This window comes from Planomicrobium okeanokoites, from assembly GCF_003428875.1.
GTDB lineage: Bacteria > Bacillota > Bacilli > Bacillales_A > Planococcaceae > Planococcus > Planococcus okeanokoites.
Map to the genome: position 1 here is coordinate 1 of NZ_QQRS01000011.1, position 55,147 is coordinate 55,147.

At 45.0% G+C, this 55,147-nt stretch carries 68 protein-coding genes, 1 rRNA gene and 2 other annotated features; all 69 genes read right to left on the reverse strand.

What is annotated here, in order from left to right; translation table 11 throughout:
* Positions 1–383: 383 nt before the first annotated feature.
* On the reverse strand, positions 384–1,070 hold the full coding sequence (locus D2910_RS14910) for a KinB-signaling pathway activation protein (RefSeq protein WP_117314077.1): 687 nt from the start codon (positions 1,068–1,070) through the stop codon (positions 384–386).
* Positions 1,071–1,304: 234 nt separating this feature from the next.
* Complete coding sequence (locus D2910_RS14915) at positions 1,305–2,375, reverse strand: Mrp/NBP35 family ATP-binding protein (protein ID WP_117314078.1); 1,071 nt, start codon at positions 2,373–2,375, stop codon at positions 1,305–1,307.
* 156 nt (positions 2,376–2,531) lie between these two features.
* Entirely contained in the window at positions 2,532–2,924 is a 393-nt protein-coding gene (gene rpsI / locus D2910_RS14920; RefSeq protein WP_033542771.1) for a 30S ribosomal protein S9, read from the reverse strand.
* Positions 2,925–2,953: 29 nt separating this feature from the next.
* On the reverse strand, positions 2,954–3,391 hold the full coding sequence (rplM, locus tag D2910_RS14925) for a 50S ribosomal protein L13 (protein ID WP_084242165.1): 438 nt from the start codon (positions 3,389–3,391) through the stop codon (positions 2,954–2,956).
* 195 nt (positions 3,392–3,586) lie between these two features.
* Positions 3,587–4,330: a tRNA pseudouridine(38-40) synthase TruA gene (gene truA / locus D2910_RS14930; RefSeq protein ID WP_117314079.1), complete on the reverse strand. Its 744-nt coding sequence runs from the start codon at positions 4,328–4,330 to the stop codon at positions 3,587–3,589.
* Positions 4,331–4,341: 11 nt separating this feature from the next.
* Positions 4,342–5,139, reverse strand: a complete 798-nt coding sequence (locus D2910_RS14935; protein ID WP_084242167.1) for an energy-coupling factor transporter transmembrane component T family protein — start codon at positions 5,137–5,139, stop codon at positions 4,342–4,344.
* Positions 5,136–6,008, reverse strand: a complete 873-nt coding sequence (locus D2910_RS14940) for an energy-coupling factor ABC transporter ATP-binding protein (protein ID WP_117314080.1) — start codon at positions 6,006–6,008, stop codon at positions 5,136–5,138. The genes D2910_RS14935 and D2910_RS14940 overlap by 4 nt, the downstream gene beginning before the upstream one ends.
* The gene (locus tag D2910_RS14945) at positions 5,984–6,832 is read right to left on the reverse strand and encodes an energy-coupling factor ABC transporter ATP-binding protein (protein WP_084242169.1); all 849 of its coding nucleotides are present in this window, start codon (positions 6,830–6,832) and stop codon (positions 5,984–5,986) included. The genes D2910_RS14940 and D2910_RS14945 overlap by 25 nt, the downstream gene beginning before the upstream one ends.
* 310 nt (positions 6,833–7,142) lie before the next feature.
* Positions 7,143–7,517 (reverse strand): 50S ribosomal protein L17, encoded by a 375-nt coding sequence (gene rplQ / locus D2910_RS14950; RefSeq protein ID WP_084242170.1) that lies wholly within the window; start codon positions 7,515–7,517, stop codon positions 7,143–7,145.
* A 45-nt stretch (positions 7,518–7,562) separates the two neighbouring features.
* The gene (locus D2910_RS14955; RefSeq protein ID WP_084242171.1) at positions 7,563–8,507 is read right to left on the reverse strand and encodes a DNA-directed RNA polymerase subunit alpha; all 945 of its coding nucleotides are present in this window, start codon (positions 8,505–8,507) and stop codon (positions 7,563–7,565) included.
* Between the two features lie 129 nt (positions 8,508–8,636).
* Entirely contained in the window at positions 8,637–9,026 is a 390-nt protein-coding gene (rpsK, locus tag D2910_RS14960) for a 30S ribosomal protein S11 (RefSeq protein WP_006828953.1), read from the reverse strand.
* 25 nt (positions 9,027–9,051) lie between these two features.
* A complete protein-coding gene (gene rpsM, locus D2910_RS14965) occupies positions 9,052–9,417 on the reverse strand; it encodes a 30S ribosomal protein S13 (protein ID WP_033542779.1) in 366 nt (121 codons plus the stop codon).
* A gap of 24 nt (positions 9,418–9,441) precedes the next feature.
* Positions 9,442–9,555, reverse strand: a complete 114-nt coding sequence (gene rpmJ / locus D2910_RS14970; protein ID WP_006828951.1) for a 50S ribosomal protein L36 — start codon at positions 9,553–9,555, stop codon at positions 9,442–9,444.
* A gap of 37 nt (positions 9,556–9,592) precedes the next feature.
* The gene (gene infA, locus D2910_RS14975; RefSeq protein ID WP_006828950.1) at positions 9,593–9,811 is read right to left on the reverse strand and encodes a translation initiation factor IF-1; all 219 of its coding nucleotides are present in this window, start codon (positions 9,809–9,811) and stop codon (positions 9,593–9,595) included.
* A gap of 415 nt (positions 9,812–10,226) precedes the next feature.
* Positions 10,227–10,880 (reverse strand): adenylate kinase, encoded by a 654-nt coding sequence (locus D2910_RS14980; RefSeq protein ID WP_084242172.1) that lies wholly within the window; start codon positions 10,878–10,880, stop codon positions 10,227–10,229.
* A 60-nt stretch (positions 10,881–10,940) separates the two neighbouring features.
* On the reverse strand, positions 10,941–12,236 hold the full coding sequence (gene secY / locus D2910_RS14985; RefSeq protein ID WP_084242173.1) for a preprotein translocase subunit SecY: 1,296 nt from the start codon (positions 12,234–12,236) through the stop codon (positions 10,941–10,943).
* Entirely contained in the window at positions 12,236–12,676 is a 441-nt protein-coding gene (gene rplO / locus D2910_RS14990; protein ID WP_084242174.1) for a 50S ribosomal protein L15, read from the reverse strand. Before rplO ends, secY begins: the two co-directional genes overlap by 1 nt.
* A gap of 33 nt (positions 12,677–12,709) precedes the next feature.
* A complete protein-coding gene (rpmD, locus tag D2910_RS14995) occupies positions 12,710–12,892 on the reverse strand; it encodes a 50S ribosomal protein L30 (RefSeq protein ID WP_084242175.1) in 183 nt (60 codons plus the stop codon).
* A 14-nt stretch (positions 12,893–12,906) separates the two neighbouring features.
* The gene (gene rpsE, locus D2910_RS15000) at positions 12,907–13,407 is read right to left on the reverse strand and encodes a 30S ribosomal protein S5 (RefSeq protein ID WP_084242176.1); all 501 of its coding nucleotides are present in this window, start codon (positions 13,405–13,407) and stop codon (positions 12,907–12,909) included.
* A 20-nt stretch (positions 13,408–13,427) separates the two neighbouring features.
* Complete coding sequence (gene rplR / locus D2910_RS15005; RefSeq protein ID WP_084242177.1) at positions 13,428–13,790, reverse strand: 50S ribosomal protein L18; 363 nt, start codon at positions 13,788–13,790, stop codon at positions 13,428–13,430.
* Positions 13,791–13,823: 33 nt separating this feature from the next.
* Positions 13,824–14,363: a 50S ribosomal protein L6 gene (gene rplF / locus D2910_RS15010; RefSeq protein ID WP_084242178.1), complete on the reverse strand. Its 540-nt coding sequence runs from the start codon at positions 14,361–14,363 to the stop codon at positions 13,824–13,826.
* A 30-nt stretch (positions 14,364–14,393) separates the two neighbouring features.
* A complete protein-coding gene (rpsH, locus tag D2910_RS15015) occupies positions 14,394–14,792 on the reverse strand; it encodes a 30S ribosomal protein S8 (RefSeq protein ID WP_084242179.1) in 399 nt (132 codons plus the stop codon).
* Between the two features lie 29 nt (positions 14,793–14,821).
* Positions 14,822–15,007: a 30S ribosomal protein S14 gene (rpsN, locus tag D2910_RS15020; protein WP_084242180.1), complete on the reverse strand. Its 186-nt coding sequence runs from the start codon at positions 15,005–15,007 to the stop codon at positions 14,822–14,824.
* Between the two features lie 19 nt (positions 15,008–15,026).
* Entirely contained in the window at positions 15,027–15,566 is a 540-nt protein-coding gene (gene rplE, locus D2910_RS15025; protein ID WP_084242181.1) for a 50S ribosomal protein L5, read from the reverse strand.
* Positions 15,567–15,593: 27 nt separating this feature from the next.
* The gene (gene rplX, locus D2910_RS15030; protein ID WP_084242182.1) at positions 15,594–15,905 is read right to left on the reverse strand and encodes a 50S ribosomal protein L24; all 312 of its coding nucleotides are present in this window, start codon (positions 15,903–15,905) and stop codon (positions 15,594–15,596) included.
* 35 nt (positions 15,906–15,940) lie between these two features.
* On the reverse strand, positions 15,941–16,309 hold the full coding sequence (gene rplN, locus D2910_RS15035) for a 50S ribosomal protein L14 (protein WP_036803916.1): 369 nt from the start codon (positions 16,307–16,309) through the stop codon (positions 15,941–15,943).
* Positions 16,310–16,356: 47 nt separating this feature from the next.
* A complete protein-coding gene (rpsQ, locus tag D2910_RS15040; protein WP_084242183.1) occupies positions 16,357–16,620 on the reverse strand; it encodes a 30S ribosomal protein S17 in 264 nt (87 codons plus the stop codon).
* 24 nt (positions 16,621–16,644) lie between these two features.
* Positions 16,645–16,845 carry a 50S ribosomal protein L29 gene (gene rpmC / locus D2910_RS15045; RefSeq protein WP_006828936.1) on the reverse strand — a complete coding sequence of 67 codons (201 nt, stop codon included), beginning with the start codon at positions 16,843–16,845 and terminating at the stop codon, positions 16,645–16,647.
* The gene (rplP, locus tag D2910_RS15050; protein WP_084242184.1) at positions 16,835–17,269 is read right to left on the reverse strand and encodes a 50S ribosomal protein L16; all 435 of its coding nucleotides are present in this window, start codon (positions 17,267–17,269) and stop codon (positions 16,835–16,837) included. The genes rpmC and rplP overlap by 11 nt, the downstream gene beginning before the upstream one ends.
* 1 nt (position 17,270) lies before the next feature.
* A complete protein-coding gene (gene rpsC, locus D2910_RS15055; RefSeq protein ID WP_071152057.1) occupies positions 17,271–17,927 on the reverse strand; it encodes a 30S ribosomal protein S3 in 657 nt (218 codons plus the stop codon).
* Between the two features lie 3 nt (positions 17,928–17,930).
* On the reverse strand, positions 17,931–18,272 hold the full coding sequence (gene rplV / locus D2910_RS15060) for a 50S ribosomal protein L22 (protein WP_084242185.1): 342 nt from the start codon (positions 18,270–18,272) through the stop codon (positions 17,931–17,933).
* Between the two features lie 19 nt (positions 18,273–18,291).
* Positions 18,292–18,570 (reverse strand): 30S ribosomal protein S19, encoded by a 279-nt coding sequence (rpsS, locus tag D2910_RS15065; RefSeq protein ID WP_033542795.1) that lies wholly within the window; start codon positions 18,568–18,570, stop codon positions 18,292–18,294.
* 60 nt (positions 18,571–18,630) lie between these two features.
* Positions 18,631–19,461: a 50S ribosomal protein L2 gene (gene rplB, locus D2910_RS15070; RefSeq protein ID WP_084242186.1), complete on the reverse strand. Its 831-nt coding sequence runs from the start codon at positions 19,459–19,461 to the stop codon at positions 18,631–18,633.
* A 46-nt stretch (positions 19,462–19,507) separates the two neighbouring features.
* Positions 19,508–19,792 (reverse strand): 50S ribosomal protein L23, encoded by a 285-nt coding sequence (gene rplW / locus D2910_RS15075; protein ID WP_071152061.1) that lies wholly within the window; start codon positions 19,790–19,792, stop codon positions 19,508–19,510.
* Positions 19,792–20,415, reverse strand: a complete 624-nt coding sequence (rplD, locus tag D2910_RS15080) for a 50S ribosomal protein L4 (RefSeq protein ID WP_084242187.1) — start codon at positions 20,413–20,415, stop codon at positions 19,792–19,794. The genes rplW and rplD overlap by 1 nt, the downstream gene beginning before the upstream one ends.
* 29 nt (positions 20,416–20,444) lie before the next feature.
* Positions 20,445–21,074, reverse strand: coding sequence for a 50S ribosomal protein L3 (gene rplC / locus D2910_RS15085; RefSeq protein ID WP_084242188.1), 630 nt, complete (start codon positions 21,072–21,074; stop codon positions 20,445–20,447).
* A 47-nt stretch (positions 21,075–21,121) separates the two neighbouring features.
* Positions 21,122–21,430, reverse strand: coding sequence for a 30S ribosomal protein S10 (gene rpsJ, locus D2910_RS15090; protein WP_033542800.1), 309 nt, complete (start codon positions 21,428–21,430; stop codon positions 21,122–21,124).
* A gap of 254 nt (positions 21,431–21,684) precedes the next feature.
* A complete protein-coding gene (locus tag D2910_RS15095; protein ID WP_117314081.1) occupies positions 21,685–23,004 on the reverse strand; it encodes a Na+/H+ antiporter family protein in 1,320 nt (439 codons plus the stop codon).
* 191 nt (positions 23,005–23,195) lie between these two features.
* Complete coding sequence (tuf, locus tag D2910_RS15100; RefSeq protein WP_117314082.1) at positions 23,196–24,383, reverse strand: elongation factor Tu; 1,188 nt, start codon at positions 24,381–24,383, stop codon at positions 23,196–23,198.
* A 117-nt stretch (positions 24,384–24,500) separates the two neighbouring features.
* The gene (gene fusA, locus D2910_RS15105; protein ID WP_084242191.1) at positions 24,501–26,579 is read right to left on the reverse strand and encodes an elongation factor G; all 2,079 of its coding nucleotides are present in this window, start codon (positions 26,577–26,579) and stop codon (positions 24,501–24,503) included.
* Positions 26,580–26,630: 51 nt separating this feature from the next.
* A complete protein-coding gene (gene rpsG, locus D2910_RS15110; RefSeq protein ID WP_084242192.1) occupies positions 26,631–27,101 on the reverse strand; it encodes a 30S ribosomal protein S7 in 471 nt (156 codons plus the stop codon).
* A 44-nt stretch (positions 27,102–27,145) separates the two neighbouring features.
* Positions 27,146–27,565 carry a 30S ribosomal protein S12 gene (rpsL, locus tag D2910_RS15115; RefSeq protein WP_084242193.1) on the reverse strand — a complete coding sequence of 140 codons (420 nt, stop codon included), beginning with the start codon at positions 27,563–27,565 and terminating at the stop codon, positions 27,146–27,148.
* A gap of 458 nt (positions 27,566–28,023) precedes the next feature.
* The gene (gene rpoC, locus D2910_RS15120) at positions 28,024–31,629 is read right to left on the reverse strand and encodes a DNA-directed RNA polymerase subunit beta' (protein ID WP_084242194.1); all 3,606 of its coding nucleotides are present in this window, start codon (positions 31,627–31,629) and stop codon (positions 28,024–28,026) included.
* Positions 31,630–31,734: 105 nt separating this feature from the next.
* Entirely contained in the window at positions 31,735–35,289 is a 3,555-nt protein-coding gene (rpoB, locus tag D2910_RS15125; protein ID WP_084242195.1) for a DNA-directed RNA polymerase subunit beta, read from the reverse strand.
* A 217-nt stretch (positions 35,290–35,506) separates the two neighbouring features.
* On the reverse strand, positions 35,507–36,109 hold the full coding sequence (locus D2910_RS15130) for a class I SAM-dependent methyltransferase (RefSeq protein WP_117314083.1): 603 nt from the start codon (positions 36,107–36,109) through the stop codon (positions 35,507–35,509).
* Between the two features lie 115 nt (positions 36,110–36,224).
* The gene (rplL, locus tag D2910_RS15135) at positions 36,225–36,587 is read right to left on the reverse strand and encodes a 50S ribosomal protein L7/L12 (protein WP_084242197.1); all 363 of its coding nucleotides are present in this window, start codon (positions 36,585–36,587) and stop codon (positions 36,225–36,227) included.
* 54 nt (positions 36,588–36,641) lie between these two features.
* Positions 36,642–37,148, reverse strand: a complete 507-nt coding sequence (gene rplJ / locus D2910_RS15140; protein ID WP_084242198.1) for a 50S ribosomal protein L10 — start codon at positions 37,146–37,148, stop codon at positions 36,642–36,644.
* 33 nt (positions 37,149–37,181) lie between these two features.
* Positions 37,182–37,328 (reverse strand) — a sequence feature (ribosomal protein L10 leader region).
* 42 nt (positions 37,329–37,370) lie between these two features.
* A complete protein-coding gene (gene rplA, locus D2910_RS15145) occupies positions 37,371–38,069 on the reverse strand; it encodes a 50S ribosomal protein L1 (RefSeq protein ID WP_084242199.1) in 699 nt (232 codons plus the stop codon).
* 106 nt (positions 38,070–38,175) lie between these two features.
* The gene (gene rplK, locus D2910_RS15150; RefSeq protein ID WP_052654209.1) at positions 38,176–38,601 is read right to left on the reverse strand and encodes a 50S ribosomal protein L11; all 426 of its coding nucleotides are present in this window, start codon (positions 38,599–38,601) and stop codon (positions 38,176–38,178) included.
* 164 nt (positions 38,602–38,765) lie between these two features.
* Entirely contained in the window at positions 38,766–39,299 is a 534-nt protein-coding gene (nusG, locus tag D2910_RS15155) for a transcription termination/antitermination protein NusG (protein ID WP_084242201.1), read from the reverse strand.
* A 109-nt stretch (positions 39,300–39,408) separates the two neighbouring features.
* Positions 39,409–39,594: a preprotein translocase subunit SecE gene (gene secE, locus D2910_RS15160; protein WP_084242202.1), complete on the reverse strand. Its 186-nt coding sequence runs from the start codon at positions 39,592–39,594 to the stop codon at positions 39,409–39,411.
* A 58-nt stretch (positions 39,595–39,652) separates the two neighbouring features.
* Positions 39,653–39,799 (reverse strand): 50S ribosomal protein L33, encoded by a 147-nt coding sequence (gene rpmG / locus D2910_RS15165; RefSeq protein WP_081986982.1) that lies wholly within the window; start codon positions 39,797–39,799, stop codon positions 39,653–39,655.
* Between the two features lie 70 nt (positions 39,800–39,869).
* Positions 39,870–40,520 carry an RNA polymerase sporulation sigma factor SigH gene (gene sigH / locus D2910_RS15170; RefSeq protein ID WP_084242203.1) on the reverse strand — a complete coding sequence of 217 codons (651 nt, stop codon included), beginning with the start codon at positions 40,518–40,520 and terminating at the stop codon, positions 39,870–39,872.
* A 70-nt stretch (positions 40,521–40,590) separates the two neighbouring features.
* Positions 40,591–41,100 carry an NYN domain-containing protein gene (locus D2910_RS15175; RefSeq protein ID WP_084242204.1) on the reverse strand — a complete coding sequence of 170 codons (510 nt, stop codon included), beginning with the start codon at positions 41,098–41,100 and terminating at the stop codon, positions 40,591–40,593.
* A gap of 5 nt (positions 41,101–41,105) precedes the next feature.
* The gene (gene rlmB, locus D2910_RS15180; RefSeq protein ID WP_101801664.1) at positions 41,106–41,858 is read right to left on the reverse strand and encodes a 23S rRNA (guanosine(2251)-2'-O)-methyltransferase RlmB; all 753 of its coding nucleotides are present in this window, start codon (positions 41,856–41,858) and stop codon (positions 41,106–41,108) included.
* Positions 41,855–42,274, reverse strand: coding sequence for a Mini-ribonuclease 3 (locus D2910_RS15185; RefSeq protein ID WP_276310425.1), 420 nt, complete (start codon positions 42,272–42,274; stop codon positions 41,855–41,857). Before D2910_RS15185 ends, rlmB begins: the two co-directional genes overlap by 4 nt.
* 4 nt (positions 42,275–42,278) lie before the next feature.
* Positions 42,279–43,679 (reverse strand): cysteine--tRNA ligase, encoded by a 1,401-nt coding sequence (gene cysS / locus D2910_RS15190; RefSeq protein WP_117314085.1) that lies wholly within the window; start codon positions 43,677–43,679, stop codon positions 42,279–42,281.
* The gene (cysE, locus tag D2910_RS15195; RefSeq protein WP_117314086.1) at positions 43,676–44,338 is read right to left on the reverse strand and encodes a serine O-acetyltransferase; all 663 of its coding nucleotides are present in this window, start codon (positions 44,336–44,338) and stop codon (positions 43,676–43,678) included. Before cysE ends, cysS begins: the two co-directional genes overlap by 4 nt.
* Before the next feature lie 51 nt (positions 44,339–44,389).
* Positions 44,390–44,605, reverse strand: a binding site (T-box leader).
* A 42-nt stretch (positions 44,606–44,647) separates the two neighbouring features.
* The gene (gene gltX / locus D2910_RS15200) at positions 44,648–46,111 is read right to left on the reverse strand and encodes a glutamate--tRNA ligase (protein ID WP_117314087.1); all 1,464 of its coding nucleotides are present in this window, start codon (positions 46,109–46,111) and stop codon (positions 44,648–44,650) included.
* 58 nt (positions 46,112–46,169) lie between these two features.
* Positions 46,170–46,652: a 2-C-methyl-D-erythritol 2,4-cyclodiphosphate synthase gene (gene ispF / locus D2910_RS15205; RefSeq protein WP_117314088.1), complete on the reverse strand. Its 483-nt coding sequence runs from the start codon at positions 46,650–46,652 to the stop codon at positions 46,170–46,172.
* Entirely contained in the window at positions 46,649–47,344 is a 696-nt protein-coding gene (ispD, locus tag D2910_RS15210; RefSeq protein ID WP_084242210.1) for a 2-C-methyl-D-erythritol 4-phosphate cytidylyltransferase, read from the reverse strand. The genes ispF and ispD overlap by 4 nt, the downstream gene beginning before the upstream one ends.
* Positions 47,345–47,365: 21 nt before the next feature.
* Positions 47,366–48,463: a PIN/TRAM domain-containing protein gene (locus D2910_RS15215; RefSeq protein ID WP_117314089.1), complete on the reverse strand. Its 1,098-nt coding sequence runs from the start codon at positions 48,461–48,463 to the stop codon at positions 47,366–47,368.
* Positions 48,464–48,557: 94 nt separating this feature from the next.
* Positions 48,558–49,934 carry a DNA repair protein RadA gene (gene radA / locus D2910_RS15220; protein WP_117314090.1) on the reverse strand — a complete coding sequence of 459 codons (1,377 nt, stop codon included), beginning with the start codon at positions 49,932–49,934 and terminating at the stop codon, positions 48,558–48,560.
* Positions 49,935–50,000: 66 nt separating this feature from the next.
* Positions 50,001–52,439 carry an ATP-dependent Clp protease ATP-binding subunit gene (locus tag D2910_RS15225; protein WP_101801670.1) on the reverse strand — a complete coding sequence of 813 codons (2,439 nt, stop codon included), beginning with the start codon at positions 52,437–52,439 and terminating at the stop codon, positions 50,001–50,003.
* Entirely contained in the window at positions 52,436–53,536 is a 1,101-nt protein-coding gene (locus tag D2910_RS15230) for a protein-arginine kinase McsB (protein WP_101801671.1), read from the reverse strand. Before D2910_RS15230 ends, D2910_RS15225 begins: the two co-directional genes overlap by 4 nt.
* Complete coding sequence (locus D2910_RS15235; protein ID WP_117314091.1) at positions 53,526–54,059, reverse strand: UvrB/UvrC motif-containing protein; 534 nt, start codon at positions 54,057–54,059, stop codon at positions 53,526–53,528. The genes D2910_RS15230 and D2910_RS15235 overlap by 11 nt, the downstream gene beginning before the upstream one ends.
* 14 nt (positions 54,060–54,073) lie before the next feature.
* Complete coding sequence (locus D2910_RS15240; protein WP_084242216.1) at positions 54,074–54,541, reverse strand: CtsR family transcriptional regulator; 468 nt, start codon at positions 54,539–54,541, stop codon at positions 54,074–54,076.
* Positions 54,542–54,687: 146 nt separating this feature from the next.
* Entirely contained in the window at positions 54,688–54,933 is a 246-nt protein-coding gene (locus tag D2910_RS15245; protein WP_084242217.1) for a hypothetical protein, read from the reverse strand.
* Positions 54,934–55,061: 128 nt separating this feature from the next.
* Positions 55,062–55,147, reverse strand: a 5S ribosomal RNA gene (rrf, locus tag D2910_RS15250); the annotation flags it as partial.

The following is a 55,147-nucleotide window of genomic DNA, read 5'->3' on the forward strand; positions in this document are numbered from 1 at the left end:
AGCGTTCGTCCTGAGCCAGGATCAAACTCTCCATTATAGAAGTAGTTGATTGCTCAATACTGCTGGCGCATCGCCGTTCCGAAGAACGCACGATTCGCTTTGATCTGTTTGCACTGATCAGTAGATTGTTTGTTGACGTTTTGCTGTTCAGTTTTCAAGGTTCATGTTGTCGTCTGTGTTGCTTGGCGACTTTTATTATATTAAAGCATCTTCATTTCACTGTCAACAGATTTTGAAAAGTTTTTTTGAAATTACTTTTTTCCTTCTGTAATTCTTTTCACGCTCTAAGAACCAGCCCTCTGAAATCAGGATTCGTGCTTCCTCCGCTCCCTCAAGAATTCCCCAATAAAAAATGCCTGCATCATCAGCAGGCATTTTAAAATCTATGATTTTTTTACAGCCGGTTTGGCATTTTCTTTACGGGCTGCTCGACGCTCTTCAAGCTTTTGCCGATCTTCATCGGACTTGGCATTGTATTTCGGCAGCACCAACAATTGATAAGCATTCACCGCCAGGAATGGAAACAGCAGCAATGTCACCCAGCTGTCGACGTTTCCTGCTTGGACCATAAGCGCAGGCAGCCATTCAAGCGTAGTGACTGCAATCATAAAGAACAGCGCGGAAATGAAAGTGGATTTCGTCGTCCACTTCGCTTTGAAATAAGCTGTCACCACCGCTGTGACGATTAAAATAGTCAGAAGACCTGCATAAAGCCAGCCTTGCGCCGCCGTATCAGCATTCGGCATGAATCGGAAAACGATCAGATCAAAAATCACTACCGCTATGATCAATAGCTGAACCCAATTCCATAGGGTCAAGGTACGGAACATATTAATTCCGAACTGGTGGATAGTCAAATACGCGAAAAATCCCATCTGCGCAATTAAACTCATCGTCATGCCCACAACTACCATCCATATAAAACCGGCGATGAACTCTCCCCAGTTGCCATTTGCGAATGGTTCAGCGAAAACATCATTCCATCTTATGAATAAACCGAGGATCCCGGTTATAGCTCCACCTATCAACATTGCATTTATAAAGAACTTTACCCAATTTCGTATTGTCACATTAATGCCTCCGTTATTTGAACTTCTTTTAAGATTGTACCAATCAGGTGGGCAAAAATCCATAAACGAAACCGGTGAGATGTGAACAAACCTTGAAGTCACGGCATCTGTTCGCCGATTCGGCACAATTTTAAAAACAGATATTCTTAAAAAAATTTCCACCTGCAGCAACTATGAAAAATTTTGATCAAATAAAAACCCGGAACCCATTCGAAGGTTCCGGATCCATTATTATTATTGCTGGCCTTTTGCCGCAAATTGCTTAAGAATGGTTTCTGCGATATCCCCATAGATTTTCCCTGTAGGATGATCTTCAAGGTAAACCGAAGGCGCAAAATCTGCTTCGTTCCAGTCAGGCTGGCCGAGAGGAATCTGTCCAAGCAACGGTACCTGCAATTCTTCCGCAAGTTTCGGTCCGCCGCCTTGTCCAAATAGATACTCTTTCTTGCCTGTTTCCTTGCTTTCAAACCAGGACATGTTTTCGATGACACCCAATACTTCGTGGTCCGTCTGCAAAGCCATCGCTCCGGCGCGCGCTGCTACGAAAGCAGCTGTCGGGTGAGGAGTTGTAACGACAATCTCTTTTGAAGCCGGCAGCATCTGGTGGATATCAAGTGCGACATCTCCCGTTCCTGGCGGCAAGTCCAATAGAAGATAGTCCAGATCGCCCCACTCCACATCGCGGAAGAATTGATCAAGCACTTTGCCAAGCATTGGCCCACGCCATACGACCGGCATATTTTCTTCAACGAAGAAGCCCATCGAAATGACTTTGACACCGAAACGTTCGACCGGAATGATCGTATCTCCGCGCACAACAGGTGTTTTCTCGATGCCCATCATATCTGGAACACTGAACCCATAAATATCCGCATCGATTAAACCGACTTTTTTGCCGAGACGCGCTAGTGCAATCGCCAGGTTGACGGAAACTGTCGATTTCCCGACGCCGCCTTTCCCGCTGGCAATCGAGATGAATTCGACTTTATTTAATGGAGACAATAAATCCTGTGCTTCGGATTCATTTGCCGTTCCACGGAATTTCGCCATTGCTTCAGGCGCCAGCTCTTCAAAACGGATTCCGACTGAATCGGCTCCCGCTCCTTTTAGGATTTCAACGACTTTCATCTGCAATTGCATCTGTTCAGGTGTATTCACTTTGGCGATCGCCAATTTCACACTAACATGTTTCTTTTCTTCTTTGATTCTTACAGAAGTAATGCCATCTGTCTCTGCCAGCGATCTATGTAAAAACGGATCTTGTACTTCTCCGAGTAATTCGCGAACTTGTACTTCAGTCAACATATATATACACTCCTTATCACTTTTGCTCACCGTAAAGTATAACATAGCGTTAATTATTTTGAATTAATTCTGTCTTCTTATAGTAGAAAACCCGAAAAGTCCCTGATGCAAAAAATAAAACCCCTGTTCTCCAAAGAGAAAGGGGTTTTAGTGATATTAACGTTTTGAGAACTGTGGTGCACGACGAGCTGAACGCAAACCTGGTTTCTTACGCTCTTTCATACGTGGGTCACGAGTTAGCAATCCAGCAGATTTAAGTGCTGGACGGAAAGCAGGGTCTACAGTAAGTAGAGCGCGTGCGATTCCGTGGCGTACTGCTCCAGCTTGACCTGTGAAGCCTCCGCCTCTTACGTTTACAAGAACATCATAGCTTCCAAGAGTTTCAGTAGCTACTAGTGGTTGTTTGATGATTTGCTCAAGAGTTTCGTATGGAACGTAATCCGATACGTCGCGGTTGTTGATTGTGATTGTGCCGTCTCCTGGTACTAAACGGACGCGGGCTGTTGAGTTTTTACGGCGACCTGTACCTAAATATTGAACTTGTGCCAAAGGTGTATCCTCCTCTTATTTACTGATTATTAGCCGCGAAGTTGGTAAACTTCCGGTTGTTGTGCTTGATGGTTGTGTTCTGGTCCTGCGTATACGTGAAGTTTCTTGAAGATCTGGCGTCCAAGAGAGTTCTTAGGAAGCATCCCTTTAATAGCCAATTCAAGCATTTTCGTTGGGTATTTCGTGCGCATTTCAAGAGCTGTACGCTGTTTCAAACCACCGCTGAATTGTGTGTGGCGATAGTAGATTTTGTCCGTAAGCTTTTTGCCTGTAAGGTGAATCTTGTCAGCGTTGATGATGATAACGTGATCACCAGTGTCAACGTTTGGTGTGAATGTTGGTTTGTATTTACCGCGTAGGATTGAAGCGACTTCAGAAGCTAAACGTCCAAGAGTTTGCCCTTCTGCATCGACAACCAACCATTTACGCTCTACTTCGTGACCTTTAGCCATGAATGTTGTACGCATGTATATTGTCCTCCTAATAAATCGTATCGTTTTAATGTTAAAAATACAGTGTTCCGCTGTTCCGTTTTTTCGTTATCCCAAACACTAATAACCTTCCGGGGCATATCGTGGGGGTAATGAAAATACCATACATCATCATATAACGCCAGCGCCAGAAAGTCAAGCGTTTTTCTAAAAACACCTGGAATGGTTGCTTCAGCTTTCATACTCCACATTTTCGAGGTATAGGCCATGCGCCGCAGCCGTCTTTCCTGCCGCCGCCCGGTCAGCAGAACGGATGATTCCAGCCATCTCTTCCGGTTTCCGTTTGCCGATACCCACTTCGAATAATGTGCCGGCAATGATGCGCACCATATTATAGAGGAAGCCGGATCCTTCGATCACCATATGCAATTCTTCGCCGTGCTCCTCGAAATCCAAGCGCCGGATAGTCCTCACTTTATCGACTACCCCTGTGTTCGCGGCGCAAAAACTGGAAAAGTCATGAGTACCTAAAATTGCTTTAGCCGCCTTGCGCATGGCGTCGACATCTGGCCGCTGTTTCAGGTGCACCATATAATTCCGGGTAAAAGGGCTGATGATTGTGCTGCGGTCCCATTTATAGCGGTATGTTTTACCGATTGTATGGTAACGCGCATGAAATTCAGGTCCCGCTTCTTCAATAGAGGAAACGCGGATATCTTCCGGCAGCAGCACATTCAGCGCTTTTAACCATCCTTCGACCGGTATATTGAAATCCGTATCAAAATGGATCACTTGGCCAGTGGCATGCACTTTCGCATCTGTCCGTCCGCTTGCCACGACTTGCACATCTCGGCCTTTATGGATATTCTTCAGCACTTTCATTAATTCCATTTGGATCGTACGGGCTTCCGGCTGAATCTGATAGCCTGCGAAGCCTGAGCCATCGTAAGCGATGACCGCTTTCATTCGTTTCATAATTTCTCTCCTTACGCCCGGAAATACCATAACGCCGCTGTCAGGCCTGCGAGCAGCACTAAGCTGAGCGTATCCGCCAGCTGCCAGTTTAACTGGCGGTAGCGCGTCCTGCCCTCTCCGCCGCGGTACCCGCGAACTTCCATGGCCGTCGCCAGGTCTTCAGCGCGTTTAAAGGCACTGACAAACAACGGAATAAGCAAAGGCACGACCGCTTTGACCCGCTCTTTCATCGGACCAGACCCGATATCGGAACCCCGCGCCATTTGCGCTTTTAGAATCTTGCCGGTTTCATCCATCAATGTCGGAATGAAGCGCAGCGAAATGGACATCATCAACGCCAGTTCATGCACCGGCAATTTAATCTTCTTGAAAGGGCCAAGCAGCACTTCGATGCCGTCTGTTATTGAAATTGGCGAAGTCGTCAGCGTCAGCACGCTGGTTATGAACACCAGCACCAAAAATCGGATGGATATGAATATCCCTTGCCTCAAGCCTTCCTCGTAAACTTCTATAAAGCCGAAGCTGAATAAGAGATCTCCTTCTCTGGTGAAAAAGAGATGCAGGAAAAAAGTGAAGATCAATAGGATAAAGACCGGTTTCAATCCGTTTATCAAAAAATACAGGCGAATCTTCGAAAGAAAGACAACCAGCAGCGTGAAGCCGAGTAATATGGCATAGCCCCACGCATTATTGGCGACAAAGACAATGGCGATAAACAGGAAGACAAACAGGATCTTTGCCCGTGGATCCATGCGATGGACCACCGAATCACCAGGAATGAACCTGCCGAAAATCATTTTCTCCATCATAGGGATCCACCCCCATCCGCCATCGCCAACGCAATATTTTTCGCCAATACTTCTTCAGTCAATGAAACCTCGCCCAGCTTCAAGCCGGTGCGTTCTTCAAAGTCTCGCTGCAGCCGGACACTGCGCGGCGGCTGCAGGCTGTAATCCTGCAATTGCTCTTCATTTGAAAAGATCGCTTTCGGTTCACCCGTGACTACACAGCGCCCTTTATGCATAATCGCAATACGGTCTGCGTATCTTGCTGCATCTTCCATGCTGTGCGTCACCAACACCGTCGTCAGGTTTTTTGTAATATGAAGTTCATGGAACAGATCCATGATTTCACGGCGTCCCCTTGGATCAAGGCCAGCCGTCGGTTCATCCAGCACCAGAACTTCCGGTTCCATTGCCAATACACCCGCAATAGCGACACGGCGCATCTGGCCGCCGGACAGGTCGAATGGGGATTTGTCCAATACGCCCTCAGGCAAGCCGAGTTGCACGACAAGTTCGCGAGCCCGTCGCTCTGCTTCCTTTTCAGGCACACCGAAATTCAGCGGACCAAACATGATATCTTTCAAAACGGTTTCATCAAACAGCTGCTGTTCAGGAAATTGGAACACAATGCCCACCTGCCGCCTGACATTCCGCAGATCTTTGGCTTTTACACCCGCTTCAATTTTCCGGTCCCCAATCATTACAACGCCTTCTGTCGGTTTTAACAGCGCATTCAGATGCTGCAGGACTGTCGACTTGCCGGAACCTGTATGGCCGATGATCGCGGTATAGGAACCTGACGGAATATGAAGGTCAACATCCGTTAATGCCCTCTTTTCAAATGGCGTATCTTTAGCGTAACTATAGCCTACGCCTTTGAGTAATATTTCCATAGTTCATCCACCAACTTATCTTCTGTCATATGTTCTTCCTGAAGCCCTACTCCAGCCTCCTGCAATAAATGCGTCATCCGCATCGCAAAAGGCAGATCCAGTCCCATATCCGTCAACTTGCTGCCTTGGCTAAAAACAGCTGCAGGTGTGCCTTCCATATTCTTCTGGCCAAGGTTCATCACAATGATGCGTTCTGCCAGAGCCGCTTCTTCCAGATCATGCGTAATTGAAATTACCGTCAATCCGGTCGACTCCCGCAAGCGTCGTATCGTTTCAATGACTTCCATCCGCCCTTGCGGATCAAGCATCGATGTCGCTTCGTCCAAAATCAGCAGTTTCGGACGCATCGCAAGTGCCCCCGCTATCGCTACCCGCTGTTTTTGGCCACCCGACAAATGGTGGGGTTCATGGTCTTTATAGTCTTCCATTTTCACTTGGCTCAATGCTTCATGGACCCGTTCCACCATCACTGCATGAGGCACCCCGTTATTTTCCAGAGCAAATGCCACATCATCCTGGACGGTCGCCCCGACGAATTGATTGTCTGGGTTCTGGAACACCATTCCCAGGTCAGACCTGATATCCCATAAGGTTTCTTCAGACATCTCTTGCCCGAATACTTTCACTTTCCCTTTATTAGGGAAAAGCAGGCCGTTCATCAGCTTCGCAATCGTTGATTTCCCCGAACCGTTATGGCCCACCAGTGCGATCCATTCCCCTTGCTGTATCGAAAAGGATACATCTGCCACTGCCGGACGTACCGGTCCGTCTTCTGCATTATATGTGAATGTCACGTTTTCAAATGACAAAATTTCCGAATTCATCTAGTCTGACCTCCTCTGGCTCATCTCATCTCTACTCTACTTGTTCAGATAAGCATATGTAAAATAAATAAAAAAAAGCGCGCACCTCATTCAGAGAAATGCGCTTTTCTGTCTCTATGGCTCCCCGGTTGCTTAAGCCGGGGTTGAATGAGGTGCGTAGAGCTAGACAAGACGCCGCCCAAGGGCTCGCTCATCGTAACGCTCAGCTTTTCATATGTGTCGTATAAATCCTTATGCTAAAAGAAGAGGGTGTGAACCCTCTTCGGAAGAATCGACAATGCCGAAGCAATGTCGACTCGGAAGATAGATATTAAACTAACTCGATGATAACGATTGGTGCGCCATCTCCGCGACGAGGCCCCATTTTCATGATGCGCGTGTAGCCGCCTTGACGGTCAGCGTAACGTGGTGCAACATCATCAAACAATTTTTGCAAAGCAAAGATTGTGTTTTCGTTGCCTTCTTCGTCAGAAGTTGTTACTAGTTCACGGCGGATGTATGCTGCAGCTTTACGGCGAGCATGGATATCCCCACGTTTACCAAGAGTGATCATTTTTTCTACAGTCGAGCGCACTTCTTTCGCACGAGCTTCAGTCGTTTGAATGCGTTCGTGTACGATTAAGTCTGTAGTAAGGTCACGTAATAGTGCTTTACGTTGAGAACTTGTACGTTGAAGCTTTCTCATTGAAGTTTCCCTCCTTTGTTAAATAGTTCGGATCCGATTTTGGACTCAGTCTTCTTTTCGAAGGCCCAATCCCAAATCTTCCAACTTCACTTTGACTTCTTCAAGTGATTTGCGTCCAAGGTTGCGTACTTTCATCATGTCGTCTTCCGACTTGCTTGCCAGTTCGTGTACCGTGTTGATACCCGCACGTTTCAAGCAGTTGTAAGAACGGACTGAAAGATCAAGCTCTTCGATAGTCATCTCTAAGACTTTCTCTTTTTGGTCTTCTTCTTTTTCAACCATGATTTCAGCAGTTTGTGCCTCATCCGTCAATCCTACGAAGATGTTCAAATGCTCAGTAAAGATTTTTGCTCCAAGCGCAATTGCCTCTTTCGGACCGATGCTGCCATCTGTCCAGACATCAAGAGAAAGTTTATCGAAATGCGCCAACTGGCCCACACGAGTATTTTCAACTTGGAAATTGACGCGAGAAACTGGAGTATAAATAGAGTCAATCGGGATAACGCCAATCGGAAGATCTTCACGTTTGTTCTGATCAGCACGAGCGTATCCACGGCCTCTGTTCGCATACATGCGCATACGTAAGTGACCGCCTTTAGCGATTGTTGCGATATATAGATCCGGATTCAGAATTTCTACATCACTGTCGTGAGTAATATCTGCAGCCGTAACCGTTCCATCACCTTTTACATCAATTTCAATGACTTTTTCTTCGTCAGAGTAAATTTTCAGAGCCAGTTTCTTAATATTCAAGATGATTGATGCCACATCTTCTTCTACACCTTCGACAGTGGAGAATTCATGCAATACACCATCAATCTGAATCGAAGTAACAGCAGCGCCTGGTAAAGATGAAAGTAAGATTCGACGTAAGGAGTTTCCTAAAGTGGTTCCATATCCACGCTCAAGGGGTTCAATAACAAATTTGCCGAACTTGGCATTGCTATCGATCTCAACCGTTTCAATCTTTGGTTTTTCTATTTCGAGCATTCATTTTACCCTCCTTCAAAACGTCGGTGTTTTTCGTTAAACCAAGAATTCGATAGTCACAGACTTTCGCAACGATTCAGAACACATTCAGTAAGTCGTGATGTTCAAAAATCCTATTCAGATTAACGATTATACGCGACGGCGTTTTGGCGGACGGCAACCGTTATGAGGAACTGGAGTTACATCTTTGATAGCTGTAACTTCTAGTCCGGCAGCTTGAAGTGCACGGATAGCAGCCTCACGACCTGAACCAGGACCTTTAACTGTAACTTCTAAAGTTTTAAGACCGTGTTCAATCGATGTTTTTGCAGCGGTTTCTGCAGCCATTTGAGCAGCGAAAGGTGTAGATTTACGTGAACCTCTAAATCCTAGTGCACCTGCGCTAGACCAAGATACTGCATTCCCTTGCATATCTGTAATCGTAACAATTGTGTTGTTGAATGTTGAGCGGATGTGAGCAATACCTGATTCGATATTCTTTTTCACACGACGCTTACGAGTTTGTTGTTTACGTGCCATGTTAAGAAGAAACCTCCTTTACTGATTATTTTTTCTTGTTCGCAACAGTTTTACGAGGACCTTTACGCGTACGCGCATTGTTCTTCGTATTTTGACCGCGTACAGGTAGTCCACGGCGGTGGCGGATACCTCGGAAGCTAGCAATTTCCATCAAGCGTTTGATGTTCATTGATACTTCACGACGAAGGTCACCTTCAATTTTGTATTGATCCAATTGTTCACGGATATTGTTCAACTCATCTTCTGTAAGATCACGAACTCGTGTATCTTCAGAGATACCAGCAGCAGAAAGAACTTTCTGAGCAGTTGTTTTACCAACACCGAAAATGTAAGTTAATGAAATAACTACGCGTTTGTCGCGCGGAATGTCAACACCAGCAATACGTGCCATGTGTTCGATGCACCTCCTTCAATATTAGCCTTGTCTTTGTTTGTGTTTCGGATTTTCACAGATTACCATGACTTTTCCGTTTCTGCGAATAACTTTACATTTTTCGCAGATCGGTTTCACAGATGGTCTCACTTTCATCTAACCCAACCTCCTTAGTAGTCCGGAGTGCAAAAGATTATTTAAAACGGTATGTGATACGACCGCGTGTTAAATCGTAAGGAGATAGTTCAACTGTAACTTTGTCTCCTGGTAGAATGCGGATAAAGTGCATGCGGATCTTGCCGGATACATGCGCAAGAATCGTATGGCCATTTTCCAATTCTACTTTAAACATCGCGTTAGGCAAAGTCTCAACGACTGTTCCTTCGATTTCAATTACATCGTCTTTCGCCATCGACCCAGTCTCCCTTCTGTATACAAGTCAGCCCTCATCTTCAAACAGTAATTGCTGATTGAATAATTGATTTCTATTCATTCACCAGGATTGCATGAGTGACATGTAAAAGACATCTTCCGAGTTCCGCTTCCCGCAATGAGCAGGTTGGGAAAGTCCGGTCAAGCCCTTCAGCCTCACGTATCCTCGAGCGCCCGGACTGCTTAGGATGAGTTCCAAACCCGTTACACAGATGCTTCCACGAAACCCATTATACTATTTCCAGTGCTGAATTGCACGGTTCAGACCAGGTCTGCGCACATCTCGCACCGGCTTTCATATAATAAGCATCAAGCTTTTGCAGCTCTCGAAAATTCATATCTCCGGTGCTCCTTAAAGCCGCATGGAGGCAACTAACTGCGCCCGGCGCCGGGGATTATCCTCGGTCGCCCTTTAGAAGAGCATCAATGTCAGCAAATACTTTTTGAATGTCCTGCTGTCCATTTATATTTTTCAGCACGCCTTTGTCTCCGTAGAAATCAAGAAGCGGCTGTGTTTGTTGCATGTTTACTTCTAAACGTTTTGTGACGGTTTCAGGCTTGTCGTCTTCGCGCTGATAGAGCTCTCCGCCATCCTTATCGCACACACCTGCAACTTGAGGTGGATTGAATACAGTATGGTAAGCAGTTCCACAGACTTTGCAAATCCAGCGGCCTGTTAAACGTGCAATCAATTCGTCTTTTTCAACTTGGATATTTACGACATGCTCGATTCTTTTGCCAAGATCGGCAAGAAGAGATTCTAGAGCTTCAGCTTGAGGAACTGTACGCGGAAAGCCATCTAATAGAAAGCCTTCTGCACAATCCGCTTCGCTAAGACGCTCACGGACGATACCGATAGTCACTTCATCAGGTACCAAAGCACCTTGATCCATGAACGATTTTGCTTTCAAGCCTAGTTCCGTACCACCTTTGATAGCGGCGCGAAACATATCACCTGTAGAAATATGAGGGATGTCGTACTTCTCAACAATTTTGTCTGCTTGAGTGCCTTTGCCGGCTCCAGGCAGACCCATTAATACGATATTCATACGGAGTGCCCCCTCAGACAAGCGGATAAGGAACGTTCTCACGTTCCCACCACAATCATCTTATTTCATAAAGCCTTTATAATGACGTTTTACAAGCTGCGATTCCAATTGTTTCATTGTCTCAAGTGCTACCCCTACTACGATCAATAGGCTGGTACCACCGATTTGCGCTGATTGGGGCAAGCCCGCAACGTTAATGAAGAAAATCGGCAGAACAGAAATGACTGCAAGGAAGATAGCGCCGACAAATGTCAGTCGGTAAAGCACGCTTGTTAAATAATCCTGTGTATTTTTACCCGGCCGGATTCCCGGGATGTATGCACCTTGCTTTTTCAAGTTATCCGATACGTTCTCAGGATTAACCTGAATGAATGCGTAGAAATACGTGAATGCAATAATCAGAGCGACATAAATGATCATGCCGACAGGCTGAGTATAGTCAAACGTATTTTGTACAGCATCCGTAAACGCATTGGCTCCAAAGAAAGAAGCAATGGTTTGAGGCGTGATGATAAACGCTACTGCAAAGATTACCGGGATAACTCCGGCCGCGTTCACTTTCAAAGGTAAATGCGTTTGCTGCCCACTTGTCGTCTGGCCGCGGCCAGCAACGCGTTTAGCATACTGAATCGGAATTTTGCGCAGCGCCTGCTGAACATAAATCACCAAAACCGTAATGGCAACAACTGCTAATGCAAGCAACGCCATGATAGCGATATTGATCGGAAGCTGATCGCCAGCTCCTTGGATCTGCTGTGCATATAATTGGTTAATTGCACCTGGTACTGCAGCGACAATCCCTGCGAAGATGATAATCGAAATACCGTTCCCCACACCTTTTGCCGTAATCTGCTCACCAAGCCACAGTAGAAACGCCGTACCACCAGTCAAAACAATCGCAATAACAATATAAGTTGAAATTGTATCGTTTTGAATCAAAGTTCCTCCATACATTTGGTTAAAGCCATAAGACATACCAATTGCCTGGATGAAAGCAAGTACGATTGTGAAGTAGCGAGTGAATTGAGCAAGTTTCCGTCTTCCGACTTCCCCTTGTTTCGCCCACTCAGCAAATTTCGGTACAACATCCATCTGCAATAATTGCACGATGATCGATGCTGTAATGTATGGCATGATCCCCATTGCTAAAATCGAAAAGTTAGCAAGGGCGCCTCCACCGAAAGTATTTAAGAATCCGATCAGACCCATCTGATCAGTAGCCTGCAAAACTGAAGCGTCGACATTCGGCACCGGAACAAAAGTACCGATACGGAAGATGACGAGCATCAATAATGTAAAGATGATTTTATTTCGAATATCAGTCACGCGCATAAAATTTGAGATTGTCTGAAACATTAAAGCACCTCTGCTTGTCCACCGGCAGCTTCTATCGCTTCTTTAGCTGATCCAGAGAATTTGTGAGCTTTAACATTCAGTTTCTTTTCTAAACTACCGTTACCAAGGATCTTGATTCCAGATCTTTCGTTGCTGACAACACCAGATTCAATTAGCAATGCAGGTGTAATTTCTGTGCCTTCATCGAAACGGTTCAATACATCCAAGTTCACGACTGCATAATCTTTACGGTTGATGTTAGTGAATCCACGTTTTGGCAAACGACGGAATAATGGGTTTTGGCCACCTTCGAATCCAGGACGGACACCGCCGCCTGAACGAGCGTTTTGACCTTTATGACCTTTACCTGCTGTTTTACCAGTACCCGAACCGATACCGCGTCCGATGCGCTTTCTTGAGCTGCGTGAACCTTCTGCTGGTTTTAATTCATGAAGTTTCATTTAGTTGGCACCTCCTTCTATAGAAATCAGGGATTAAACTTCTTTAATAGTAACTAAGTGAGCGACTTTATCAAGCATACCGCGGATAGCGGCATTGTCTTGGTGCTCGACTGTTTGATGCATTTTGCGTAAACCAAGTGACTGGACAGTTTTGCGTTGTGCCGGTTTAGAACCGATCACAGACTTTGTGAGGGTAATTTCTAGTTTAGTAGCCATGTAATTTTCCCTCCTTATCCTAATAGCTCTTCTGTAGTTTTACCGCGAAGTTTTGCAACTTCATCAGCACTTTTCAGTTGAGTCAAACCGTTGATTGTTGCACGCACCATGTTGATTGGTGTGTTAGAGCCAAGAGATTTAGACAAAATATCCTGTACTCCTGCAAGCTCAAGTACCGCACGGACTGGTCCGCCGGCAATAACTCCTGTACCAGGTGAAGCAGGTTTGATAAGGATTTGGCCTGCGCCAAAACGTCCTGTTACTAGGTGTGGAGTTGTACCTTTAACCATAGGTACTTCGATCAGGTTTTTCTTCGCATCTTCAATAGCTTTACGGATTGCATCTGGAACTTCTTGTGCTTTCCCAGTACCAAAACCGACTTTACCATTTTTGTCGCCTACAACAACTAATGCGGAGAAACGGAAACGACGTCCACCTTTTACAACTTTCGCTACGCGGTTAATCGTAACTACGCGTTCTTCAAGTTCAAGTTTGTTTGGATCAATACGACGCATGAAATGTGTCCCTCCTTCTTTTAAAATTCTAAACCATTTTCACGTGCTGCTTCTGCTAGAGCTTTAACACGTCCGTGATATAAATAACCACCGCGGTCAAAAACAACCGATTTCAAGCCTTTTTCAGTAGCTTTTTTCGCAATTGTTTCGCCGACTTTAGTTGCTGCTTCAACGTTGCCAGTTACATCTCCGGAAAAATCTTTATCCATTGAAGATGCGCTTGCAAGTGTTACACCGTTTGTATCGTCGATCAATTGAGCGTAAATGTATTTATTCGAACGGAATACGTTCAAACGCGGACGTTCTGTCGTACCCGTAATTTTTGAACGTACACGTGCATGACGCTTTTTACGAGATGCATTTTTATCGAGTTTCGTAATCACTGAGGTCACTCCTTTCAGCCTGCCTAAGCAGCATTATTTACCTGTTTTACCTTCTTTGCGACGAACTGCTTCGCCTTCGTAACGGATCCCTTTGCCTTTATACGGCTCTGGCGGACGCGTAGCGCGGATGTTTGAAGCAAGAGCTCCAACACGTTCTTTGTTGATGCCTTTTACGACAACTTTTGTGTTTCCTTCGACTTCAACTTCAACGCCCTCTTCCGGAGTGAATTCAACCGGGTGAGAGTAACCTACGTTAAGAACCAATTTCTTGCCTTGCAATTGAGCACGGTACCCGACACCCACTAGTTCAAGTCTGCGCTCGAAACCTTGTGAAACGCCTGTAACCATGTTCGCTAGCAATGCACGGCTTGTTCCGTGGTTTGTGCGGTGGTCTTTAGAGTCGGAAGGACGTGTCAAAGTCAACACGTTATCTTCTAGAGAAATAGTGATATCTTGGTTAAATGCGCGAGTCAACTCGCCTTTAGGACCTTTAACTGTTACTTCGTTCTTGTCGCCAAGAGTGATCGTAACGTCAGAAGGTACCTCGATTGGTTTTTTACCTACACGTGACATTTCTTTGCACCTCCATTCGTTTGTTGCTTATTACCAAACGTATGCTATGATTTCTCCGCCGATTTGTTTCGCGCGGGCTTCTTTATCAGTTACCAAACCTTGTGATGTCGATACTAAAGCGATTCCTAGACCGTTTAGTACGCGTGGCACCTCGTCAGTTTTAGCGTAAACACGTAGTCCTGGTTTTGAAATACGTTTCAATCCAGTAATAACGCGTTCGTTGTTAGCTCCGTATTTCAAGAAAATCCGGATCATGCCTTGCTTGTCATCTTCAACATATTCAACGTCACGAACGAAACCTTCACGCTTAAGAATTTCAGCGATGTCTTTTTTCACATTAGAAGCCGGAAGCTCCAATTTTTCGTGACGAACCATATTCGCATTACGAATGCGTGTCAGCATATCTGCAATCGGATCAGTCATTGTCATTACATTTACCTCCTTCCCAAATTAGGGGATTACCAGCTGGCTTTTTTAACGCCAGGAATTTGTCCCACATATGCAAGTTCACGGAAACAAATACGGCAAAGTTTAAATTTGCGTATTACAGAATGCGGACGTCCGCATCGTTCACAGCGTGTGTACTCTTGTACCTTAAACTTTGGCGTGCGTTTTTGTTTTGCGATCATAGATTTTTTAGCCACGTTTACGCCTCCCTCACGTTTACTTTTGGAACGGCATTCCGAATTGTGTCAATAACTCACGAGCTTCTTCATCAGAGTTCGCAGTTGTTACAATTACGATGTCCATCCCGCGTACTTTCGAAACTTTATCATAATCGATTTCAGGGAAGATCAATTGTTCTTTCACGCCAAGTGTGTAGTTGCCGCGGCCGTCGAATGATTTATTCGAAACACCACGGAAGTCACGAACACGTGGAAGTGAGATAGCAATCAATTTATCCAGGAAGTCATACATACGCTCTCCGCGCAGTGTAACTTTACATCCGATTGGCATACCTTCACGAAGACGGAAGCCAGCGATAGATTTCTTAGCTTTAGTGATCACTGGTTTTTGACCAGAGATTGTCTGCAATTCTTCAACAGCTGAATCAAGTGATTTAGTGTTTTGTACTGCTTCACCGACACCCATGTTGATAACGATTTTATCAACTTTTGGAGCCTGCATGACTGATTTATATTCAAACTTGCTAACTAGAGCAGGAGTGATTTCATTCACATATTTTTCTTTTAGGCGGTTCATGTGTGTACCTCCCTTCATTCAAGAGTTTTAGTTATCTAATTTGTCACCGGATTTTTTTGCAACACGAACTTTTTTACCATCTTCAACCTTGTATCCAACACGAGTCGGCTCGCCTGATTTAGGGTCAAGCAACATTACGTTTGAAACGTGGATAGCTGCTTCCTGGCTGACAATTCCGCCTTGCGGGCTTGCCTGGTTCGGTTTTGTGTGTTTTTTGATGATATTGATACCTTCAACGATCACACGGTCTTTTTTAGGTAGAGCAGTCAAGACAACGCCTGTTTTGCCTTTGTCTTTTCCTGAGATCACCTTAACTTTGTCACCTTTTTTAACATGCATTCTGTCGCACCTCCTTGGTATAACACATTGATTTATTAAAGAACTTCAGGAGCAAGTGAAACGATTTTCATGAAGTTGTTGTCACGTAGTTCACGTGCAACAGGTCCGAAAATACGAGTTCCGCGTGGACCTTTGTCGTCACGGATAATGACGCATGCATTTTCATCAAATTTGATGTAAGTACCGTCTTTACGACGAGCCCCGCTTTTCGTGCGAACGATAACAGCCTTAACGACTTCACCCTTCTTAACAACGCCACCTGGTGTTGCTTTTTTCACGGTACAAACGATTACGTCACCGATGTTTGCAGTCTTGCGACCAGAACCACCAAGTACTTTAATCGCTAGTACTTCACGAGCACCCGAGTTGTCTGCAACTTTTAAACGACTTTCCTGTTGGATCACTTAGGTAACCTCCCTCCGGAATTTCTTAAGTTCCGAAATTATTTAAATTAAATGATAACCGCTTTTTCTACCACTTCTACTAAACGGAAACGTTTTGTAGCTGATAGTGGGCGAGTTTCCATGATGCGAACGATATCGCCGATTTTAGCTTCGTTTTGCTCATCATGAGCTTTATATTTCTTCGAGTATTTTACACGTTTGCCGTAAAATGCATGCTTCTTTTGAGTTTCAACCATTACTGTAACGGTTTTGTCCATTTTGTCAGACACAACACGGCCTGTGTATACTTTGCGTTGATTACGCTCAGTCATACTAGCAAACCTCCTCTCGATTTATCAGTTGTTTCCACTGAGTACTCTTTCGTGAATCACAGTTTTCATACGGGCAATCGCTTTACGTACTTCGCGGATGCGAGCAGTATTTTCTAATTGACCAGTAGCCAATTGGAAGCGAAGGTTGAAAAGCTCTTCTTTCAGTGATTTCACTTTTTGTTCGATTTCAGCAGTGGTTAGGTCACGGATTTCATTAGCTTTCATTCGATTCACCACCAATTTCTTCACGTTTTACGAACTTGGTTTTAACCGGAAGTTTGTGAGATGCAAGGCGCAATGCTTCGCGTGCCACTTCTTCAGATACTCCAGCAAGTTCAAACATTATTTTACCAGTTTTTACTACGGCTACCCAGCCTTCAGGTGAACCTTTACCAGAACCCATACGAACCTCAAGAGGCTTTTTCGTATATGGCTTATGCGGGAAAATTTTGATCCATACTTTACCGCCACGTTTCATGTAGCGAGTCATGGAAATACGAGCAGCTTCGATTTGGCGGTTAGTGATCCAAGATGATTCCAGTGCTTGAAGACCGTATTCGCCGAATGCGATTTCTTTGCCGCCTTTAGCTTCACCGCGCATCTTGCCTCGGTGCTCACGACGATATTTAACGCGTTTAGGCAATAACATATTATTTGCCTCCTTCCTCAGATTTCTTCTTAGTTGGAAGGACTTCACCGCGGTAGATCCATACTTTTACGCCAAGTTTGCCGTAAGTTGTGTCAGCTTCAGCATGTGCATAATCGATATCGGCACGAAGCGTATGGAGCGGAACAGTACCTTCACTGTAGTGTTCAGCACGCGCAATGTCAGCGCCGCCTAGACGTCCAGATACTTGAGTTTTGATCCCTTTAGCGCCAGAACGCATAGTGCGCTGGATTGCTTGTTTTTGTGCACGACGGAAAGACACACGGTTTTCCAATTGACGTGCAACACTTTCAGCAACTAGTCTCGCATCAAGGTCAGCTCGTTTGATTTCAATGATGTTAATGTGTACACGCTTGCCAGTCATTGTATTAAGCTGCTTGCGAAGTACTTCTACTTCAGAACCACCTTTACCAATTACCATTCCTGGTTTCGCAGTGTGAATTGTTACGTTTACACGGTTTGCAGCGCGTTCAATTTCGATTTTGGAAACTGAAGCTTCTTTCAAACGTGCTTCGATGTATTCACGGATCTTAATATCTTCGTGAAGAAGTGTCGCATAGTCTTTCTCAGCGTACCATTTTGACTCCCAGTCACGAATGATTCCGATACGCATACCTATTGGATGTATTTTTTGTCCCACGAATTATCCCTCCTTCTTCTCAGATACCACTAATGTGATGTGGCTTGTACGTTTATTAATTGCGCTTGCACGTCCCATTGCTCTTGGACGGAAACGTTTCAATGTTGGACCTTCGTCAACGAATACTTCACTGACAACCAGGTTGTTCAGATCCATTTCGTAGTTGTGTTCAGCGTTTGCAGCTGCAGATTTCAACAATTTCTCAATAACGATCGATGATGATTTTTGAGTATGTTGTAAAATCGCAACAGCTTCGCCAATTTGCTTGCCTCGGATTAAATCTACTACTAAACGGACTTTACGAGGAGCAATACGTACTGTTCTAGCGACAGCTTTTGCTTGCATGGGGAAATCCTCCTCTCAATTAACGTCTTGTTTTCTTGTCATCTGCGCCATGACTAGCATATTTGCGTGTTGGTGCAAATTCTCCTAGTTTATGGCCGACCATGTCTTCAGTCACGTAAACAGGAATGTGTTTGTGACCATCGTATACTGCGATTGTTTGTCCGATGAATGTCGGGAAAATTGTAGAACGGCGAGACCAAGTTTTGATCACTTGTTTTTTCTCAGAGTCCTTTTGTGCATCAACTTTCTTCAAAAGATGATCATCAGCAAAAGGTCCTTTTTTCAAGCTGCGGCCCATTTGGGATCCTCCCTTCGTGATTGCACCACGGTTCTTTCAGCGAACCGCAGCGAAATCAAATTATTTTTTACGACGACGAACGATAAATTTATCGGATTTATTCGTTTTCTTACGTGTTTTGTATCCAAGAGTCGGTTTGCCCCATGGAGACATTGGTGATTTACGTCCGATTGGCGAACGTCCTTCACCACCACCGTGTGGGTGATCGTTAGGGTTCATTACAGATCCGCGGACAGTTGGGCGATTGCCTTTCCAACGGTTACGTCCTGCTTTACCAATGTTAATCAATTCGTGCTGTTCATTTCCTACTGCACCGATTGTAGCGCGGCAAGTGGCAAGGATCATACGAACTTCGCCTGATTGCAGACGGACTGTAACGTATTTACCTTCTTTACCAAGAATTTGAGCAGAAGTTCCTGCAGAACGAACTAGTTGTCCGCCAGCACCTGGCTTCATTTCAATGTTGTGGATTGTAGAACCCATTGGGATGCCTGACAATGCCATAGCATTACCTGGTTTGAAATCCGCTTCAGGGCCTGACATGATTTGCGTTCCAACGCCTACTCCTTTAGGAGCAAGGATGTAACGTTTTTCTCCGTCAGCGTAATGGATCAATGCGATGTTCGCAGAACGGTTAGGATCGTATTCGATCGTAGCAACGCGGCCTGGAATGCCATCTTTGTTACGTTTGAAATCGATGACACGGTATTGGCGTTTATGTCCACCACCGTGATGGCGTACAGTAATTTTACCTTGGTTGTTACGGCCGCCTTTACGCTTCGTTGGTTGCAAAAGCGATTTCTCAGGCTTGTTCGTTGTGATTTCTTCGAAATCCGAACTCGTCATGTTACGACGACCGTTAGTGGTAGGTTTATATTTTCTAATTCCCACGTTGTTTCCCTCCTTCTTTAGTTAGTTCCTATCAGAACTTAGAGAATTAAATCTCGAACAATTCGATTTCTTTTGAGTCAGCAGTCAATTTCACAATCGCTTTGCGGCGCTTGTTAGTGTAGCCTGCGTGTTTGCCCATGCGCTTGAATTTACCTTTGTAGTTCATGATGTTGACTTTCTCAACTTTCACGCCAAAGATTTCTTGAACCGCTTGTTTAACTTGTGTTTTGTTTGCGCGAGTGTCCACTTCGAAAGTGTACTTCTTATCTGCCATTACTTCAGAAGAACGCTCAGTAATGACCGGACGCTTTAGAATATCACGTGCTTCCATTAACTAAGCACCTCCTCAATTTTTTCGATTGCAGCTTTCGTCATAACAACTTTATCATGTCCAAGAAGATCTAGAACATTGATGCCAGTTGCAGAGATTACTGTCATACCTTGGATGTTGCGGGCAGACAATGCTAAGTTTTCGTTAACATCCTCTGTTACGAACAATACTTTTTTGCCCAATGAAAGGTCATTCTGCAATTGCAAGAAAGACTTTGTTTTTGGAGCGTCAAAAGTTATTCCTTCAAGTACCATCAGGTTTTCGTTCACTACTGTCGAAGACAAAGCTGAACGCATTGCAAGACGGCGTACTTTTTTAGGCAATTTATAGCTGTAGCTGCGTGGTGTTGGTCCGAAGACAATACCACCGCCACGCCATTGTGGTGAACGGATCGAACCTTGACGGGCACGTCCAGTCCCTTTTTGGCGCCATGGCTTTTTACCGCCACCGGCTACTTCAGAACGGTTTTTTACTTTATGGTTACCTTGACGAAGTGAAGCGCGTTGAGCGATTACAGCGTCAAATAGTACTGATTCATTTGGTTCGATACCGAAAACGTAATCGTTCAACTCGATATCTCCAACTTGTGAACCTGTTTGATTTAATAAAGCTACTTTAGGCATTCCTGTTTCCTCCTTTCTTCAAAAAATAATTATTTAGCTTTGATTGCTGTTTTCACACGAATCAATGCTTTGCGAGATCCAGGAACATTACCTTTAATAAGAAGCAAGTTACGCTCAGTATCAACTTTCACGATGTGAAGGTTTTGAATCGTAATCGTAGTGCCACCCATTTGACCAGGTAATTTCTTCTGTTTGAATACACGGTTAGGAGCAACCGGACCCATTGAACCAGGACGACGGTGGTAGCGTGAACCGTGACTCATTGGTCCGCGTGATTGTCCGTGGCGTTTAATAACACCCTGGAAACCTTTACCTTTCGTTGTTCCTGTTACATCTACTACATCGCCTTCTGCGAATACATCAACTTTGACTTCCTGACCAATCTCGTAATCAGCTAAGTTTACATTGCGAAGTTCGCGAATGAAGCGCTTAGGAGCAGTGTTAGCTTTTGCGACGTGTCCTTTAGAAGGTTTGTTTGAAAGCTTTTCGCGCTTGTCTTCAAAACCTAGTTGGACTGCTTCATAGCCGTCAACCTCAACTGTCTTTTTCTGAAGCACTACGTTTGGAGCTGCTTCAATTACAGTTACAGGGATTAAATCACCGTTCTCAGCAAAAACTTGCGTCATACCGATTTTTCTACCTAAGATTCCTTTGGTCATTTGTCACACCTCCTGCAAATTTTTGTGTTTTCTATTTCGTTTACCGATTAAAGTTTAATTTCAATGTCAACGCCAGATGGTAAATCCAATTTCATCAATGCATCTACAGTTTGTGGTGTAGGATTGACGATATCGATCAGACGTTTATGTGTGCGCATTTCAAATTGCTCACGAGAATCTTTGTAGATATGGACTGAACGCAGGATCGTGTATACAGACTTTTCAGTCGGCAACGGGATCGGCCCCGAAACACTAGCACCTGAACGTTTTGCAGTTTCCACGATTTTCTCAGCAGACTGATCTAGAATTCTGTGATCATATGCTTTTAAACGGATACGAATCTTCTGTTTTGCCATTATTTTCCCTCCTTTTCGCCTATTTTTGATAGACATTCTCCACGAAAATTTTCCAATCACTCGCCATGGCAAAGCGGCCGGGTGTATCGGTAACCTCTCGCTTCATCGCAGTCAAAGACCAACATTCACCATTATACAAAATAAAAAAGAACTTCGCAAGTGTTTCCACGAAATTCTTTTCAATTCGCTTTTATTAGTATAGCAGGATTTTCTTGAGATTCAACCTATACGCTAATAGTCCGAACATTTCTTTCTTAACCAAGCAACATTACAGCAATCCAGCCGAAAATGACGAGCGGGATATTGTAGTGGATGAACGTCGGAACAACGGTGTCCCAGATATGATTGTGCTGGCCATCCACGTTCAATCCTGCGGTCGGTCCAAGCGTCGAGTCTGATGCCGGTGAGCCTGCATCACCCAGAGCGCCGGCTGTGCCGATCAATGCGATGATTGCAATAGTGGAAAATCCGAACTCCATGCTCAGTGGAACGAATATTGCCGCAATGATAGGTATTGTGGCGAAGGATGAACCGATGCCCATCGTTACAAACAATCCGACAATCAGCATCATCAATGCAGCCAAGCCTCTATTGCCGGCAAACAAGTCAGAAACACTTTCCACCAACGGTTCCACTGCTCCTGTCGCTGTAATGACTGAAGCAAATCCATTCGCCGTGATCATAACGAATCCGATAAATGCCATCATGCGCATCCCTTCGGTCAGCACATCGTCGGCTTCCTTCCATTTCATCGCGCCGAACACATACAGCACAATGATCCCCGCAAGCGCTCCAACAATCATCGAGTCTGTTTCAATCTGCGCATACAGCGCTGCACCCAAGGCGATGATTGTAACAATGATATCTTTGATCGATGCCGTTTTAATTCGGGTTTCTTCTATAGAAGAAGTTTCATGGTAGTCGCGCGGTTTGCGGTAGGAGATGAAGACAGCAATGATCAGACCTACGGCAAGGCCAGCCACCGGCAGCGCCATCGCTCTTGGAATATCCGCCATCTCAATCTCCAGTCCCGCAAGCGCCATTTGGTTTGCCAGAATCTCATGGAAGATCAAACCAAAACCATAAGGCAGTAAAATATAAGGAGCAGTCAATCCGAATGTAAGGACCGCAGCTATCAATCGACGGTCAATCCGTAATTCATTCAAAATATGAAGAATCGGCGGAACCAATAAGGGGATGAAGGCGATATGAATTGGTATCAGATTCTGTGAAAAGATCGCCATTGATAAAAGCGCCAGCACGATCAACGCCTTCGCCAAACCTTCCCTCGTCGCCTGGCCGTCTTTGTTTACTATCTTCAATACACCCTGCACTAGCAGCTCCGGAATACCGGTGCGTGAGATTGCTACCGCAAATCCTCCGAGCATGGCATAACTCAGAGCTATTTCCGCCCCTTCTCCAAGTCCCGACGTAAAGGCGCCTATCGTATCCATAAACGGAAGCCCGCCACTCAGTCCTCCTGCAAGCGCTCCGATAAGCAGCGCAAATACAACATTCACTCTTAATAGACTTAATAACAACATGACCAATACGGCCACTATAACTGCATTCATAACAAAAAACTCCTTTAGTTTGCTAAAGCATTAAAGCACAACAATTAAAATATCAAATCAGCTTTAACTTGTCAAACGACTGGTTCTGATAATTACCCAGTTTTCTTTTATGTATAGCTGCCCAGTTTTGATTAGAATATAAAAAAATCCCTGCCTCATGAAGAGACAGGGATTTTTACATTTAGCAGGAATTACTTCTGGATTGTAGCTACAACGCCAGCGCCTACAGTACGTCCACCCTCACGGATAGAGAACTTAGTTCCTTCTTCTAGTGCGATTGGAGAGATTAGCTCAACATCCATTTCGATGTTGTCGCCAGGCATAACCATTTCTACACCTTCAGGAAGGTTACAAACACCAGTTACATCAGTTGTACGGAAGTAGAACTGCGGACGGTAGTTTGTGAAGAATGGAGTGTGACGTCCACCCTCTTCTTTTGAAAGAACGTATACTTCAGCTTTGAAAGTTGTGTGTGGAGTGATTGTGCCTGGTTTAGCCAATACTTGTCCACGTTGGATGTCATCACGGGAAACTCCGCGAAGAAGTGCACCAATGTTATCGCCAGCTTCAGCATAGTCAAGCAATTTACGGAACATTTCTACACCTGTAACAGTTGTAGATTTAGCTTCTTCGTTGATACCGATGATGTCAACGTTATCGCCAACTTTAACTTGTCCACGCTCAACACGGCCAGTTGCAACCGTACCACGGCCAGTGATAGAGAATACGTCCTCTACAGGCATCATGAATGGCTTGTCAGTGTCACGCGGTGGAGTTGGGATGTACTCATCAACTGCGTTCATCAATTCCATGATTTTTTCTTCGTATTCTGCATCTCCTTCAAGAGCTTTAAGAGCAGAACCTTTGATGACAGGAATGTCATCGCCAGGGAAGTCATATTCAGATAGAAGGTCGCGAACTTCCATTTCAACTAGTTCAAGAAGTTCTTCGTCGTCTACCATGTCGCATTTGTTCATGAATACTACAAGGTAAGGAACACCTACTTGACGTGAAAGAAGGATGTGCTCACGAGTTTGTGGCATTGGGCCGTCAGCAGCAGATACTACCAAGATCCCGCCGTCCATTTGTGCAGCACCAGTGATCATGTTTTTAACATAGTCAGCGTGTCCTGGGCAGTCAACGTGTGCATAGTGGCGAGTAGCAGTTTCGTACTCAACGTGAGAAGTGTTGATTGTGATACCGCGCTCTTTTTCTTCTGGTGCGTTATCGATTTGGTCGTAAGAACGAGCTTCCCCGCCTGACGCTTTAGCAAGTACTGTAGCGATTGCTGCAGTCAAAGTTGTTTTACCATGGTCAACGTGACCAATTGTACCAATATTAGCGTGTGTTTTTGAACGGTCAAATTTAGCTTTACCCATTAGAAAAGTCCTCCTCATAATTTAAGTTAATTTTTTTAACTTGCTGTGCCGGAATAATAGGGCCCTATCATTCCTGGCATACAAATTATTTATACTTGATTAAAGATCAAATTTCAATTATTGACCTTTATTTTTTTTGATGATGTCTTCAGAAAGTGATTTTGGTACTTCTTCATAGTGATCGAAGTGCATTGAGAACACACCACGGCCTTGCGTGTTAGAACGCAATGAAGTTGCATATCCAAACATTTCAGCAAGTGGAACCATTGCACGAACAACCTGTGCGTTACCACGAGCATCCATACCTTCTACGCGTCCGCGGCGTGACGTGATGTCACCCATGATATCTCCAAGGTATTCCTCAGGGATAACAACCTCAACGCGCATGATAGGCTCAAGAATTACCGGGTTAACTTTAGAGATAGCGTTTTTAAGTGCCATTGACGCAGCAACTTTAAATGCCATTTCGTTGGAGTCAACATCATGGTAAGATCCGTCGAACAATTTAGCTTTGATATCGATCAAAGGATATCCGGCGATAACACCGTTGTCTAGTGAGTCACGAAGACCCGCTTCGACTGCTGGGATGTATTCACGTGGAACAACACCACCAACGATAGCATTTTCAAACTCGAAACCTGCTCCTTCTTCGTTTGGCGCGAATTCGATCCAAACGTGTCCGAATTGTCCACGACCACCTGATTGGCGTACGAACTTACCTTCAACTTTAGCTGACTGGCGGAATGTCTCACGGTAAGATACCTGAGGCGCCCCTACGTTAGCTTCTACGTTGAATTCACGTTTCATACGGTCAACTAGGATATCAAGGTGAAGTTCACCCATACCTGCGATGATCGTTTGGCCAGTTTCCTGGTCAGTGTGAGCACGGAAAGTAGGATCTTCTTCTTGCAATTTAGCAAGGGCTTGACCCATTTTGTCTTGGTCCGCTTTTGATTTTGGTTCCACAGAAAGTGAAATAACCGGTTCTGGGAATACCATACGCTCAAGGATTACTTGCTGCTTCTCGTCACTTAAAGTATCACCAGTTGATGTATCTTTAAGGCCGATAGCCGCTGCGATATCACCGCAGTAAACTTCAGCGATCTCTTCACGGGAGTTAGCGTGCATCTGAAGGATACGTCCTACGCGCTCGCGTTTGCCTTTAGAAGAGTTTTGTACGTATGAGCCTGATTTAAGTGTTCCAGAATACACACGGAAGAAAGTAAGCTTCCCAACGTATGGATCTGTCATAACTTTAAACGCCAATGCTGAGAACGGTTCGTTTTCATCTGGTCTGCGCAATACTTCTTCGTCAGAATCCGGAAGAACACCAGTCATTGGAGGTACATCAAGTGGTGATGGCAGGTAATCAATTACTGCATCAAGCATTAATTGAACACCTTTGTTTTTGAAAGCAGTACCACAAACTACAGGGTAGAACTCAACATCCAACGTTCCTTTACGGATTGCTGCTTTAAGTTCGTCTACTGTAAGTTCTTCGCCACCAAGGTATTTTTCCATCAAGTTTTCGTCAAGCTCAGCAACAGCTTCCACTAGTTTAGTGTGCCATTCTTCAGCAAGCTCTTTATACTCTTCAGGAATATCCCCTTCAGTGATTTCAGTTCCAAGGTCGTTAGCGTAGAAGCGTGCATTCATTTCAACAAGATCGATGATCCCTGAGAATTCGTCTTCTGCACCAATCGGCAATTGGATTGGATGTGCATTCGCCTGCAAGCGGTCATGCAACGTTCCAACTGAGTAAAGGAAGTCAGCACCGATTTTATCCATTTTGTTTACGAATACAACACGTGGCACGCCATATGTTGTAGCTTGACGCCAAACTGTTTCAGTTTGCGGCTCAACACCTGATTGAGCATCAAGAACCGTTACAGCACCATCAAGTACGCGCAGTGAACGTTCAACTTCTACAGTGAAGTCTACGTGTCCAGGAGTATCGATGATGTTGACGCGGTGCTCTTTCCATGAAGCTGTTGTTGCAGCAGAAGTGATCGTGATTCCACGCTCTTGCTCTTGCTCCATCCAGTCCATTTGAGAAGCACCTTCATGCGTTTCGCCGATTTTATGGATTCGGCCTGTGTAATATAAAATACGCTCCGTAGTAGTCGTTTTACCGGCATCGATGTGGGCCATGATTCCGATATTACGTGTTTTGTCTAAGGAGAACTCTCTAGGCATGTTGTTCTTCTCCTTCCATCTCGGATTAAGATTTTAAAATCTTGTAAGATCTTACCAGCGGTAGTGAGCGAAGGCTTTGTTCGCTTCTGCCATTTTATGAATATCTTCACGTTTCTTAACTGCTGAACCAGTGTTGTTGGCAGCATCCATGATTTCATTAGCCAAACGCTCTTCCATTGTTTTCTCTCCACGAAGACGTGAATAGTTTACAAGGTAGCGAAGGCCTAAAGTTGTACGGCGTTCAGGACGAACTTCAACCGGTACTTGGTAGTTTGCACCACCAACACGGCGAGCGCGAACTTCAAGAACTGGCATAACGTTAGCCAATGCTTGTTCGTATACTTCAATCGGATCTTTACCGCTGCGTTCTTTAACTAGTTCGAACGCTCCGTATAGGATCTTTTGTGAAGTACCTCTTTTTCCGTCAACCATCATTTTATTAATTAAGCGTGTCACCAATTTCGAATTATAAATTGGATCTGGCAACACGTCACGTTTAGCTACAGGACCTTTACGAGGCATGTATGTTCCTCCTTTCAACGAAGGTTATTCGTTAATTTAATTGATTATTTTTTTTCTTTAGGGCGTTTAGTTCCGTATTTAGAACGTCCTTGCATACGGCCGTTTACTCCAGCAGTATCAAGTGCTCCACGTACGATATGGTAACGCACACCAGGTAAATCTTTTACGCGTCCGCCGCGAAGAAGAACTACACTGTGCTCTTGAAGGTTGTGGCCTTCTCCAGGGATGTATGCATTGACCTCGATTTGGTTAGTCAAACGTACACGCGCGTATTTACGCAATGCGGAGTTTGGTTTTTTCGGTGTCATTGTACCAACACGAGTACAAACTCCACGTTTCTGAGGTGAGCTTACGTTAGTCTGAGACTTTTTGAAGCTGTTATACCCTTTGTTCAACGCTGGTGAGTCTGATTTAGAGCTTTTTGGTTTACGAGGCTTGTTAACTAATTGGTTAATTGTAGGCATCGATTTTTTCCTCCTCTCAAAAGGTGTTCTAATACCACATATCCAGGTGGTTCATTTTTGGGTAAAAAACAAAGTCTTTGTGTTTTCTACACAAAAACTGGTATCCAGTAATTGCTTCAGCAGCTGCAGAGGATAACTTTCTGCCTAGCCAAGCTTTTATCTTGGGTGAATCCGTTTGACCTGACCTTATCATTGATGTCCGGACGATCATGATGGGTCATCCAAGCGTTCCACTTATATATTCTTGGACAATGCCACTTTAAACGCTATTACTGTTGCTTAGTACCGAAGATAATTCGCGTTTCTTGCCAATTTTCAAGGTATTTGCATACCAATAAAATGAAAGATCGCTAATCATCAACCTTCAACATAATATCACCCTGTGAATTTCATGTCAACTAAATTCATAAAAAATCCCGGGGAGCCCGTTAGCACTCCCCGAAATCTGTTCACTTTACTTACGATTCAGAACCGACGATTTCTTCCGTTGGCGCTTTTTCGCTTTGAGCGATTTTAATTTGGCGGTAACGCTGCATTCCAGTACCAGCAGGAACAAGTTTACCGATGATGACATTCTCTTTCAAGCCGAGTAGTTCATCGCGTTTCCCTTTGATCGCAGCATCCGTTAAGACGCGCGTTGTTTCCTGGAACGATGCAGCTGAAAGGAATGATTCTGTTTCAAGTGAAGCTTTTGTGATTCCGAGGATGACCGGACGGCTGGTTGCCGGAAGGTTTCCTTCAAGAACAGCTTTAACATTCGCTTCTGTAAATTGGTGGATATCCAACAGTGAACCTGGCAACAGTTCTGTATCGCCGGCTTCAATTACACGGACTTTACGGAACATCTGGCGAACCATGACTTCCACGTGTTTGTCGCCGATTTCAACACCCTGCATACGGTAAACTTTTTGAACTTCCTTCAATAGATAAACTTGAACAGCTTGTACATCTTTAACTTGCAATAATTGTTTCGGATCAATTGAACCATCTGTCAATACCTGGCCGCGAACGATGACATCATCCGCCTGCACTTTAAGGCGCGCATTGTATGGAGCCAAATATTTACGTGTTTCAACGTCACCTTGAATCGTGATTTCTTTTTGGCCTTCGCGAATTTCATCGATTTCAGTAACCGTACCTGTAATTTCAGAAATCACTGCCTGGCCTTTCGGATTTCTTGATTCGAAAATTTCCTGGATACGCGGAAGACCTTGCGTGATATCGTCTCCTGCTACACCGCCTGTGTGGAATGTACGCATCGTAAGCTGCGTTCCTGGTTCCCCGATTGACTGGGCTGCAATAATACCAACTGCTTCGCCCACTTCAACTTCGTCACCAGTCGCAAGGTTCGTGCCGTAACATTTTTTGCAGACGCCGTGTTTCGTGTTACAAGTGAATGCTGAACGGATCGTCACTTCTTTGATGCCCGCTTCAACAATGAGGCGAGTCAAATCTTGTGTGATCAATTCGTCTTTCGCGACAATCACTTCTTTTGTTTCAGGATGGCGAATTGTTTTCTTAGCGTGGCGTCCAACGATACGCTCTTCCAACTCTTCGATTACTTCCGTACCTTCCATCAACGCTCCAACCAACAGGCCGCGGTCAGTGCCACAGTCATTTTCACGGACAATCGCATCTTGTGCAACGTCTACGAGACGACGGGTCAAGTAACCTGAATCGGCAGTTTTCAGTGCTGTATCGGCAAGACCTTTACGTGCACCGTGAGTTGAGATGAAGTATTCCAATACCGTTAAACCTTCACGGAATGAAGATTTGATCGGCAGTTCAATGATGCGTCCTGCCGGGTTGGCCATGAGTCCGCGCATACCAGCTAATTGTGTAAAGTTGGATGCGTTACCACGGGCACCGGAGTCACTCATCATAAAGATCGGGTTCATATTGTCGAGGGATGCCATCAATTTTTCCTGGATAACATCTTTCGCGCTGCTCCAGAAAGAAATGACGCGTGCATAGCGCTCCTCTTCAGTGATTAAACCACGACGGAATTGTTTCATGACTTTATCTACATTGTCTTGAGCTTCAACAAGAATTTCACCTTTATCCGGAAGAACGACGATATCAGAAATACCAACCGTAATACCAGCTTGAGTGGAATATTTGAATCCAAGGCTCTTCATGCGGTCAAGCATTCTTGAAGTTTCCGTAATATGGAAACGTTTAAATACTTCAGCGATGATTTCACCAAGAATTTTCTTCTTGAATGGCGTTACAAGTTCAGCCTCTTCAATGTGCTTCCGAATATCTGTCGTTGTTGGGACAAAATATTTGGCTGGCGTTTCAACTTGCAAGTTATAATCTGTCGGTTCGTTGATATAAGGGAACGACTTCGGCAGAATTTCATTGAAAATGATCTTGCCGACAGTTGTCAGCAATAACATTTTGTTTTGTTCAGCTGTGAAAGTCGGGTTGTTTACAGAAGCTGCCTTGATTGCAATACGGGTATGCAAATGAACATGGCCAGTCTGATAAGCGACTAAAACTTCTTCAGGTCCAGAGAACGTAGCTCCTTCGCCAGTTGCGCCTTTGCGCTCCAACGTAAGGTAATAGTTCCCCAAAACCATATCCTGTGAAGGAGTAACAACTGGTTTTCCGTCTTTCGGGTTCAAAATGTTCTGAGCTGCCAGCATCAACAATCTTGCTTCAGCTTGAGCTTCAGATGAAAGCGGAACGTGGACAGCCATTTGGTCACCATCAAAATCGGCGTTGTATGCTGTACATACCAATGGGTGAAGGCGAATTGCTTTACCTTCGACCAATGTCGGTTCGAAAGCCTGGATGCCAAGTCTGTGAAGTGTCGGTGCACGGTTCAATAGAACCGGATGCTCCTTGATGACATCTTCCAGTACATCCCAAACTTCAGAATGAAGACGTTCGATTTTGCGTTTTGCGCTCTTAATATTATGGGCAAGTCCGCGTTCAACAAGCTCTTTCATAACGAAAGGCTTGAACAACTCGATCGCCATCCCTTTCGGCAAACCACATTGATACATTTTCAAGTTCGGTCCGACAACAATAACGGAACGGCCTGAATAATCGACACGTTTACCAAGAAGGTTTTGACGGAAACGGCCTTGTTTCCCTTTAAGCATATGAGAAAGAGATTTCAATGGACGGTTACCCGGTCCTGTTACAGGACGGCCGCGTCGGCCATTATCAATCAGCGCATCTACAGCTTCCTGAAGCATGCGTTTCTCGTTTTGAACAATGATGCTTGGCGCGCCTAAATCCAATAGGCGTTTCAAACGGTTGTTCCGGTTGATTACACGACGGTAAAGATCGTTCAAATCAGAAGTGGCGAAACGGCCGCCATCCAATTGAACCATCGGACGAAGCTCCGGCGGAATTACAGGCAGAACATCAAGAATCATCCAATCCGGGTTGTTGCCTGAATTACGGAATGATTCCACAACTTCAAGGCGTTTGATCGCACGTGTGCGGCGTTGCCCTTGAGCTGTTTTCAATTCTTCTTTCAATGAATCCGTTTCGCGCTCAAGATCAATTTCCTGAAGAAGTCGCTTGATCGCTTCGGCTCCCATTGCAGCCTGGAATTTCTTACCGAATTTGTCACGGTAAGCGCGGTATTCTTTTTCAGACAGCAATTGTTTCTTTTCAAGCGGTGTATCCGCAGGATCGATAACAACATATGAAGCAAAGTAAATAACTTCTTCCAATGAACGCGGTGACATATCAAGGATAAGTCCCATGCGGCTCGGAATGCCTTTGAAATACCAGATATGTGAAACTGGCGCAGCTAATTCGATGTGCCCCATGCGTTCACGGCGGACTTTCGAACGCGTGACTTCTACGCCACAGCGATCACAGACAACACCTTTATAACGAACGCGTTTGTATTTTCCGCAATGGCATTCCCAGTCTTTTGTAGGACCGAAAATACGTTCACAGAACAAACCGTCTTTTTCCGGTTTTAATGTACGATAGTTAATTGTTTCTGGCTTTTTGACTTCTCCATAAGACCATGAGCGAATTTTATCGGGTGAAGCTAATCCGATTTTCATGTACTCAAAATTGTTCACATCTATCAAGGAGCCTACCTCCCTTTTGTCTCGAGTTTCTATACGGCTCTTCCTCGTTAATGACCAAGTGAATGGATGCGGGGCAGTGCTGGACTGCCCTTCTCCAATTATTTATCAATCAACTGTTCCAATCGGTGTTTCCTGATCTGCAATCGGCAGGATGTTCAAAGAATCAGCGGGTTGAAGATCTTCCTCTTCATCCAAATCGCGCAATTCAATTTCCTCATCATCGATTGTCAGCATTTTAACATCCATACCAAGACTTTGAAGTTCTTTTATCAATACTTTGAATGATTCCGGCACACTAGGCTCCGGAACACTTTCGCCTTTAACAATTGCTTCATACGTTTTAACACGTCCGACTACATCATCCGACTTGACAGTCAAAATTTCCTGCAGCGTATGTGCAGCACCGTATGCTTCAAGCGCCCAAACTTCCATCTCACCGAAACGCTGTCCGCCGAATTGTGCTTTACCACCAAGCGGCTGCTGGGTAACGAGTGAATATGGTCCAGTTGAACGGGCATGGAGCTTATCGTCAACCATGTGTGCCAGTTTGATCATATACATGATTCCGACAGATACACGGTTATCGAAGGCTTCACCTGAACGGCCATCATAAAGGATGGTTTTCCCGTCTCTAGGCATGCCTGCTTCTTCCATTGTTTCCAGAACATCTTCTTCATTCGCTCCATCAAATACCGATGAAGCCATATGAATGCCAAGTGAACGGGAAGCCATTCCCAAGTGAAGTTCCAGTACTTGCCCGATGTTCATACGGGAAGGAACGCCAAGCGGGTTCAACATGATGTCGACAGGAGTGCCATCCGGCATGAACGGCATATCTTCTTCCGGAAGGATCCGGGAGATAACACCTTTGTTACCGTGGCGTCCGGCCATTTTATCACCGACAGAAATCTTACGTTTCTGCACGATATAAGCACGGACCAATTGGTTAACGCCTGGCGGCAACTCATCGCCGTCTTCACGGTTGAAGATTTTAACATCCAATACAATACCGCCGGCGCCGTGTGGCACACGCAGCGATGTATCACGGACTTCGCGAGCTTTTTCACCGAAAATGGCGTGAAGCAAGCGTTCTTCCGCAGTCAATTCCGTTACGCCTTTAGGCGTTACTTTACCGACAAGGATGTCGCCATCTTTAACTTCTGCCCCGACACGGATGATTCCACGGTCATCAAGGTTGCGAAGTGCATCTTCACCGACGTTTGGAATATCACGTGTAATTTCTTCAGGTCCCAATTTCGTGTCACGGGAATCTGATTCGTATTCTTCAATATGAACAGAAGTATAAACGTCATCTTTAACAAGACGTTCACTCATGATGATCGCATCTTCATAGTTGAAACCATCCCATGTCATGAATGCTACCAGGACATTTCGGCCCAATGCCATTTCGCCGCGCTCCATTGAAGGTCCATCAGCCAGGATATCGCGTTTTGAAACACGGTCTCCGACTTTAACGATCGGACGCTGGTTATAGCTTGTACCTTGGTTTGAACGGATGAATTTCTGCAAACGATAAGTGTCTGTATCGCCTTTGACTTCATTGCCGTCAACTTCTTCTATGCGGCGCACGCGGATTTCTTTCGCTTCCACGTACTCGACGATTCCGTCGTTTTTAGCAATGACTGCTGCACCTGAATCTCTTGCTGCAAGATGTTCCATTCCAGTACCTACAAAAGGAGCTTCCGGATTTAACAACGGAACAGCCTGACGCTGCATGTTCGCACCCATAAGGGCACGGTTGGAGTCATCATTTTCAAGGAACGGGATACAAGCAGTCGCAACAGAAACGACCTGTTTCGGCGAAACGTCCATGTAATCGACGCTGCTGCGTTTATAAAGCGTGTTTTCACCGCGGAAACGGGCCACTACTTCTTCTTCGACAAATGAACCATCCGGATTTAAGACTGAGTTCGCCTGTGCCACTACGTAATTATCCTCTTCATCAGCTGTCAGATAATCGATTTGACCTGTCACAAGACCAGTTTCAGGATCAACGCGGCGGTAAGGTGTTTCAATAAATCCGAATTTATTCACTTTCGCGAATGTGGAAAGTGTATTGATCAAGCCGATGTTCGGTCCCTCAGGAGTTTCAATCGGACACATGCGGCCATAATGCGAGTAATGAACGTCACGCACTTCAAAACCGGCGCGCTCACGCGTTAAACCACCAGGCCCAAGCGCTGACAGACGGCGTTTGTGCGTCAATTCAGCAAGCGGGTTCGTTTGGTCCATGAACTGCGATAATTGCGAACTGCCGAAGAACTCTTTAATTGATGCAATAACCGGACGGATGTTGATCAATTGCTGAGGTACGATCGCTTGTGTATCGTTGATGGACATACGCTCACGCACAACGCGTTCCATACGGGATAAACCGATGCGGAACTGGTTTTGCAAAAGCTCTCCGACTGAACGGAGACGACGGTTACCAAGGTGATCGATATCGTCAGTGTTTCCAACTCCGTATAAAAGGTTAAAGAAGTAACTGATGGAAGAAATGATATCGGCAGGAGTTACATGCTTGATCTTATCTTCTATATAAGCATTGCTTATAACAGTGATCTCTTTTTGCTCTTCGTCATTCGGAGCATAAATCTTAACAGCCTGCAATGTCACGTCGCCTTCTAAAACTCCGCCTACTTGAGTGACAGTATGGAAGCCCACACCACTTTCAAGATTCGGGATGATTTTATCAAGGACGCGGCGATCGATGACTGTACCAGCTTCTACAAGAATTTCCCCTGTTTCCGGATCAACCAGCGTTTCGGCAATAGTTTGATTGAAAAGGCGGTTCTTGATGTGAAGCTTCTTGTTCATTTTATAACGGCCTACATTGGCCAAGTCATAGCGTTTTGGGTCGAAGAAGCGTGAATATAATAAGCTCTTTGCACTTTCGACTGTCGGTGGTTCACCCGGGCGCAGACGCTCGTAAATTTCCAGAAGCGCTTTTTCAGTGCTTTCTGTATTATCTTTTTCAAGCGTATTGCGTAAGTATTCGTTATCGCCAAGCAAATCGATGATTTCCTGGTCGGAACCGAATCCAAGCGCTCTCAATAGCACCGTTACAGGAAGTTTTCGTGTGCGGTCGATTCTGACATACACAACATCTTTCGCATCTGTTTCGTATTCAAGCCAGGCACCACGGTTTGGAATGACAGTTGCGCCAAATCCTTTTTTACCGTTTTTATCTGTTTTGTCATGGAAATAGACGCTTGGTGAACGGACAAGCTGTGAAACGATGACGCGTTCAGCGCCGTTGATGACGAAAGTGCCGGTTTCTGTCATCAATGGGAAATCTCCCATGAAAACATCCTGCTCTTTCACTTCATCCGTTTCTTTGTTATGAAGACGCACTTTAACACGCAGTGGAGCCGCGTAAGTAACATCGCGTTCTTTTGATTCGTCTACTGGATACTTCGGTTCTGCAAGACTGTAATCAACAAACTCGAGCGACAGATTTCCTGTGAAATCTTCAATCGGCGAAATATCGCGGAACATTTCGCGCAGCCCTTCTTCAAGGAACCACTCATAAGATGATGATTGAATTTCAATCAGGTTCGGAAGATCCAGCACTTCACTGATTCTCGAAAAACTTCTGCGTTGACGATGTTGACCGTACTGAACTAGTTGACCTACCAACTTATTCACCCCTCAATAAAACGATTATAGGTCTTTGCGATTTCTACAAAATGGTGTATGATATCGAAAAGACAAAAAGAAAACGAGACCAATAAATCAGCTCATTTTCGGTTAACACGTGATTGGTACTGTCGCCATGCTCTGCCCGAAAAAGGGCAAACGACCTCAAAATAATAAATTTTGCATTTCATTATAATATCATAGGGATTTTGTCAAGTCAAACTTTTCTGGCCTCAAAAATGAAGTATCCCTTCTTCTTTTCCGCCACTCGGCAATTGCCGAAAAGTTCTTCCAATTTTTCCTGCGTCGAAGGAGCTCCCTGCTTTTTCTGGATTACCACCCATAACGATCCGCCAAGCGCAACTTTACTCCATGCTTCTTCGTAAAATCTGAAAACCGTTTCCTTACCGGCGCGGATCGGAGGATTCGTCAATATTGCCGAAAACCCTTCTTCTTCAACTGCAGAAAGTCCATCACTTTCATAGATTTCAACATTTTCAACATTATTTTTCGTTGCATTTTTCTTGGCCAGTTCGATGGCGCGTGTATTGACGTCCACCATATGAACTTGTTTCCGGGGAAAAGATTTTGCGATGGCAATTCCAATCGGCCCATAACCGCAGCCGACATCCAGCACCGGCCCTTCTACAGCAGAATCTTCGAATGTGTCAATCAAGACCCGTGAACCGAAATCCACTTCGTTTTTGCTGAATACACCCGAATCCGTCTGGAAATGAAATTTTTCGCCACGCAGGGTAAAATCCCATTCTTGGGGTTTGCTTGTCGTTTGAGGATTTTTGGAATAATAATGCTGTGACATAAAAAGCCCTCCTTACATTAATCAACCAGCGGCACGAAGTTAAATTTAAAATGAAGAAAAAGCTCGTCGGTTTACACTGACGAGCTTTTTCTGTATTGCTATTAAGATTCAGAAATTATTTAACTTCTACTGAAGCGCCAACTTCTTCAAGTTTGCCTTTGATTTCTTCTGCATCTTCTTTAGAAACGCCTTCTTTAAGAGCTTTAGGAGCTTCGTCAACTAGTGCTTTAGCTTCTTTCAAGCCTAGGCCAGTAACTTCGCGTACTGCTTTGATAACTTTGATTTTTTGGTCTCCTGCAGAAGCAAGGATTACATCAAATTCAGTTTGCTCTTCAGCAGCAGCAGCGCCGCCGCCAGCTGCAGCAGCTACAGGAGCAGCAGCAGTTACGCCGAATTCTTCTTCGATTGCTTTAACAAGGTCGTTAAGTTGTAGAACTGTCATTTCTTTGATTGCGTCTAAGATTTGTTCTTGTGTCATTATTAGTTCCTCCTATGATAGGTAATTTTTTTGTATTGCTAGGCAGCTAAGAGATTAAGCGCCTTGTTCTTGTTCTTCTTTTTGGTCTGCAACTGCTTTTGTTGTAGCAGCAAAGTTGCGGACTGGAGCTTGAAGCACGCTGAGTAGCATAGACAATAGACCTTCGCGTGATGGAAGTTCTGCCAATGCTTTAATATCTTCCGCAGAAGATACAGCACCTTCGATAACGCCCGCTTTAATTTCAAGCGCTTCGTTCTTTTTCGCGAAATCGTTGATGATTCTCGCTGGCGCTACGACATCTTCGTTAGAAAATGCGATAGCGTTAGGACCTGTAAAGTGTTCGTTGATCGCTTCAAGACCATGCATTTCAGTAGCACGGCGAGTCATTGAGTTTTTGTAGACTTTGAACTCAACGCCTGCTTCACGAAGCTGTTTACGAAGTTCTGTTAATTGTGCAACGTTCAATCCGCGGTAATCAACGACTACTACAGAAGCTGCAGAGCCGAATTTATCAGCGATTGTTTGCACGACAACTTTTTTCGTTTCAACTGCTTTTGTCATTTTGGCACCTCCCATAGATTTTCCATTCATACCGTTTCCATAAGAAAAGCCTCTGGTCCATTACAGACACAGAGGCATAAAGTCAGCATCAAAAAGATGTTTACTGAATTCATTGTCCTCGGCAGGGATAATTTAAGCGACTGGCGCCCCTGCTGTCTGCGGTACAAACGTATATTTCACAACTCCGCTATTATAGCCGAGATATTGTGTAATGTCAATAAATTATTTAACGACAACTTTCGTCGGGTCAACTTTTACAGCAGGTCCCATTGTAGTTGTTACGTTAAGTGATTTAATGTAAGTTCCTTTAGCAGTAGCCGGTTTAGCTTTAACTACTACATCGTAGATAGCTTCCAAGTTTTCAGCAAGTTTGCTGTCATCGAAAGAAACTTTTCCGATTGGCGCGTGGATGATACCTGTTTTGTCTGCACGGTATTCCACTTTACCAGCTTTGATTTCCTGAACAGCTTTAGCTACATCAAATGTAACAGTTCCTGTTTTCGGGTTTGGCATCAAGCCTTTTGGTCCCAATACGCGGCCGATTTTACCAACTTCACCCATCATGTCAGGTGTTGCTACGATCACGTCGAAGTCAAACCATCCTTGTTGGATTTTTTGGATATATTCAGCATCGCCTACGAAATCAGCGCCAGCTGCTTCAGCTTCTTTCAGCTTGTCGCCTTTAGCGAATACTAATACGCTTTGAGTTTTACCAGTACCATTTGGAAGCACAACTGCTCCGCGGATCTGCTGGTCGTTCTTGCGCGTATCGATTCCAAGACGGAAAGCCACTTCAACTGTTGCATCGAAGTTTACTGTGCTTGCTTTTTTCGCAAGTTCAATCGCTTCTTTTGCCTCATAAAGGTTAGTACGGTCGATCAATTTTGCTGCTTCGCGCAGCTTTTTGCCTGTTTTAGCCATTTTACTTGTCCTCCTTGTTGTGGTCTAGCGGTTTTAAACCTCCCACGATTAAAGGCTGCGCAGCTCTTTACGAACTTGCGCAACCCGTCCAAAAACAACTGCTGGATTAGTCTTCGATAGTAATGCCCATGCTGCGAGCAGTACCTTCAACCATCAACATTGCAGCTTCAACTGAAGCGGCATTTAGATCTGGCATTTTAGTTTCTGCGATTTCGCGAACTTGATCGCGTTTAACAGTCGCTACTTTGTTGCGGTTCGGTTCGCCTGAACCTGATTCAATACCAGCCGCTTTTTTCAAAAGAACAGCAGCGGGTGGAGTTTTCGTAATGAATGTAAATGAACGGTCTTCAAATACCGAAATCTCAACTGGAATGATCAGTCCTGCTTGTTCAGCAGTACGTGCGTTGAACTCTTTACAGAAGCCCATGATGTTAACACCTGCTTGACCTAGTGCAGGTCCAACCGGTGGAGCTGGGTTTGCTTTTGCTGCAGGAATCTGCAATTTTACAACTTTAATCACTTTTTTAGCCACGAAACACACCTCCTTAAGTCCGTGATGTGGTAATAGGGTTTCCCCTCCCACTCAATATCTGTCTGTCAACTATGTTGATAGAATTAGCTAAATTGTACAGATTGTCCTATGACAGTCTGACCTATGAAATAATACCACTTATGAAACGGAATAGCAAGCGGCTTTTATATTTTCTGGACTTGCTCGAAATCAAGCTCCATTTTCGTCTCACGGCCGAAGATATCAATAGAAACTTTCACCTTGCCTTTAGTCTCATCGATCTCTTCCACTTTGCCCTGGAAGTTCGCGAATGGCCCTTCCATGACTTCGACGATATCAGCAACCGCAAAGTTGATGTCGACACGGCGTTCTGTCATGCCCATCTGCTTCAGGATGAAATCGACTTCTTCATCAAGCAGCGGAGTAGGCTTGGCTCCGCCACCTGAAGAACCGATGAATCCGGTCACTCCCGGCGTATTGCGGACAACATACCAGGATTCGTCTGTCATGATCAATTCGACCAGAACATATCCCGGGAAAGTTTTGCGCATTACTGTGCGTTTTTTGCCGTCTTTAAAATCAGTTTCCTGCTCTTCAGGAATGATGACGCGAAAAATCTTATCTTGCATACCCATTGTTTCGACACGCTTTTCCAAATTGGCTTTGACTTTATTTTCATAACCGGAATATGTGTGGACTACATACCAATTCTTTTCCATAATCGCACGGACTGAACGTCCATCCCTCCTTTTTTCCAAATGAAAAAACCCGTTCTCGTAGAATGACGGGCTATTTTTTATGCATTATTCTTGTTGCGCGCTTCTTCTGTTACAGCGCTAAGAACCAACGGAATAATTCCGAGATGCCTGTATCGACCAATGCGAAGAAAAGTGCCATGAAGATAACTGTGGAAAGAACGACGATCGTATAGCGTGTCAATTCCTTGCGTTTAGGCCAACTTACTTTTCTCATTTCCGAAACGACGTTTTTAAAGAAATCGCCAATGTTACCCATTGTTCAAAAACCTCCGAAGTTTAAAAATCACTCTATATCGTTCGGCATTCACTTAAATTCATAACGTTTGTTTATGCACGGTATGCCCATTGCAATGAGCACAGAATTTATTAAGTTCCAAACGTGTGCTGGATTCCGCTTTCGCAGGAACCGTATAATTGCGGGATGCACATTTCGAGCAGCTTAAAACGATTTTTTTAGCCATTTTCCTCACCCTATTCGAGTTTGCAGCTTTTTCAAGGTTATCACCTTAAAACTTCCATGTCAACAGCACATCAGGAGGTGCGGGTTTCATCTTTTTGCAGATGCCGCTCCAGTTTCCGTTTGACCCGCTGCAGCGCGTTGTCGATCGATTTGACATGGCGCTCCAATTTTTCTGATATTTCCTGGTAGGTCTGGCCATCGAGATACAATGCCAGCACTTCGCGCTCCAGTTCACTGAGCACTTCTCCCATTTTTTCTTCCATATACATGAATTCTTCATTATTGATCATCAATTGCTGTGGGTCGTCCACTCCGTTATCAGTGAGCACGTCCATCAGCGTACGGTCGGATTCCTCGTCATAGATCGGCTTGTCCAAAGATACATAGGAATTCAGCGGAATATGCTTCTGGCGTGTGGCAGTCTTGATGGCGGTGATGATTTGCCGGATGATGCACAATTCCGCAAACGCCCTGAAAGAAGACAGTTTATCACTGCGGAAATCACGGATGGCTTTATACAGGCCAATCATGCCTTCCTGGATAATGTCCTCTTTGTCAGCTCCGATCAGGAAATAAGAACGGGCTTTCATCCGAACGAAATGCCGAAATTTATTGATCAGAAAATCCAGTGCTTCGGTATTTCCGTCGTGGACCAAACTGACAAGTTCCTCATCTGTCATTTCCATAAATCGCCGGGCTTGAACTTGTTCCTGATTTCCCACGGTTATCCCTCCGGTCGCGCGAACCTCGATATCATCAGTATACAGGAACTAAAAATTGAGCGTCAACCTATCATTTCATTCCACGGCGCCATTTTTCAAATATTTCTGCAATTTCAGTCGGTAAGGCAATTTTTGATATTGCCTGCTGCCGTTGTATTTCTTTCACTTTTTCGGAAATCTTTTTTTGAATCTCTTCTACTTCGATTTCCAATTCCCTGGCGGAGATCCGCAATGCGCCTTTGGCGAAGATCACCCATTGTTCGGTGGAATCCGAAGTGGCCACATAAACCTGGTCCCGGCGATTATTCAAGCTGACCGCCAGCTTCTCTATCCGTTCATCTGCAGTTTCACTCTCTTTAGTGAAGATGACTTCAACGTCCGAAGTGAGATTTCGCGCTTCGATTCCCGGAACAAGATGCGCATCGAATACAATGATGACCCGCCACCCTTTATAGCCGCGGTACTCCGCCATCCTTTCGATCAGCCGGTCTCTGGCGGAGGCCAGCTTATCTTTCTTCAATTCCCTTAGTTCCACCCAGTCTCCAATGATGTTATAGCCATCAACCAGCAGAATATTCATATCGCTTAACCCAGCGGATTGCGCTTCCGGTAGACTTCGTACATGAGCAGGCTCGCTGCTACGGAAGCATTCAGGGAAGTTACATGGCCGACCATCGGCAGCTGGTAAAGGAAATCGCATTTCTCGCGCAGGATCCGGCTCATCCCTTTGCCTTCACTGCCGATAATGACCGCAAGCGGCAATGAAGCATCCATCTTCCGGTAATCCACCGATTCTTTCGCGTCCGTTCCGGCAATCCAGACGTTGCGCTTTTTCAGCTCATCCACAATCTGCGACAGATTATTGACCCTCACGACCGGAATATGTTCGATGGCACCTGTGGAGGCCTTCGCCACGACTGCCGTCAAACCGACTGCCCGGCGTTTCGGGATTATCAATCCGTGGGCACCGACCGCATCCGCCGTCCGCATGATCGATCCCAGGTTATGCGGATCTTCCAGTTCATCAAGAATCAGAAAGAACGGATCTTCCGAACGCGACTCCGCCACTTTGAATAAATCATCCAGTTCCGCGTAATTATAGGCAGCAACCGCTGCAGCTATCCCCTGATGGTTCGAATCCGTCAGACCGTCGATTTTTTTCTTCGGCACAAACTGGACGATGACTTTCTTTTCTTTCGCCAATTGCAGAAGTTCGGCTATCCCTTTTTTCTGGACACCTTCAGCAATCCAGATTTTATTGATATCCCGATCCGCCCGCAAAGCTTCAAGCACCGGGTTTTTACCGCCAATGATTTCCGGTTCCAATTCCTCCGTCATTTGATCACTCCTCTCAGCTCTTCTATTATATTGATGGCATACGCAATGATTTCGCTTACCCGCTCCGTATGGCCTTTTAAATAATTCCAACCCAGCACAGCTTCAAAAGCCGTACTGAAATTATAAGTCTGGACGTCGGTGTTTCTCGGCACTGAACCGGACTTGGCGTTGCGGCCGCGGCGCATGACTGCCAGTTCCTGTTCTGACAGAAATTCTTCTTCCGTCAGGCGCTTCAGCACGACCGCCTGCGCTTTTGCAGAAACAAAAGTCGTCGACATCCGGTGCAGCGTATTCGGTTTCACCCGGCCCGAGCGCAGCAAATGCTCGCGCACAGCCTGCTCATAAACTGCATCTCCCATATAGGCGAGTGCAAGGGCGTTCAATTGATCGACATCCTGATTGCGTAATCCTTCCAAGCCCTTACCCCCTCTTCCAACGTGTGCCTTGGGCCGTATCTTCCAGGATGATATTCTTTTCCTTGAACAAATCACGGATTTCATCGGCACGGGCAAAGTCACGGTTTTTGCGTGCTTCGATCCGCTCTGCCAATAAAGCCTCGACTTCAGCATCCAGTAACTCTTCCTCCTGTTTGAACGGCAGCCCGAGGACACCCGCCAATTCATCAAACACCGACAGGAATGTTTCCATCACTTCGGAAGAAGTCTGTTTTTCCAAGAGGTACGTATTTGCCAGACGGGACAGATCGAACAGCTTTGAAATGCCATGCGCCGTGTTGAAATCGTCATCCATCGTTTCAATGAATTCTTTTTTGATTTCTTCGATTTTTGCCAGCCAGATATCGGAATGGTCGCCAAGCTCAGCGGACACGCTCAAGCGATGCTTCAAATTCGAATAGGAAGTGCGCAGACGTTCCAGTCCAGCCACTGCATCCTCCACCAATTGCTGCGAATAATTGATCGGATGGCGGTAATGCACCGACAGCATGAAGAAACGAAGAACCTGCGGATCCATTTCCTTTAAGATATCATTCACCAACACGAAGTTATTCAATGACTTCGACATTTTTTCATTATCGATATTGATATAGCCATTATGCATCCAGTAACGGGCAAACGGTTTTCCAGTATAAGCTTCCGACTGCGCAATTTCATTTTCATGGTGCGGGAATGTCAGATCCTGGCCGCCTGCGTGGATATCGATTGTATCTCCCAAATGTTCGCGCGCCATCACCGAGCACTCGATGTGCCAGCCCGGACGCCCTTCGCCCCATGGGCTGTCCCATGAGATTTCATTCGGCTTGGCCGCTTTCCATAACACAAAGTCCAGTTCATCTTCTTTTTTGTCGCCGGTTTCGATGCGTGCCCCGACTTTCAGTTCATCAACCGATTGATGCGACAGCTTGCCGTAGCCTTCGAATTTACGGGTGCGGTAATAAACATCCCCCTGTGATTCATAAGCAAAGCCTTTCTCAATCAACGCTTCGATAAATTCGATGATCTGCTCCATATGCTCGGTCACACGCGGATGCGCATCAGCTTTTGCACAGCCAAGCGCTTGCGTATTATCAAAGTAGGCTTTGATGAATCGTTCAGCAATTTCCGGAACAGTCTCCCCGAGTTCATTGGCTGCCTTGATCAATTTATCGTCGACATCCGTGAAGTTCGAAATATAGTGTACATCATACCCGCGGTACTCGAGGTAACGGCGAACCGTATCATAAACGATGACGGGGCGTGCATTGCCGATGTGGATGTAATTATAGACAGTAGGTCCGCAAACATACATTTTTACTTTGCCCTCTTCGAGCGGCACAAAAGGTTCTTTTGTTCGAGACAATGAGTTGAAGATTTGAATGGTCATTCGGCATTCCCCTCTTTCTTCCTTGCTTGTTTTAATAATTCCACTTCACGCCGGAGCTCGGCGATTTTCATTTCCATCGAATTGCAGATATCGGCAACCGGGTCTGGCATATCCTGATGGTTGAGGTCTTGCTTGACCCGCACCCCGTCCTGTATGACCACTTTCCCCGGTATCCCGACCACTGTAGAATTCGGCGGCACCGTTTTCAACACGACAGAACCGGCTCCGACCTTCGAACCCTCACCTATCGTTATAGATCCAAGGACTTTGGCCCCCGTTGCCACCAGTACATTATCTTCCAGTGTCGGGTGGCGCTTTCCGTTCTCTTTCCCTGTCCCTCCAAGGGTGACGCCCTGGAAAAGCGTTACATTGTCGCCGATGATACACGTTTCCCCGATGACGACGCCCATTCCGTGGTCAATAAAGAACCGGCGGCCGATCACCGCTCCCGGATGGATTTCGATACCTGTGAAAAAGCGGCTGACCTGCGAAATGACGCGCGCGAGGAAAAACAATTTATTCTTGAAGAAGAAATGTGCCAGCCGGTGCGCCCAGATGGCATGCAAACCGGAATATGTGAGGATCACTTCCAGAAAGCTTCTGGCAGCGGGATCCTGCTCGAATACCACATCCACATCTTCTTTCAATGCTTTGAACATCCCTTTCAACTCCTTTTACTGCAAAATAAAAAGCGCCCCTGTCAATAAATTGACAGAGACGCATGCTTGCGCGGTTCCACTCTGATTAAAAAGGGCTCACCCTTTTTCTCTCGGCACCTTTAACGCAGGTGAATCGTCTGGTCTACTCGATTCGACTCAGCACTCGGAGAGGCATTTCCATGCTGCAGCGGCCCGGATCACTTTCAGCCGGCGGTGATCTTCTCTGGAGAGCATGCTGCATGTACTTATTCTCGTCAACGATTTTCTGATAGTAAATTCATTTTACATCATTGTTTCCATAAGTCAATCTTATGCACTTGCGTATTGGGCTACCCGTGCAATCGTCTTATCTTTCCCTAATAATGCAATCGCATCCGGCAATTCAGGTCCATGCGTCTGGCCAGTCGTCACGACACGGATCGGCATGAAGAGGTTTTTCCCTTTATGTCCTGTCGCTTTCTGCACCGCCTTGATCGCCGCTTTAATTTCAGCAGGTTCAAATGCTTCCAGTGATTCCAGCTGTTCTTTGAAGGAAGCCATAACTTCCGGTACCTGTTCGCCCGCCAGAACTTCTTTTTCTTCTTCGCCGTAATGAAGGTCATCCGTAAAGAATTGTTCAGACAGCTCCGTGATTTCCGCTCCGAAACTCAATTGGTCGTGGTACAAAGCAACAAGGCGCTGTGCCCAGCCCTGCTGTTCCGCATCCATCGTTTCCGGTAATTTGCCCGCTTTCTGCAAATGCGGCACTGCAAGTTCAACCACTTCTTCAAGCGGCATCTGTTTGATGTATTGGTTGTTCATCCAAGTCAATTTCTGCTTATCGAACATGGAAGGTGATTTCGACAACCGGTTGGCGTCAAAGATTTTGATCAACTCTTCTTTCGAGAAAATCTCCTCTTCTCCTTCAGGCGACCAGCCAAGCAGCGCGAAGAAATTAAAGAGCGCTTCCGGAATGTAGCCCAGCTCTCTGTATTGAGAGATGAATTGAATAATCGACTCATCACGCTTCGACAGTTTCTTGCGGTCTTCATTGATGATCAGCGTCATATGGCCGTAAGTCGGATGCTCCCAGCCGAATGCATCATAAATCATCTGCTGGCGCGGCGTGTTCGATAAATGCTCTTCCCCACGGAACACATGCGTAATCTTCATCAAATGGTCATCGATGACCACAGCGAAATTATACGTAGGGATGCCGTTTGTCTTCACCATCACCCAATCACCGACATCTTTTGATTCGAATGAAATCGGTCCACGCACCAAGTCGTCAAACTTATACGTAACGTCAGCCGGCACTTTCGCGCGGATCGTATAGGATTTCCCAGCATCTTCCCGCTCTTTTACGTCTTCAGCAGTCAAGTTGCGGCAAGTTCCGCTGTATTGTGGCGCAGCGATGCCGGCCGCTTTTTGCGACTCGCGCTCTGTTTCCAGCTCTTCCGCAGTACAGAAACATTTGAAAGCCAAGCCTTTTTCAAGCATCTCATCCGCATAGCCTTTATAGATATCCAAGCGTTCCATTTGGCGGTAGGGACCGTAATCGCCCCCTACATCAACCGACTCATCGTGCTCGATGCCCAGCCATTTCAAATTATCCAGCTGTGATTCGATGCCCGTTTCGATATTGCGGGCTGTATCCGTATCTTCGATGCGGACGATGAATTTCCCGTCATGATGGCGTGCATATAAATAATTGAAAAGTGCTGTCCGGGCTCCGCCGATATGTAAATGCCCAGTCGGACTCGGCGCATAGCGTACGCGTACTTCTTGTGTCATTAGATTTCCTCCTAAGAAACTTTTATCTTTTGCTATTCTATCACTCACAGGAAAGCGTTTAAAGCTTCCGTTCCACTAATAAAATCACAGCAAGCGCAGCGATTCCCTCTTCACGTCCCAAATAGCCAAGCTTTTCATTCGTCGTCGCTTTGACATTGACCTGCGAAATATCCGCTTCCAATAAACCGGCGATCGATTCTCTCAACTGCTCAATATAAGGTGCCAGCTTCGGCTTTTGCGCAATCACTGTACAATCCACATTGCCAAGTTCATAGCCTTGCTCTTTTACATATTGCCAGATATGCGTCATAAGCTTTCGGGAGTCGGCATCCTTGAATTCAGGATCTGTATCCGGGAAATGCTTCCCTATATCGCCGCCGCCAATCGCTCCAAGCGCTGCATCCGTAATCGTATGCAGCAATACATCCGCATCCGAATGCCCCAGAAGCCCCTTATGATGAGGGATCTCAATCCCTCCTAGGATCAATGGCCTGCCTTCGACCAATTGATGCACATCGTATCCTTGTCCAATCCGAATCATTGCTGTTCCTCCTGTCTGCGACTTTCTAAAATTGCTTTGCCGTATATCAAATCATCCGGCGTCGTCATTTTCACATTCTCATAATTGCTTTCAACAATCTTTACCGGATGCCCGAGCCTTTCCACCAGCATGGCTTCATCCGTGCCAAGAAATCCTGCTTCAAAAGCCTCTGTCGCCGCTTCTTTTATCAATGCATACCGAAACGCTTGCGGCGTCTGGATGATCCACAGTTTCTCCCGTTCAACCGTCTCCGTAATAAAACCGGATTCCGCTTTTTTAATCGTATCCTTTACTCGAACGCCTGCAATCGCTGCACCGGAATCCGACGCTTCCTCTGCGAGACGCGATATCACTTCGGCATCGATAAATGGGCGCGCCGCATCATGCACGAGCACCACATCACATTCGGGAATCATATCCAGACATGCCCGGACGCTATCCTGCCTTTCAGCACCGCCCACAGCAAATCCTGCCACTTTCGTAATGCCGTATTCTTTCACAAAATCCTCAATCAGTTCCCGCTCTTCCTCTTTTACCGCAAGCCAAATCGCCTCGCAGTTCAGGTCCCGCTGAAAAACTTCAAGTGTATAGATGAATATCGGTTTATCGAATAACTCCAGCAGCAATTTGTTCTTATCCGCTTTCATCCGCTTGCCGCTCCCTGCAGCAGGCAAGACAACTGTATAGTTCATGAGCTTACATCCTTTTATCCATCATTTAGCGCCGCGTGGCTTAGCAAAAATCATTCGTCCGGCAGAAGTTTGCAGCACACTTGTAACTGTTACATCGATTGCATCGCCGATGTATTTCTTGCCGTCTTCAATGACAATCATCGTGCCGTCATCCAAGTAAGCGACGCCCTGATTTTGTTCTTTGCCGTCTTTAATCACGACGACATGCATATCTTCACCCGGAATAACCACTGGTTTTACAGCATTGGCCAAATCGTTGATGTTCAACACTGGTACATTATGCAGCTCACAGACTTTATTCAGATTAAAATCATTTGTGACGACCTGGCCGCCCATTTTCTTGGCTGCGCGCATCAATTTCAAATCCACTTCCGCCACTTCATCAAAACTTTCTTCCGTAATCATGATGGCGCCTTCGCGTTCACTCTGCAGCCGCTTCAAGATATCGAGTCCGCGGCGGCCTCTCGTACGTTTCAATGTATCGGATGAATCCGCAATATGTTGCAGTTCAGATAACACGAATTGTGGCACGACAAATGTGCCTTCCATGAAACCTGTCGCTGAAATATCCGCAATCCGGCCATCAATGATGACGCTTGTGTCCAATAACTTGTAATCCGATTTATTCACCGGCAATACTTTCAGTTCCTGACCCTCTTCGTTTTTCTTGGCGTTCAATACCATTTTCGATGGCGTCAACATGCTCAGCATTTCGTCCCGTTTCTGGAATCCGACCTGGAAACCTAGATAACCGAGAACCACCGACAGGACGATTGGAGCAGCAGTCGCAACAAGCGGAATGTCAATCGTACTCAATGCGAATCCGACAAGGAAAGCTACGATCAATCCGATAATCAGCCCCACTGTCCCGAACAGCAGATCCGGTGTCGGCGCATGGAGTAATTTTTCTTCCATCCACTTCATGAACCGTACCAATGAATCTGCAAACAACAATGACAATAAGAAAAATAGGATAGCTCCTATAAGTGCAGAAACTATTGCGTTATTGATCCAAGGGTTGTCGACGATAGGTATGAGTTCAAAAACATAAGGTAAGAATATAATTCCGACAGTTGCACCGATCAATAAAAATAAAACCTGAATAATTCTTTTTAACATATTTCCACCTCCTTCATTCCAATTATACACATATCATTTATAAAACGCTGTTTAGACCCTATATAGCTAAAAAAATAGAGGAGGCCATGGCCTCCTACTGTGGAAAAATTTCTTTTAATGCATCATTTACCGTTTCTACTCCAACTACGCGGATGCCTTCAGGGAAATCCCAGCCGCCGATATTCGATTTCGGAACGATTGCCCGTTTAAAACCAAGCTTAGCAGCTTCTTGTACCCTTTGTTCAATCCGGGAGACACGGCGCACCTCTCCGGTCAGGCCAACTTCACCGATAATACAGTCAAAACCGTTCGGTGCAACATCACGGTAACTGGATACTATGCTTGCCAGTACAGCCAAATCGATGGCCGGTTCATCCAATTTGACGCCGCCCGCCACTTTAATGTAAGCGTCCTGTGCCTGAAGCAGCATGCCCATCCGCTTTTCCAGTACGGCCATCAACAGTGAAACTCTATTTTGATCAAGGCCTGTCGCCATCCGTTTCGGATAATTGAAACTGGATGGTGTAACGAGTGCCTGAATCTCCACCAGAATTGGGCGGGTACCTTCCATAGAAGCGACGACTGTCGAACCGGCCGCTCCGCTGGAACGTTCTTGAAGAAATAATTCCGATGGATTCAAAACTTCTTTTAAACCGCTTTGCAGCATTTCAAAAATCGCGATTTCATTCGTTGAACCAAAACGGTTTTTGACACTGCGTAAAATCCGGTAGGTATGGTGGCGCTCCCCTTCAAAATAAAGGACGGTATCCACCATATGTTCGAGAATTCTCGGGCCGGCTATCTGCCCTTCCTTCGTCACATGTCCTACAAGGAAAATGGCAATATTCTTCGTTTTGGCGATGCGCATCAACTCTGCCGTACTTTCGCGGACTTGCGTAACACTGCCGGGAGCCGATGTCACTTCAGGATGATGGACCGTCTGAATCGAATCGACGATCACAAAATCCGGATTCACTTCTTCAATTGTATGGTTGATCAACTCAAGATTGGTCTCTGCGTAAATATATAAATCGGATGAAGAGGCGTCGAGGCGCTCTGCCCGCAATTTAGTTTGGCGGATAGATTCTTCACCGGAAATATAAAGCACTTTGCTGCCGCTATTGGCAAGCATCGCTGACACCTGCAGCAATAACGTCGATTTTCCGATACCGGGATCTCCGCCGATCAGTACAAGCGAGCCGGGCACAATCCCCCCGCCAAGCACACGGTTCAATTCACTAAGCTCAGTGGTAACCCGCGGCTCTTCCTTTGTTTCAATCGAATTGATCGGTGTCGCTTTCTGAGGGGCTACAGCGGTATGCTGAAAAGCATTTCTCGTCCCTTTCGGAACAGCTATTTCAATTTCTTCCGTCATTTGATTCCATTCTCCGCAATTCGGACATTTCCCCATCCATTTTGCCGATTCATATCCACAAGACTGGCATACGAATTTCGATTTCTTCTTTGCCATGTGCTCCTCCTTCTAATGAAAAACCGCTCGCCAGAGAAATCTCCGGCGAGCGGAATATCTTATTGCTTATTTCTTCACAGGTTCTTTCGTACGGACCACAAATTCATCATTCTCTACATCGAAGATGATACGTTGTCCTGCTAAGGCTGTGCCTTTCAAAAGTTCCTCAGACAAGCGGTCTTCCACATGCTTCTGTAGTGACCGGCGAAGAGGACGGGCACCGTACTCCGGATCATATCCTTCTTTAGCGATCTTATCCAAAGCGGCATCTGTCAGCTCAAGATTAATATCCTGCTCCTGCAGACGTTCAGCTAGTTGTTTTGTCATCAATGTCACGATTTCGCGCAAATTCTCTTTTTCAAGGGAATGGAATACGATCATGTCATCAATCCGGTTAAGGAACTCAGGACGGAACGCTTTCTTCAATTCCGCAAGCATTTTCGATTTCATGTCTTTGTAATCCGTTTTTGCGTCTTCTAAATTGAAGCCGACGTATTTATTGTATTTCAATTCTTCTGCTCCGACGTTTGAAGTCATAATGATGACTGTATTCCGGAAATCGACACGACGACCTTTCGAATCTGTTAAACGGCCATCTTCAAGCACTTGCAAAAGGATGTTGAATACATCCGGGTGCGCTTTTTCGATTTCATCGAGCAGAATGACGGAATATGGTTTTCTGCGGACTTTCTCAGTCAGTTGGCCACCTTCATCATAACCGACATAACCTGGAGGCGAACCGACCAGACGTGAAGTCGAGTGTCTTTCCATGTACTCGGACATGTCAATACGGATCATTGCATCTTCATCTCCGAACATCGATTCAGCCAATGCACGCGCCAATTCTGTCTTACCTACCCCTGTAGGGCCAAGGAAGATAAATGAGCCGATTGGACGTTTAGGATCTTTCAACCCTGCACGAGCACGTCTGATTGCTTTTGAAATGGAAGTGACTGCTTCGTTTTGGCCAATAACACGTCCATGAAGAATTTCTTCCAAATTCAATAGTTTATCAGATTCAGTCTGAGCCAGTTTCGATACAGGAATGCCTGTCCACATGGATACAACTTTCGCAATATCTTCGACAGTCACTTCAGACTCTTCTTTACCTTGTTTTTCTTTCCATTCTTTTTTCGTTTTATCCAGCTGATCTTTTAATTTCTGTTCTGCATCACGGAGAGAAGCCGCTTTTTCAAATTCCTGGCTCTGTACCGCTTCATTCTTTTCAGAACGCGCAGCTTCAAGTTTCGTTTCCATCTCTTTAAGATCCGGTGGAGTAGTATATGAGCGAAGTCTTACTTTAGAACCCGCTTCATCAATCAAATCAATCGCTTTGTCTGGAAGGAAGCGGTCAGAAATATAACGGTCGGACATTTTCGCTGCTGCATCAATTGCCTCATCCGTGATTTTCACACGATGGTGCGCTTCATAACGATCACGCAGACCTTTGATGATTTGGATGGATTCTTCTACTGAAGGCTCATCCACTTGAATTGGCTGGAAGCGCCGTTCTAGTGCTGCATCTTTTTCAATATACTTGCGATACTCGTCCAATGTCGTAGCACCGATACATTGAAGTTCGCCTCTTGCCAATGCTGGTTTAAGGATATTCGAAGCATCAATCGCACCTTCTGCTCCGCCTGCACCAATTAATGTATGAAGTTCATCGATAAACAGAATAACATTACCTGCCTGACGAATTTCATCCATAACCTTTTTCAGACGGTCTTCAAACTCACCGCGGTATTTTGTTCCGGCGACGACTGTACCCATATCAAGAACCATTACGCGTTTATCGCGCAGCGTTTCAGGGATTTCATTGTTTACGATCTGTTGGGCTAAACCTTCTGCGATGGCTGTTTTACCAACCCCCGGCTCCCCGATCAACACTGGGTTATTCTTCGTACGGCGGCTCAACACTTCAATCACACGTGTAATCTCATCGCTTCTGCCAATTACCGGATCTAAACTACCTTCGCGCGCGACTTGCGTCAAATCACGTGCCAGGCCATCCAAAGTCGGTGTATTGGCTGATGCGTTCGGGCTGCTACCTGTAGAAGCCTGCTCGTTGCTGCCGAGCAACTGCAATACTTGTTGACGGGCTTTATTCAAGCTCACGCCAGCATTGCCAAGTACACGTGCAGCTACGCCTTCACCTTCACGGATAAGGGCCAACAGCAAATGCTCTGTGCCAATATAGGAATGACCCAGTTTTCTGGATTCATCGACTGACAGTTCGATAACTTTTTTCGCTCTCGGTGTATAATGCACAATCGGACCGACATCTTTTTCGCCGATGCCCACAAGTTCTGTAACACCTTCTTCGATCAATTGCGTATTCACTTCAATCGCTTCTAAAGCTTTGGCTGCAATACCGCCGCCTTCACGAATTAAACCAAGTAAAATATGTTCTGTTCCAATGGATTCATGTTTCATGCGAATTGCTTCTTCTTGAGCCAGTTGAAGAACCTTCTGTGCTCTTTGCGTAAATCTGTTGAACATCATATAGAATCCTCTCCTTCTTTATCTCCGTTAATTTTGTATTCCTCTTTCAAACGTTCCCTGAAAAGCTTAGCCCTGGCGATGTCACGTTCGTTGGGTGACAACGGTCTGTCTGAGTAATGCTGCAGAAAAGCTGGCTGCATAAAAACCATCAGCTCATTTAAGATAGACATATCAATTTTTTCTATTAACTTCAAGTCTATCCCTAACCGAACATCAGAAAGGCATTTAGCCGCTTCTTCAGTCGTCAACAACCTCGAATACGTAAGAACACCGAGCGAGCGGTAAATACGGTCTTCGAGTTTTAATGGAGAATTACTTAAAATCGCTTCTCTGGCCCGTCGCTCCTGTTCAATAATCTGCTCAGTCATATTCTGTAAATCCTGAAGTATCTCATATTCAGACTTACCTAGTGTCAACTGGTTCGAAATTTGGTAAACGTTTCCCAAAGCTTCGCTTCCTTCTCCATAGATACCCCTCACAACCATTCCTAAGCGCGAAATAGCCGGAATAATACGTGTTATCTGTTGGGACATAGTCAAAGCAGGTAAATGGAGCATCACTGAAGCCCGCATGCCAGTTCCTGTATTAGTGGGACAACTGGTCAAATAGCCAAACTTCTCATGAAATGCGTATTGCAGATTTTCCTCCAGCAAGGAATCCAACTGATTCGCTATTTTATAAGCTTCTTGTAAATGGAAACCTGCTTGTAGACTTTGAATACGCAAATGATCTTCTTCGTTTATCATGATACTGAGTTCTTCATTTTTTGAAAGCATCACCGATCCTGAATGCACACCTGACGCGAGATGAGGACTGATTAAATGTTTCTCCACCAGTAATTCCCTGTGTAAGGAAGAAACTTCATGAATATCGATATGAGTGAATTCTTGGTCCAAGTCCTTACCTTTATCCAATAAAACAGAAGAGATTGCCTTATCAACTTTTAAAGCTTCATCTTCTGTAAAAGCATAAGGAAATTTAAACTCACTAAGATTTCGCGCTAATCTTATTCTTGTACTCATGGCTATATCCGTATTTTCTCCTTCATTAGCCATCCAACTGCTCGCTTTTGGCTCTAAAAAACGATCAATCGCCACGATTAGCACTCCCTTCGAGCTCTTTGTTCAACTCTCGTATCTGATCTCGTAACTTTGCTGCCTCTTCAAATTCTTCTGCTTCAATTGAATTCTTTAATTGTTTTCTTAACTCTTCAATTTCTTTTTTTATTTTTAATGTGCTGCCATAGGAGGCTGGAATTTTCCCAGTATGCTCCTTGTTTCCATTATGCAGACGTTTAAAAATTTCCTCTAAATTCGATTCAAACGTTTCATAACAAGTGGCACAACCAAATTTACCTAGTTTCAAAAAATTGTTAAATGTGAATCCGCAAGAGGGACATACGGAAATTTCTTTTTGTACTGGACTGACCGTTGGAGATTGGACCGGAAACCAATTTGAAAGTAATTGGTGAATAGCTAATGGATCTTGTTCAAAAGCTAAGTTCAAGTTATGGTTCTCAGCTGCACATACATGACACAAATGCCTCTCTGTAAGTTGGCCATTTCTTTTCTGTTTAACTAATACAGAAGCAGGACGTTCCCCGCATTGATTGCAAATCATCGTACCACCCCTCATTAATTCGACTGAAATTGGATCGTAAATAGCATGGCTATTAATATACGGGCTCTCACTTCATCTCTCAAAGGCAACCCAAGTAAAAGTGTTGAGCGGTCGATAGCACTTAAAATCATCTTTGCTTCCCGCTTAGTTATAATATCTTCGTCTAATAGACGAAAAACAATATCTTCCGCCATACTTTGAGTAGCACCATTCTCTAGATGTTGAATTACTCCGTTTATTAAATCGGATTTTTGGTGAAGGCGTATACGTTTTATACGAATATAGCCTCCGCCACCTCTTTTACTTTCAACTATATAACCTCTCTCCGGAGTAAATCTTGTATTGATTACATAATTAATTTGGGAAGGGACACATTGAAATTTTTCAGCTATTTCGCTTCTTTTAATTTCAATATGTTCTCTTTCGCTTAATTCGATAACTTGCTTTAAATACCCTTCAATTACGTCAGAAATGTTCCGCACCGCATTCACCCCTTTACTGCCATTAATCTATAATTGACTTTGACTATATTTGACTTAATTATAACGTAAGTTTTTTATAGAATTCAAATAGTAAGTACTGAGTAAGTTATAAAAAAACCCGGAAATATATATTCCGGGTATACTAATTACTCTTCATCAAATATTCTCTTTTTAAAATCTTTTAAGTGGCTCTTAATAGATTTCGTTTCATCTTCAAGATACATAGTTTTCCATTGCGTTCCTTCTAGCCATATTTTCACAATATCTCCTGGCGTAACATCGTGGGTAAATTCATTCAGAGGAAAGGTATATTGTTCTTTTCCTTCTTCTACTGGCGTTAGTAGTACTGTCCTTTTATCAATAGTTTCTACTTTATATATTCCAGCTTTCATTTTTACCACCTCTATATTAATTTTCCCATTCTTAAGCTTTTTAATCTTTAATCATGTTCAAACACTAGAAAAATTTCTCCATAAAAAAAGGCCGCTACCGCTTGCGCGGTAACGACCTTTCTTTCTGTGCCCAGCGGCGTCCTACTCTCACAGGGGGAGATCCCCCAACTACCATCGGCGCAAAAGAGCTTAACTGCCGTGTTCGGGATGGGAA

Excerpts from the sequence above, each read along its gene's own strand:
- rplD (WP_084242187.1), bottom strand. The coding sequence starts at position 20,415 with ATGCCTAAAGTAGCTTTATTAAATCAAACAGGTTCACAAGTTGGAGAT.
- D2910_RS15225 (WP_101801670.1), bottom strand. The coding sequence starts at position 52,439 with ATGATGTTCAACAGATTTACGCAAAGAGCACAGAAGGTTCTTCAACTG.
- rplV (WP_084242185.1), bottom strand. The coding sequence starts at position 18,272 with ATGCAAGCAAAAGCTGTCGCTAGAACAGTACGTATTGCTCCTCGTAAA.
- rplM (WP_084242165.1), bottom strand. The coding sequence starts at position 3,391 with ATGCGTACAACATTCATGGCTAAAGGTCACGAAGTAGAGCGTAAATGG.
- ispD (WP_084242210.1), bottom strand. The coding sequence starts at position 47,344 with ATGAACTATACAGTTGTCTTGCCTGCTGCAGGGAGCGGCAAGCGGATG.
- rpsS (WP_033542795.1), bottom strand. The coding sequence starts at position 18,570 with ATGGGCCGCAGCTTGAAAAAAGGACCTTTTGCTGATGATCATCTTTTG.
- rpsQ (WP_084242183.1), bottom strand. The coding sequence starts at position 16,620 with ATGACTGAGCGTAATCAACGCAAAGTATACACAGGCCGTGTTGTGTCT.
- rplL (WP_084242197.1), bottom strand. The coding sequence starts at position 36,587 with ATGACACAAGAACAAATCTTAGACGCAATCAAAGAAATGACAGTTCTA.
- D2910_RS15095 (WP_117314081.1), bottom strand. The coding sequence starts at position 23,004 with ATGAATGCAGTTATAGTGGCCGTATTGGTCATGTTGTTATTAAGTCTA.
- rplP (WP_084242184.1), bottom strand. The coding sequence starts at position 17,269 with ATGTTATTGCCTAAACGCGTTAAATATCGTCGTGAGCACCGAGGCAAG.
- rplF (WP_084242178.1), bottom strand. The coding sequence starts at position 14,363 with ATGTCACGTGTAGGTAAAAAACCAATCGAGGTACCTTCTGACGTTACG.
- cysS (WP_117314085.1), bottom strand. The coding sequence starts at position 43,679 with ATGACCATTCAAATCTTCAACTCATTGTCTCGAACAAAAGAACCTTTT.
- D2910_RS14915 (WP_117314078.1), bottom strand. The coding sequence starts at position 2,375 with ATGTTGACTGAAGTACAAGTTCGCGAATTACTCGGAGAAGTACAAGAT.
- rpsH (WP_084242179.1), bottom strand. The coding sequence starts at position 14,792 with ATGACAATGACTGATCCGATTGCAGATATGCTGACACGCATTCGTAAT.
- infA (WP_006828950.1), bottom strand. The coding sequence starts at position 9,811 with ATGGCGAAAGACGATGTAATTGAAATCGAAGGAACAGTCGTTGAGACT.
- D2910_RS14955 (WP_084242171.1), bottom strand. The coding sequence starts at position 8,507 with ATGCTCGAAATAGAAAAACCAAAGATTGAAACGGTTGAGATCGATAGC.
- rpsE (WP_084242176.1), bottom strand. The coding sequence starts at position 13,407 with ATGCGTCGTATTGATCCAAACAAACTTGAACTTGAAGAACGCGTAGTT.
- D2910_RS15235 (WP_117314091.1), bottom strand. The coding sequence starts at position 54,059 with ATGATTTGCAATCAATGCGGGGAACGTCCTGCTTCTGTATTAGTTAAA.
- rplX (WP_084242182.1), bottom strand. The coding sequence starts at position 15,905 with ATGCATGTTAAAAAAGGTGACAAAGTTAAGGTGATCTCAGGAAAAGAC.
- rplC (WP_084242188.1), bottom strand. The coding sequence starts at position 21,074 with ATGACCAAAGGAATCTTAGGTAGAAAAATCGGTATGACGCAAGTTTTT.
- cysE (WP_117314086.1), bottom strand. The coding sequence starts at position 44,338 with ATGTTCAAAGCATTGAAAGAAGATGTGGATGTGGTATTCGAGCAGGAT.
- rpsG (WP_084242192.1), bottom strand. The coding sequence starts at position 27,101 with ATGCCTCGTAAAGGTCCTGTAGCTAAACGTGACGTGTTGCCAGATCCA.
- rplA (WP_084242199.1), bottom strand. The coding sequence starts at position 38,069 with ATGGCTAAAACAGGCAAAAAGCTGCGCGAAGCAGCAAAATTGATCGAC.
- radA (WP_117314090.1), bottom strand. The coding sequence starts at position 49,934 with ATGGCAAAGAAGAAATCGAAATTCGTATGCCAGTCTTGTGGATATGAA.
- gltX (WP_117314087.1), bottom strand. The coding sequence starts at position 46,111 with ATGACACAAGAAGTACGCGTACGCTATGCGCCGAGTCCGACTGGGCAT.
- rpmJ (WP_006828951.1), bottom strand. The coding sequence starts at position 9,555 with ATGAAAGTGAGACCATCTGTGAAACCGATCTGCGAAAAATGTAAAGTT.
- D2910_RS15245 (WP_084242217.1), bottom strand. The coding sequence starts at position 54,933 with ATGAAAGCTGGAATATATAAAGTAGAAACTATTGATAAAAGGACAGTA.
- rplO (WP_084242174.1), bottom strand. The coding sequence starts at position 12,676 with ATGAAACTTCATGAATTAAAACCAGCAGAAGGTTCACGCAGCTCAAGA.
- rpsL (WP_084242193.1), bottom strand. The coding sequence starts at position 27,565 with ATGCCTACAATTAACCAATTAGTTAACAAGCCTCGTAAACCAAAAAGC.
- D2910_RS14940 (WP_117314080.1), bottom strand. The coding sequence starts at position 6,008 with ATGGAAATATTACTCAAAGGCGTAGGCTATAGTTACGCTAAAGATACG.
- nusG (WP_084242201.1), bottom strand. The coding sequence starts at position 39,299 with ATGGAAAAGAATTGGTATGTAGTCCACACATATTCCGGTTATGAAAAT.
- D2910_RS14935 (WP_084242167.1), bottom strand. The coding sequence starts at position 5,139 with ATGATGGAGAAAATGATTTTCGGCAGGTTCATTCCTGGTGATTCGGTG.
- rpsK (WP_006828953.1), bottom strand. The coding sequence starts at position 9,026 with ATGGCACGTAAACAACAAACTCGTAAGCGTCGTGTGAAAAAGAATATC.
- tuf (WP_117314082.1), bottom strand. The coding sequence starts at position 24,383 with ATGGGTAAAGCTAAATTTGACCGTTCAAAAACACACGCTAATATTGGT.
- rpmD (WP_084242175.1), bottom strand. The coding sequence starts at position 12,892 with ATGGCTACTAAACTAGAAATTACCCTCACAAAGTCTGTGATCGGTTCT.
- rpsJ (WP_033542800.1), bottom strand. The coding sequence starts at position 21,430 with ATGGCAAAACAGAAGATTCGTATCCGTTTAAAAGCATATGATCACAGA.
- D2910_RS14980 (WP_084242172.1), bottom strand. The coding sequence starts at position 10,880 with ATGAATATCGTATTAATGGGTCTGCCTGGAGCCGGCAAAGGCACTCAA.
- D2910_RS15175 (WP_084242204.1), bottom strand. The coding sequence starts at position 41,100 with ATGAATATTCTGCTGGTTGATGGCTATAACATCATTGGAGACTGGGTG.
- rlmB (WP_101801664.1), bottom strand. The coding sequence starts at position 41,858 with ATGACGGAGGAATTGGAACCGGAAATCATTGGCGGTAAAAACCCGGTG.
- truA (WP_117314079.1), bottom strand. The coding sequence starts at position 4,330 with ATGAAACGAATGAAAGCGGTCATCGCTTACGATGGCTCAGGCTTCGCA.
- rpmC (WP_006828936.1), bottom strand. The coding sequence starts at position 16,845 with ATGAAAGCTAATGAAATCCGTGACCTAACCACTGCTGAAATCGAACAA.
- secY (WP_084242173.1), bottom strand. The coding sequence starts at position 12,236 with ATGTTTCAGACAATCTCAAATTTTATGCGCGTGACTGATATTCGAAAT.
- D2910_RS15215 (WP_117314089.1), bottom strand. The coding sequence starts at position 48,463 with ATGTTAAAAAGAATTATTCAGGTTTTATTTTTATTGATCGGTGCAACT.
- secE (WP_084242202.1), bottom strand. The coding sequence starts at position 39,594 with ATGGGTAACATTGGCGATTTCTTTAAAAACGTCGTTTCGGAAATGAGA.
- D2910_RS14945 (WP_084242169.1), bottom strand. The coding sequence starts at position 6,832 with ATGAATTCGGAAATTTTGTCATTTGAAAACGTGACATTCACATATAAT.
- rpmG (WP_081986982.1), bottom strand. The coding sequence starts at position 39,799 with ATGGCTAAAAAAATCGTTTTAAGCTGCTCGAAATGTGCATCCCGCAAT.
- rpsM (WP_033542779.1), bottom strand. The coding sequence starts at position 9,417 with ATGGCACGTATTGCTGGTGTTGACATTCCGCGCGACAAACGCGTAGTT.
- D2910_RS15130 (WP_117314083.1), bottom strand. The coding sequence starts at position 36,109 with ATGTCACAGCATTATTATTCCAAAAATCCTCAAACGACAAGCAAACCC.
- rplE (WP_084242181.1), bottom strand. The coding sequence starts at position 15,566 with ATGAACCGCCTAAAAGAAAAATATGTGAATGAAATCACTCCTGCTCTA.
- ispF (WP_117314088.1), bottom strand. The coding sequence starts at position 46,652 with ATGATTCGGATTGGACAAGGATACGATGTGCATCAATTGGTCGAAGGC.
- rplJ (WP_084242198.1), bottom strand. The coding sequence starts at position 37,148 with ATGACAAAAGCAGTTGAAACGAAAAAAGTTGTCGTGCAAACAATCGCT.
- fusA (WP_084242191.1), bottom strand. The coding sequence starts at position 26,579 with ATGCCTAGAGAGTTCTCCTTAGACAAAACACGTAATATCGGAATCATG.
- rplW (WP_071152061.1), bottom strand. The coding sequence starts at position 19,792 with ATGGAAGCACGTGATATTCTAAAGCGTCCGGTCATTACTGAGCGTTCT.
- rplQ (WP_084242170.1), bottom strand. The coding sequence starts at position 7,517 with ATGAGAAAGCTTCAACGTACAAGTTCTCAACGTAAAGCACTATTACGT.